The 57671-nt window shown below is 71.7% G+C and carries 47 protein-coding genes and 2 pseudogenes (1 of these 49 running past the window's edge); 21 read left to right on the plus strand and 28 right to left on the minus strand.

The annotated features are described in order from the left end of the window. From FREUN1FDRAFT_RS16565 to isoA, 6 genes are all read right to left on the minus strand, one after another. The coding region (locus FREUN1FDRAFT_RS16565; protein WP_006541263.1) for an IS4 family transposase at window positions 1–375 on the minus strand (375 nt) is incomplete at its 3' end. A 190-nt stretch (window positions 376–565) separates the two neighbouring features. After that, complete coding sequence (locus tag FREUN1FDRAFT_RS16570) at window positions 566–1477, minus strand: toluene hydroxylase (protein WP_304412149.1); 912 nt, start codon at window positions 1475–1477, stop codon at window positions 566–568. Between the two features lie 130 nt (window positions 1478–1607). Then, window positions 1608–1952: an MmoB/DmpM family protein gene (locus FREUN1FDRAFT_RS16575; RefSeq protein WP_006541265.1), complete on the minus strand. Its 345-nt coding sequence runs from the start codon at window positions 1950–1952 to the stop codon at window positions 1608–1610. A 90-nt stretch (window positions 1953–2042) separates the two neighbouring features. Beyond that, window positions 2043–2420 (minus strand): Rieske 2Fe-2S domain-containing protein, encoded by a 378-nt coding sequence (locus FREUN1FDRAFT_RS45170; protein ID WP_006541266.1) that lies wholly within the window; start codon window positions 2418–2420, stop codon window positions 2043–2045. Continuing rightward, window positions 2413–2718, minus strand: coding sequence for a toluene-4-monooxygenase system B family protein (locus tag FREUN1FDRAFT_RS45175; RefSeq protein ID WP_006541267.1), 306 nt, complete (start codon window positions 2716–2718; stop codon window positions 2413–2415). Before FREUN1FDRAFT_RS45175 ends, FREUN1FDRAFT_RS45170 begins: the two co-directional genes overlap by 8 nt. Window positions 2719–2832: 114 nt before the next feature. Beyond that, window positions 2833–4317 (minus strand): isoprene monooxygenase oxygenase subunit alpha, encoded by a 1485-nt coding sequence (gene isoA, locus FREUN1FDRAFT_RS16590; protein ID WP_006541268.1) that lies wholly within the window; start codon window positions 4315–4317, stop codon window positions 2833–2835. A gap of 405 nt (window positions 4318–4722) precedes the next feature. Here isoA and FREUN1FDRAFT_RS16595 point away from each other — a divergent pair, with 405 nt between their 5' ends. Then, window positions 4723–5157, plus strand: a complete 435-nt coding sequence (locus FREUN1FDRAFT_RS16595) for a nuclear transport factor 2 family protein (RefSeq protein WP_157474866.1) — start codon at window positions 4723–4725, stop codon at window positions 5155–5157. Next, a complete protein-coding gene (locus FREUN1FDRAFT_RS16600; protein WP_006541270.1) occupies window positions 5154–6068 on the plus strand; it encodes an LLM class F420-dependent oxidoreductase in 915 nt (304 codons plus the stop codon). The genes FREUN1FDRAFT_RS16595 and FREUN1FDRAFT_RS16600 overlap by 4 nt, the downstream gene beginning before the upstream one ends. Before the next feature lie 6 nt (window positions 6069–6074). Here FREUN1FDRAFT_RS16600 and FREUN1FDRAFT_RS16605 read toward each other — a convergent pair whose 3' ends face one another. The 3 genes from FREUN1FDRAFT_RS16605 to FREUN1FDRAFT_RS16615 all read right to left on the minus strand — a co-directional run bounded on the left by FREUN1FDRAFT_RS16605 (window position 6075) and on the right by FREUN1FDRAFT_RS16615 (window position 9188). Beyond that, window positions 6075–7394 (minus strand): cytochrome P450, encoded by a 1320-nt coding sequence (locus tag FREUN1FDRAFT_RS16605; protein WP_006541271.1) that lies wholly within the window; start codon window positions 7392–7394, stop codon window positions 6075–6077. Window positions 7395–7417: 23 nt separating this feature from the next. Beyond that, a complete protein-coding gene (locus FREUN1FDRAFT_RS16610; RefSeq protein WP_006541272.1) occupies window positions 7418–8020 on the minus strand; it encodes a TetR/AcrR family transcriptional regulator in 603 nt (200 codons plus the stop codon). 160 nt (window positions 8021–8180) lie between these two features. Then, window positions 8181–9188 (minus strand): effector-associated domain EAD1-containing protein, encoded by a 1008-nt coding sequence (locus tag FREUN1FDRAFT_RS16615; protein WP_006541273.1) that lies wholly within the window; start codon window positions 9186–9188, stop codon window positions 8181–8183. A gap of 130 nt (window positions 9189–9318) precedes the next feature. On the opposite strand from FREUN1FDRAFT_RS16615, the gene FREUN1FDRAFT_RS16620 reads away from it, so the two are divergent. Genes FREUN1FDRAFT_RS16620 through FREUN1FDRAFT_RS39880 form a run of 4 tightly spaced genes read left to right on the plus strand, consistent with a single transcriptional unit; the run spans window position 9319 to window position 14427 of the window. Continuing rightward, window positions 9319–10389, plus strand: coding sequence for an effector-associated domain EAD1-containing protein (locus tag FREUN1FDRAFT_RS16620; RefSeq protein WP_035951886.1), 1071 nt, complete (start codon window positions 9319–9321; stop codon window positions 10387–10389). After that, complete coding sequence (locus FREUN1FDRAFT_RS16625; protein ID WP_006541275.1) at window positions 10389–11417, plus strand: MoxR family ATPase; 1029 nt, start codon at window positions 10389–10391, stop codon at window positions 11415–11417. The genes FREUN1FDRAFT_RS16620 and FREUN1FDRAFT_RS16625 overlap by 1 nt, the downstream gene beginning before the upstream one ends. Continuing rightward, window positions 11414–12586: a VWA domain-containing protein gene (locus FREUN1FDRAFT_RS16630; RefSeq protein WP_006541276.1), complete on the plus strand. Its 1173-nt coding sequence runs from the start codon at window positions 11414–11416 to the stop codon at window positions 12584–12586. Before FREUN1FDRAFT_RS16625 ends, FREUN1FDRAFT_RS16630 begins: the two co-directional genes overlap by 4 nt. Further along, window positions 12583–14427, plus strand: coding sequence for an effector-associated domain EAD1-containing protein (locus FREUN1FDRAFT_RS39880; RefSeq protein WP_006541277.1), 1845 nt, complete (start codon window positions 12583–12585; stop codon window positions 14425–14427). Before FREUN1FDRAFT_RS16630 ends, FREUN1FDRAFT_RS39880 begins: the two co-directional genes overlap by 4 nt. 296 nt (window positions 14428–14723) lie before the next feature. On the opposite strand, the gene FREUN1FDRAFT_RS16640 is transcribed toward FREUN1FDRAFT_RS39880, so the two are convergent. From FREUN1FDRAFT_RS16640 to FREUN1FDRAFT_RS16660, 6 genes and pseudogenes are all read right to left on the minus strand, one after another. Further along, window positions 14724–16070 (minus strand): EAL domain-containing protein, encoded by a 1347-nt coding sequence (locus tag FREUN1FDRAFT_RS16640; protein ID WP_006541278.1) that lies wholly within the window; start codon window positions 16068–16070, stop codon window positions 14724–14726. A gap of 113 nt (window positions 16071–16183) precedes the next feature. Continuing rightward, complete coding sequence (locus FREUN1FDRAFT_RS16645; protein WP_035951888.1) at window positions 16184–16723, minus strand: hypothetical protein; 540 nt, start codon at window positions 16721–16723, stop codon at window positions 16184–16186. An 83-nt stretch (window positions 16724–16806) separates the two neighbouring features. Further along, complete coding sequence (locus FREUN1FDRAFT_RS16650; protein ID WP_006541280.1) at window positions 16807–18570, minus strand: extracellular solute-binding protein; 1764 nt, start codon at window positions 18568–18570, stop codon at window positions 16807–16809. Between the two features lie 16 nt (window positions 18571–18586). After that, window positions 18587–20425: a P-loop NTPase fold protein gene (locus FREUN1FDRAFT_RS41575; RefSeq protein WP_006541281.1), complete on the minus strand. Its 1839-nt coding sequence runs from the start codon at window positions 20423–20425 to the stop codon at window positions 18587–18589. A 743-nt stretch (window positions 20426–21168) separates the two neighbouring features. Continuing rightward, window positions 21169–21276, minus strand: a pseudogene (locus FREUN1FDRAFT_RS48065) (WD40 repeat domain-containing protein); the annotation flags it as partial. A gap of 190 nt (window positions 21277–21466) precedes the next feature. After that, window positions 21467–23053, minus strand: coding sequence for an MFS transporter (locus tag FREUN1FDRAFT_RS16660; RefSeq protein ID WP_006541282.1), 1587 nt, complete (start codon window positions 23051–23053; stop codon window positions 21467–21469). A gap of 128 nt (window positions 23054–23181) precedes the next feature. On the opposite strand from FREUN1FDRAFT_RS16660, the gene FREUN1FDRAFT_RS16665 reads away from it, so the two are divergent. The 6 genes from FREUN1FDRAFT_RS16665 to FREUN1FDRAFT_RS16690 all read left to right on the plus strand — a co-directional run bounded on the left by FREUN1FDRAFT_RS16665 (window position 23182) and on the right by FREUN1FDRAFT_RS16690 (window position 28830). Then, window positions 23182–24108, plus strand: coding sequence for a helix-turn-helix transcriptional regulator (locus FREUN1FDRAFT_RS16665; protein ID WP_006541283.1), 927 nt, complete (start codon window positions 23182–23184; stop codon window positions 24106–24108). Window positions 24109–24297: 189 nt separating this feature from the next. Further along, entirely contained in the window at window positions 24298–25422 is a 1125-nt protein-coding gene (locus tag FREUN1FDRAFT_RS16670; protein WP_006541284.1) for an LLM class flavin-dependent oxidoreductase, read from the plus strand. After that, a complete protein-coding gene (locus FREUN1FDRAFT_RS16675; RefSeq protein ID WP_006541285.1) occupies window positions 25422–25976 on the plus strand; it encodes a hypothetical protein in 555 nt (184 codons plus the stop codon). The genes FREUN1FDRAFT_RS16670 and FREUN1FDRAFT_RS16675 overlap by 1 nt, the downstream gene beginning before the upstream one ends. Further along, window positions 25973–26920, plus strand: coding sequence for a hypothetical protein (locus tag FREUN1FDRAFT_RS16680; RefSeq protein WP_006541286.1), 948 nt, complete (start codon window positions 25973–25975; stop codon window positions 26918–26920). Before FREUN1FDRAFT_RS16675 ends, FREUN1FDRAFT_RS16680 begins: the two co-directional genes overlap by 4 nt. Window positions 26921–26926: 6 nt before the next feature. After that, window positions 26927–28039 (plus strand): RimK family alpha-L-glutamate ligase, encoded by a 1113-nt coding sequence (locus tag FREUN1FDRAFT_RS16685; protein ID WP_006541287.1) that lies wholly within the window; start codon window positions 26927–26929, stop codon window positions 28037–28039. Continuing rightward, window positions 28036–28830: a hypothetical protein gene (locus tag FREUN1FDRAFT_RS16690; protein ID WP_006541288.1), complete on the plus strand. Its 795-nt coding sequence runs from the start codon at window positions 28036–28038 to the stop codon at window positions 28828–28830. Before FREUN1FDRAFT_RS16685 ends, FREUN1FDRAFT_RS16690 begins: the two co-directional genes overlap by 4 nt. A gap of 125 nt (window positions 28831–28955) precedes the next feature. Here the strand turns inward: FREUN1FDRAFT_RS16690 and FREUN1FDRAFT_RS16695 are convergent, their stop codons facing one another. The 4 genes and pseudogenes from FREUN1FDRAFT_RS16695 to FREUN1FDRAFT_RS48070 form a co-directional block, all read right to left on the minus strand. Next, complete coding sequence (locus FREUN1FDRAFT_RS16695) at window positions 28956–29606, minus strand: hypothetical protein (RefSeq protein ID WP_006541289.1); 651 nt, start codon at window positions 29604–29606, stop codon at window positions 28956–28958. A 137-nt stretch (window positions 29607–29743) separates the two neighbouring features. After that, window positions 29744–30808, minus strand: coding sequence for a winged helix DNA-binding domain-containing protein (locus tag FREUN1FDRAFT_RS16700; RefSeq protein ID WP_006541290.1), 1065 nt, complete (start codon window positions 30806–30808; stop codon window positions 29744–29746). Next, window positions 30808–31464: an aldo/keto reductase gene (locus FREUN1FDRAFT_RS46410; protein ID WP_255348214.1), complete on the minus strand. Its 657-nt coding sequence runs from the start codon at window positions 31462–31464 to the stop codon at window positions 30808–30810. Before FREUN1FDRAFT_RS46410 ends, FREUN1FDRAFT_RS16700 begins: the two co-directional genes overlap by 1 nt. Continuing rightward, a pseudogene (locus FREUN1FDRAFT_RS48070) lies at window positions 31407–31760 on the minus strand (aldo/keto reductase); the annotation flags it as partial. The gene FREUN1FDRAFT_RS46410 and the pseudogene FREUN1FDRAFT_RS48070, both read right to left, overlap by 58 nt. On the opposite strand from FREUN1FDRAFT_RS48070, the gene FREUN1FDRAFT_RS16715 reads away from it, so the two are divergent. Then, window positions 31741–32376, plus strand: coding sequence for a TetR/AcrR family transcriptional regulator (locus tag FREUN1FDRAFT_RS16715; RefSeq protein ID WP_006541292.1), 636 nt, complete (start codon window positions 31741–31743; stop codon window positions 32374–32376). The pseudogene FREUN1FDRAFT_RS48070 and the gene FREUN1FDRAFT_RS16715 sit on opposite strands and share 20 nt — an antisense overlap. A gap of 335 nt (window positions 32377–32711) precedes the next feature. Here the strand turns inward: FREUN1FDRAFT_RS16715 and FREUN1FDRAFT_RS16720 are convergent, their stop codons facing one another. From FREUN1FDRAFT_RS16720 to FREUN1FDRAFT_RS16740, 4 genes are all read right to left on the minus strand, one after another. Then, the gene (locus tag FREUN1FDRAFT_RS16720; RefSeq protein WP_006541293.1) at window positions 32712–33092 is read right to left on the minus strand and encodes a hypothetical protein; all 381 of its coding nucleotides are present in this window, start codon (window positions 33090–33092) and stop codon (window positions 32712–32714) included. Between the two features lie 187 nt (window positions 33093–33279). After that, window positions 33280–34803 (minus strand): toll/interleukin-1 receptor domain-containing protein, encoded by a 1524-nt coding sequence (locus FREUN1FDRAFT_RS39890; protein WP_006541294.1) that lies wholly within the window; start codon window positions 34801–34803, stop codon window positions 33280–33282. A gap of 203 nt (window positions 34804–35006) precedes the next feature. Next, window positions 35007–36176, minus strand: coding sequence for a thiolase family protein (locus FREUN1FDRAFT_RS16735; RefSeq protein WP_006541295.1), 1170 nt, complete (start codon window positions 36174–36176; stop codon window positions 35007–35009). A gap of 125 nt (window positions 36177–36301) precedes the next feature. Continuing rightward, window positions 36302–37069 (minus strand): SDR family NAD(P)-dependent oxidoreductase, encoded by a 768-nt coding sequence (locus tag FREUN1FDRAFT_RS16740; RefSeq protein ID WP_006541296.1) that lies wholly within the window; start codon window positions 37067–37069, stop codon window positions 36302–36304. Between the two features lie 134 nt (window positions 37070–37203). Between FREUN1FDRAFT_RS16740 and FREUN1FDRAFT_RS16745 the strand changes: the two genes are divergently transcribed. The 3 genes from FREUN1FDRAFT_RS16745 to FREUN1FDRAFT_RS16755 are packed head-to-tail and all read left to right on the plus strand — an operon-like array spanning window position 37204 to window position 40882. After that, window positions 37204–38214, plus strand: a complete 1011-nt coding sequence (locus FREUN1FDRAFT_RS16745; RefSeq protein ID WP_006541297.1) for an LLM class F420-dependent oxidoreductase — start codon at window positions 37204–37206, stop codon at window positions 38212–38214. 53 nt (window positions 38215–38267) lie between these two features. After that, window positions 38268–39980, plus strand: a complete 1713-nt coding sequence (locus FREUN1FDRAFT_RS16750; RefSeq protein WP_006541298.1) for an AMP-binding protein — start codon at window positions 38268–38270, stop codon at window positions 39978–39980. A 17-nt stretch (window positions 39981–39997) separates the two neighbouring features. Beyond that, window positions 39998–40882 carry an SMP-30/gluconolactonase/LRE family protein gene (locus FREUN1FDRAFT_RS16755; protein WP_006541299.1) on the plus strand — a complete coding sequence of 295 codons (885 nt, stop codon included), beginning with the start codon at window positions 39998–40000 and terminating at the stop codon, window positions 40880–40882. Between the two features lie 212 nt (window positions 40883–41094). Here the strand turns inward: FREUN1FDRAFT_RS16755 and FREUN1FDRAFT_RS39895 are convergent, their stop codons facing one another. The 5 genes from FREUN1FDRAFT_RS39895 to FREUN1FDRAFT_RS16780 form a co-directional block, all read right to left on the minus strand. Further along, window positions 41095–41484: a hypothetical protein gene (locus FREUN1FDRAFT_RS39895; RefSeq protein ID WP_198144358.1), complete on the minus strand. Its 390-nt coding sequence runs from the start codon at window positions 41482–41484 to the stop codon at window positions 41095–41097. Between the two features lie 273 nt (window positions 41485–41757). Further along, window positions 41758–41928: a CsbD family protein gene (locus FREUN1FDRAFT_RS16765; RefSeq protein WP_006541301.1), complete on the minus strand. Its 171-nt coding sequence runs from the start codon at window positions 41926–41928 to the stop codon at window positions 41758–41760. Between the two features lie 1034 nt (window positions 41929–42962). Beyond that, window positions 42963–43427 carry a limonene-1,2-epoxide hydrolase family protein gene (locus tag FREUN1FDRAFT_RS16770; protein ID WP_006541303.1) on the minus strand — a complete coding sequence of 155 codons (465 nt, stop codon included), beginning with the start codon at window positions 43425–43427 and terminating at the stop codon, window positions 42963–42965. Window positions 43428–43560: 133 nt separating this feature from the next. Then, entirely contained in the window at window positions 43561–44022 is a 462-nt protein-coding gene (locus FREUN1FDRAFT_RS16775; RefSeq protein WP_006541304.1) for a limonene-1,2-epoxide hydrolase family protein, read from the minus strand. A 31-nt stretch (window positions 44023–44053) separates the two neighbouring features. Beyond that, window positions 44054–46225 carry a molybdopterin-dependent oxidoreductase gene (locus tag FREUN1FDRAFT_RS16780; protein WP_006541305.1) on the minus strand — a complete coding sequence of 724 codons (2172 nt, stop codon included), beginning with the start codon at window positions 46223–46225 and terminating at the stop codon, window positions 44054–44056. Window positions 46226–46351: 126 nt separating this feature from the next. On the opposite strand from FREUN1FDRAFT_RS16780, the gene FREUN1FDRAFT_RS16785 reads away from it, so the two are divergent. The 5 genes from FREUN1FDRAFT_RS16785 to FREUN1FDRAFT_RS16805 form a co-directional block, all read left to right on the plus strand. After that, window positions 46352–47185, plus strand: coding sequence for an IclR family transcriptional regulator (locus FREUN1FDRAFT_RS16785; protein ID WP_050795894.1), 834 nt, complete (start codon window positions 46352–46354; stop codon window positions 47183–47185). A gap of 525 nt (window positions 47186–47710) precedes the next feature. Beyond that, window positions 47711–48889 carry a DegT/DnrJ/EryC1/StrS family aminotransferase gene (locus FREUN1FDRAFT_RS16790; RefSeq protein ID WP_006541307.1) on the plus strand — a complete coding sequence of 393 codons (1179 nt, stop codon included), beginning with the start codon at window positions 47711–47713 and terminating at the stop codon, window positions 48887–48889. Continuing rightward, window positions 48886–50190 carry a Gfo/Idh/MocA family protein gene (locus FREUN1FDRAFT_RS16795; protein WP_006541308.1) on the plus strand — a complete coding sequence of 435 codons (1305 nt, stop codon included), beginning with the start codon at window positions 48886–48888 and terminating at the stop codon, window positions 50188–50190. The genes FREUN1FDRAFT_RS16790 and FREUN1FDRAFT_RS16795 overlap by 4 nt, the downstream gene beginning before the upstream one ends. Window positions 50191–50210: 20 nt before the next feature. Then, window positions 50211–50930 carry an HAD-IA family hydrolase gene (locus tag FREUN1FDRAFT_RS16800; RefSeq protein ID WP_006541309.1) on the plus strand — a complete coding sequence of 240 codons (720 nt, stop codon included), beginning with the start codon at window positions 50211–50213 and terminating at the stop codon, window positions 50928–50930. A 147-nt stretch (window positions 50931–51077) separates the two neighbouring features. Beyond that, window positions 51078–57671 carry part of the coding region annotated (locus tag FREUN1FDRAFT_RS16805) for a type I polyketide synthase (RefSeq protein ID WP_006541310.1) on the plus strand (this coding region is incomplete at its 3' end). The annotated region continues 1825 nt past the right edge of the window, so 6594 of the 8419 annotated nt are shown.

The following is a 57671-nucleotide window of genomic DNA, read 5'->3' on the forward strand; positions in this document are numbered from 1 at the left end:
CAGCGGCCCTGCGACCACCTCGAACAGTGCCTTCACCGGGGCGGGCCCGATCCGGCGGCGCAGGTCCCGCAGCGCCTTCTCCGAAGGCGTGACCAGCACCAGGCCGGGCAGGTCCCGCAGCCCGGCCACGAGCTTGTCCCACACACGGGCGTACCCCAGATGCCCGTACAGGCCCAGCGCGAGAACGAAGTACATCCCGACCCGGCTGGGTAGATCACGCACCCGCTGCTGCACACGGCCGGTTTCCGTCAGCACGGCATCGACCAGCTCGAACGGCGCGTGCTGGGTCAGTTCACCCAGATGCCCGGGCGCGAACACCCCCTCGGCGACCGTGAGGGAACGCGTCAGACAGACCGTGGGACACTGAGCAGGCAACGGGACCTCTGGCAGCAGGCGGATCTTGGCGGATCTCCTACCTACCAGCGGTCCCGTTGCGCGTTCACCACCAGCACCACGACACGCCGACGTCCCTTGACAGCCACCAACCACGCCTAACTACGCGGCCTTGACTCTTGCTTGGTGGCAACCATCGGCAGTCTGAACGGTGCAGTCCGTGACGGCGTGGTCAGGGTGTGCCGGCAGCAGGACCGGCCGCGGCGGCCAGACCGGCCTCGGCCAGGAGGGCGCCCCACCGGGTGCGCACAGCCGCGGAGATCTCGGCGGCGTCACGTCCGCTGCCGGTGGCGAGCAGCCGGCCCCCGGAGTCGGCCATGGCGTCGCCCAGCGGGGCGAGCTCGTCGAGGTGGCCCTGCAGCACCTCCCGGTTGGCCTCGTCGGCGAGCAGGAACCTGGTCAGCGCGGCGGTCCACCGCCAGCCGCGCTGGGCGTCGATCCACAGGTTCTCCAGGATCAGCGCGTCCAGCCGGGCACCGGCCTCGGCGCACTGCCTGCCGAGCTCGCTCAGCGTCAGCAGGTCGGCGACCGGCTTCACGACGAGGTTGGTGACGACGAAGGCACGGTCCCAGTCGAACTCGACAAGCGCGAGCTCGACCGCACGGCGGATCGGCTGCCAGTCGTCGGCGCCCTCCCAGGCCTGGCGCTCCCCGGTGGCGAACCCGGCCCGCGGGTGGGCCGACCGCAGCTGGGTCGTGCGGCAGGCGGTGATCTGCACGCGGCGCAGCTGGTCCGCGGTCTGGAACGCGGCGCAGTTCGCGACATAGCTGCTGGACGCGAGCTGCTGCAGGTAGGCGGAGAGCATCTGCTGGCCGTGTGCCAGGTAGCGGCTCGGCGCCAGGGCCCGCCGCAGCAGGGCGACGGCCTCGGTGCCGAGCGCCGCGTCGTGGTCCTCCCGCTCGAACTGCTCCAGCAGGCCTTCGACGTAGGTCTCCTGATCGTCCTGCTGGGCGACGTACCTGCCGTACGTCACCGCGTCCGGGTCGCGGAAGGCGTCCCAGTCGGCGCAGCGTAGCCGGGTCGCATCCCGGTGCTCGCGCAGCCACACGTTGCCGTGGACGTCCGGGCCCATCTCCAGCGGCACGGGCCGGCCGGTGGTGTGGTTGAGGCCGTGGGTGACGATCTCGTACTCGGTCGGCCGCCGGCCGAGGTTTCCGAGCGCGCTCCAGGTCTTCAGTGCGCGCTGGCGTGAGCGGGGGTGGCCTGGGGATTCGTCATCGCTGATCTCCTGGGGTGCCGGCGCCGCGCTGGTTGTAGAACCACAGGTACTCGTCGTCGCGGGTCTTCAGCCTTCCCCGGAACGACGGCATGTCGATCTCGAGCTCGGCGAGCCGGCAGGGCTGGCCGAGGCATGCCTGCAGGCTCGCCTGGGTCAGCCGGCAGGTGCCGAGCGTGTGGACCCGCACGTAGTCGTCGCGGTCGAGGACGAGGACGTCCGAGCCGGGGTTGTCGAGGGCGACCGCCTCGATGACCGCCTCGGCGAGGTTGCCGGCCCGGATCACCGGGCCGACGAGGTCCGGCGAGGCTTCGGCGTCGGGCGTCATCTCGAGTATCGCCATCTACGCGCCAATCTTCTGGTCGGATGGGGAAAGCGTGGGCTGTGGGGGAGCGCGATCGGTGCGGTCGGCGGTCGGCGGTCGGCCGGTTGGCTAACCGGTCTGCACCGGTTCCGTTCGGGATGGCTGCGCCGCCGGGCGGGTGCGGGAGCAGAGCCGGACCTGGATCACACCTGACTCGTCCACCCGCACGTCATGTCGGGTCAGGCGGCTGCCCCTGGGGTTGATGCTCTCGCCGGTGCGCGCGTCGAACTGCCACTCGTGGGCGCTGCAGGTCAGCACGCCGCCGGCCAGCTCCCCTTCGACGAGGGAGATGCTCTGGTGCGGGCAGGCACCGTCGTAGGCGCGGATCTCCCCGTCGACCCTGATCAGGAGCACCTCGTCGGCGCCGACGTCGAACGCTTCCATCTCGCCATCCCAGAGGCTGCCGGCCTCGACCAGGTCGACGAAGCCGTCGCCGGGCTCAGACACGGACGGCGCCCGGCTCGGCGGCGGGGAGCTTCGGCTCCCGGATCCGGACGTCGAACCACTGCAGCGGCAGGATCTGGTGCTCGGCGATGACCTGGCCGAAGGTCGCGGTCGGGTCGAGGACCCGGCCGTCGAGCAGAACGTCGTACCCGGCCTCGTCGGCGGGCCGGGCGACGCGACGGCCGATGCTGTGGACCGCCACCTTCGCGGCCACCTCGTCCAGGGTGTCCTCGGAGTCGACGGCGACGAGATGCGGGACGAAGTCGCCGACGAACCGGCCGGTGATCGGAAACGCTGCCATACGGACATCCCTTCGGACTTCTGGCGTTCGGACTTCTGGCGTTCGGCCTGGCGTACGTCCCGGCGTTCGGCCTGGAGGTCGACCATCCTGGCCGGTTTTCCGGGGGGATCCCGGTCAGTCGGATTCGGTGCCGGCGTAGTCCTTCGCCCAGGCGTAGTCGTAGACGTCCTCGCCCATCACCTCGGGGGTGATGCCCATGTACGCCAGCCCGCCGGTGAGGTCGGGTGGCAGGATCTGGCCGTCGATGAACCGGTCGACGATGTTCTGATGGCCGGCGTAACGTTCCGGGTCCTGCTCGAAGCACCATTTCGAGACCGCGTGGTCGAAATGGTAAAGACGGCCCCGGTAGACAAGCTGGTGCGGGGCTAGGTCGTGCCGGGACGCGGCGGAGCCGAGCGGCAGCTGGGTCAGGTTGCACAGTGACGGCAGGGTCTCGGGCAGGGTCTGTTCCATGGAGCCGTCGTTGACATTCCTGATGATCTCGTCCCACAGGACGCCCCAGTTCTCCTCCCACGTGGGGTACTTCTCGTTCAGCCAGGCCCGTTCGTCCTTGGAGACCCCGGCATTGGGCCGCCAGAACAGCGTCGGGCGCCAGAACCAGGTCCCGATGTGCATGGCGTGGTGGCCGTTCTCCAGCGAGTGCAGGAAATCGTCCCAGTACCACGGTTTTTTGAGCCCGTAGTCCTCGAGAACCCGCTCATGGTGGTTCACGATCCATTCGAGCATGAACTCCTTGAACGACATCTTGCGCTGGTCAAGGGGCGTGTAGTAGTCCATCGCGGGACCGGTCAGGTTCTGGAACAGTCGGGTCGACCGCCAGAAGGCGACGTCGAGTGCCTTCTGGGCCCGCTCGGGGTCGTGCTCCATGAGCACGGCCAGCGTCGGGAAGCCCTGCTGTGCGTGCCGGGCCTCGTCGGTCTGGATCGAGAACAGCAGGTTCGACCAGTTGATGTCGCCGGCCGCCATCGCGTCGGCGGCCAGGGCGACGAACTGGATGTTGGTGAATCCGTGTTCGACGGTGAGGCTGGTCGCGAGCGCCGCCTCGACGCAGTCCGCGTTGAGCATCACGTCGTCGAAGAAGTTCTTCACGGCCAGCACGCCCCACTCGTTGGTGTGGAACGCCTTCTGGGTCCAGTCGAACCGCTGGTCGTGTCGGAGCAGGTTGTGCGCGAAGCGCATGTCCAGCTGGGTGTGTCGGGTTTCGTCGAGCATGCCGAAGACGCCGAGGTTGCGCCACCGGGGCGTGGGCGCGAACCGGCAGAACCGACTCTGCATGGTGACCGCCATGTGTTCCACCAGGCAGGTCGTGCCCATATGCAGCTGGGACGCGGCGACGTGGGCCGGGTCGAGTTTCTCGTAGGTGGCGGACCGCAGCAGCGCATTGCTGACCGCCTTGACACCGGCCTCCTTCTCGCGCTGGATCCGGACGTAGTCGCGGTAGGAGACCCGGAACGGCTCATCCCACGCCTGCCAGGCCTCGGCCGGAATGCCCTGGGCGCCCGACCACCGGGTCGGGAACGCCACCTCGGGGTCTACATAGGACAGGGTCCACTCCAGGTCGCGAGAGGTGTCGTACCAGTCGTCACGATTCAGCGGCATCGGCGCGATTCCTCCAGGTGGACGACATTCAGGCCGCCGGCGCGCGCGGCCTTCCCGGGCGCTTGGCTACCGCTTGCTCCACAGCACGAAGACGCCCGATTCAGCCGGGCGGGCCGTGCGGTGAAAGCGCCTGGACGAGCGGATCTCAGACGCGCCGTCCGGCCGCTGGTCGGCATTTGCCGAATCCGCCGGACGGATACTCGCTCAGTACATCTCGAACCGAGAACTCGGAGACCGTTTTGACCGTTTCAGGTTGTGGGTCCAGGTAATCCCCTCCCTGGTCGGAGGTGTCGGGGTAGCTGGTGACGGTCGGCGGCCGGTTCGACTGCGGATGTTGACGTCGATCTCGATATCGAGAACGATGTCGACCTGCGGTGCTGACAGGAGAGCCAGGTGGGAGGCAGCGTGACCGAAACCGACGACGCCGCTGCGATCATGGCGGTGCAGAACGCCTATGCGATCGCCATCGACCGCCGGGACTGGGCGGCGCTGCGTGCCTGCTTCGCGCCCGACGCCACGATCAGCTTCGGCATGCGGCTCCAGGTGGGAACCCTGGACGAGTTCATGGCCTGGGCCGCCGACTTCCACGACCCTCTCGGCCCGACACTGCATCAGATCTCCACGCACCATGTGGCGTTCCAGGCATCGGCCGCCGTCGCCGATGCGTCGTGCTACCTGCACGCGGTCCTGGTGGATGCGGCGCGCGGCACAGCCACCTCCGTCTTCGGCCGGTACGACGACGAGTTCGTCCGGAGGCGCGATCGCTGGGAGGTACGGCGGCGGCGCTTCCGCCCGACCTGGCTGTCGACATCCGTCGCGGCGGAAGGCCCGCGGGCATGACGCATGGGTCTGTTCGGCTGGGCGACGGGTCTGTTCGGCTGGGAGTGGTGCTCCCACAGGCGGAGATCCGTCCGAGCGACCCGCGTGCGGTACGGCGTTTCGCCGAGCACGTCGAGGAGCTCGGATTCGATCATCTGATCGCCTACGACCACGTGCTCGGCGCGGACTCGCAGAGCCGCCCGGGCTGGACCGGCCACTACGACCACCGGACGCCGTTCCTTGAGCCGCTGACCCTGTTCGCCTTTCTCGGCGCCACCAGCTCCCTCGAGCTCGTCACCGGGGTTCTCGTCCTGCCGCAGCGGCAGACGGCGCTCGTGGCCAAGCAGGCGGCGACCGTCGACCGGCTTCTCGACGGCCGGCTGCGTCTCGGTGTCGGCATCGGGTGGAACGAGGTGGAGTACGAAGGCCTCGGCGTGTCGTTCCGCTCGCGCGCCGCCCGTCTGGAGGAGCAGATCGGTCTGCTGCGCCAACTGTGGACACAGCCCGTGGTGGATCACCGGGGCCGGTCCGACGTCATCGACCGTGCCGGCATCGCGCCCCTGCCCGTCCAGCGACCGATTCCGATCTGGATCGGATGCGGTGACGTGCCCACCGCGCTTGAACGGGTGGGCCGGCTCGCCGACGGCTGGATACCCCATCCCGCGCTCGGCGGCGGCGGTCGGCTCGCCGCCGCGTGGACGGCCGTGCGCGCCGCGGCGGAACGGGCCGGCCGAGACCCGGCAACCCTCGGTCTGCAGGGGCAGGTACGGCTGACACCCGACAGCCTGAAAGACGTGGCGACCAGGATCGACCGCTGGATCGAGCTGGGCGCCACCCACGTGGCCCTCAACACCCTGGAGGCAGGGCTCACCTGGCCAGATGACCACCACGACCTTTACACGCGGATCGCACAGGCCTGGCAGGTCGAGTAGGACCCGTCACAGCTGTGAGCCGCCGGTGTGCCGGTCGCGCGCGGTGAACTCGACATGCAGAGCCTTCAGACCGCGGAAGAGGCTGGTCGGGTCGTAGTCGTACCGGCGGGCGCCGGCCGGTCCGTGCTCCGCGGTGGAGATCCTGATGTCGGCCATCCGGTCGAGGATGTGCTCCAGGCCGATGCGGGCCTCCGCGCGGGCGAGCGGCTGGCCGAGGCAGGTGTGGACGCCCCGTGCGAAGGTGACGTGCTCGTAGCTGTTGCGGCGGTCGAGGCTGAACTCGTCCGGTGCGTCGAAGCGACGCGGATCGCGGTTGACGGCGCCGATCATCACCATCACGGTGGTTCCGGCGGGTATCGGCACGCCGCCGAGCGTGGTGGCCTTCCGCGCCAGCCGGAAATGGTCCTGGACCGGGCTTTCCAGACGCAGGATCTCCTCGACGAAGCCTGGAATGCGGTCCCGGTGCTCGCGGAGGAACTCCTGCGTCCGGGGATGCTCGGCCAGGTACTGCACGGCGAAGGCCAGGGTGCGCGCGGTGGTCTCCTGCCCGGCGGCGAACAGGAAGGCGGCCTCGTTCGCCAGCACGGTGGTCGTCGGTGTCGAACCGTCGGGGAAGGTGACCTGCGCCAGATGGGTGAGAACATCCTCCCGCGGCCGGCGCCGACGGTCCTCCAGGTAGTTCGTGAAGGCGTCCTCGAAGGATGACAGGACGTTCAGGTCCTCGACCTGGACCTTTCCCTGACCGGCGGTGTTGCGGGCCTGCTGTGCGTCGAACCAGGCACGGAAACGCGGCAGGTCCTCCTGCGGTACGCCGAGGAGCGTGGCGATCACCAGCATGGTGTACGGCACCGCGAACTGGTAGATGAGCTCGCAGGCTCCGCGTTCGAGGAACTCGTCGATCTGGCGGTCGGCGAGCTGCCCCATGAAGGCCTCGGTCGCCGCGAGCCGCCGTGGTGTGAACAGCCCGGTGAGCAGGGAGCGGTAAGCGGTGTGCTCGGGCGGGTCCCAGGTGGCCATGTACCCGTGCAACGGCATGTCCGCGCGGTGTTGCTCGACCAGTGCGCTGACGTCGTCGACCTCGGTGCTGGCGGGGAATCCCGAGAACGGCCCGGAGGGCGCGTTGCACGACGAGAAGGTCTCGTGATCTCGGTAGACGGTGAGGGCCTCCTCATACCCGGTGACCATGGCCATGCCGTGGACGGGCTCGATCCAGACCGGGCCGCGCCGCTCGTGCAGGAACTGGTAGTACGGGTACGGATCCCGGATGATTGTTCCGTCGGTCAGGAAGTCGAGTGACTCGTATCTGTCTGTCGCTGCCTCGTGCACCGTCCACCTCCGCTGGCGGGGACCTACCGGGGTTCCAAGCCGCGCAGCACGGTGGTGGCGAACTGGTCGAGTGCGTCAGCCCGCGCCGCGTTGTTCTCCTGAGTGAGCAGCAGTGCGTAGAGCCCGAGAAGGAAAACCGTCGCGCTGTTCGAGGGGTCGGCCGCCGCATCGATCTCGCCGCGATCCCGAGCGGACCCGACCTCGCCGATGACGCGGGCGACGACCGGATGCTCAGGCCACACCCGAAGCTCGGGGCGCGACGGCGAGAAATAGAGCGTGAGCAGGTCTCTGAAAAGAAGCGTGCCGATGCGCTCCTCCAGCGACACCGCCATCCCGGCGACCACCGCGAACAGCTCCGTCAGGCCGCGTGGAGCCGCGAGGAAATCATCGAGCTCGGCGGCCATCCGAACCTCCTCGCGTTGGCCCAGCTCGGCGACGACGTGCTCCTTCGTCGGGAAATGGGAGAAGAACGTGCCATGGGCCACGCCGGCTGCCCGCACGATCGCGCCCACGTCGGCCGCCGCGGAGCCCGATCGCTCGAACTCCGCCACCGCGGCGGCGAAAAGCCGCTCGTGGGTCGCGCGTCGCTGTGCCTCCCGGCCTCCAGCCTTCGCGCCCGTCGCCACATCCGGAAAGCTAGCGAGATCGATGACTTAAGTCAATGACTTGAGTCATCGCTGTAGGTCGGAACCAGCTGCGGCACCGTTGCGTCGACGGGGTCTGTCGTCCCGCAGCCGCCGATCGGCCGTGATCGAGTGATGGGTCGACACTCGTGTAGGTCCGCGGTCAGGCGCCGCCGAAGGCCGGGGCGATCGCGTCGAAGGCGACAGCGAGGGGGCCCGGTGGCAGCGGCGGGCGGCGGGTGAGGTCCGCGACGAGGTCCGCGAGGTAGTCGCGGACGGTCCGGACTTCCGTTCCGAAGGTGTCCCGGCGGCTGTACAGGTGGCGCAGCCCCCGCTCCCGGTAGCGCCGGAACTCGGCGCCGTTCGGAGCGAACTGGACGGCGGGGAAGGGCGGCTTCGCGAGCCGGTCGGCGTAGTTCGCGGGGTTGTCCCAGAGCACCGGGAGAATCGAGTCCGCCGGCTTGCCGGTCGCCCGTTCGAACTCGTCCTGGCGTTGGGTGAAGTAGGCCCACTCACGGCCGCAGCCACGGCTGCCCATCAGGCTCACGCTGTAGAAGGGCATGAGGACGCGGCAGCCTGAGAGGGCCTCGACGAGCCCCGGGGACCATTCGATGCCCACGCTCAGGCTGGTGTCGACGTAGAGGGCCCGGGCCGGGCTTACACCGGTGACGCGAACAACCGCGGCCCGCAGGTCGTCGACGAACAACCCGAACTGATCGTCGTCGTCCGCCGCGTGGCCGTAGCTGACGAACACGACCGGCGGGTCATCGCCCGAGGCCGACGGTGCCGCGGTGGCCGCTCCGCTCCCGGTCGTCGTGGCGGCGGCAAGCGTGGCCTCGGGTCGGTCCGCCGGTCCACTGGCCGGCTTCGGACCGGCCGCCAGGTAGGGCTGCGCCCACTCCCGCAGCTTTCGGTTCCCACTGACGGCGAGGGCGGCCTTCACGAGGTCGACCAGCCAGTCGTCAACGGCCGCCGATTCAACCACCCGGAGCGTGATATCCCGCAGGTCGGAGGCCTCGGGCGCGTAGTCGGCCAGGTGTCGATCAAGCTGGAACAGCAACAGCCGCTCCCAGTCGGCACGGGCCGGAAACGCCCTCCGCAGGACCTCGCCGAGTGCGCCCCGCTCCGGACCGGACAGAGCTCGGATCCGATCATCATCGAACAAACTCATCTGTTCCTGTCCCCTACGTGGAGCCGGAGGATGCCGTGCCGCTACCGTTATATCCGGACGGAAACGAGCACCGTTGAGGGCGGCGGTGAGCGGGCGGGGGGACATCGGCGTTGGCCGGGGTGCGTTCTTGATGGACCTTGACGTTGACCGGCTTGAGGGGCTGACGGGCCCCCAGCTCCGGTCCTTCTTCAATGCGTTGAAGGAAGCGTTTCCCGAGCGCGCGGCCTTGGATCAGTTCCTCCTCTTCAACCTGGACAAGCGAGTCGGCGACTACGCGGGTGACGGCAAGGGCATCTCGGAGATCCTGATGGCGGTGTTGACGGCGGCCAAGGCGGAGGGCTGGTTGCCGCAGCTCGTGGCGGCAGCGAGCGAGGAGGCACCGTACGACAGGCATCCGTTACGGATCTTCGCGCTGAAATTCAAGCGCGAAGGGCAGGCACCAAACCCTCCACGTATGGGGGGTGGCGCCGACTCCGGCGGGCGGGCCTTCGTCCCGGCCATCGATCGTTACTTCAACAGCACCTTCTTCGACCTCGCCTCGGTGGACGACATCGTGCTGACCGCTGCGGGTACCGGGGCACCGGTTCTCGCTTTCGCCAGCACATACGCCGAGGACATGTACCTGGACAAGCTCCAGGTCCGGATCGAGGGCCTGGTCAGCGACGACGTCGCCCGGAAGACTCCGATCAACCTGCGTGAGGACATCCGGCCGCCCGAACTGTGGGCGGACGAGCTGTGCGGGCATCGCGACGAGCTGGCCTGGCGAGATCTGTCGTTCCGGGTCCACGTCGACGGGGTCGAGCGGGGGAGCGGCGACCGGATCCCGGCGGCGGTCGAGGTGTTCTGGGACCGCGTACGAAGCGATTTCATCGCCGGGCCCAGGCAACTGGTGCTGCTGTTCGTCAGTCGGGTCGGTATGGCTCTGCCGGACGACATCATCGTTCTCGACCCACCCCGCTTCACCCCGTTGGACGTCAGGAAATGGGCGCACGGCGCGGTGTCGCGTCTGGCGGAGACCCACGGCTGGCCGCTGGCACTGCGCTGGGCCTGGCAGGAGCAGCTCTGCCGGCGTGCCGCGCTCGGTCTCCCGGGCAGCGACGTTCTCGACGTCCGGGCTCTGTACTCGGCGATCGACGAAAGCGTCGATGAGCTGCATCGGGATCAGGCCGCCTTCCGCGGTCGACTGGAAGGAACCGGCTGATGCGTACCCGCCATCGGGTCGACACGTCCACGCAGTTCGACCCGGCCGCCGCCCTCCCGGAACACCGGCGCATCGAGCGGGCTGACCTGGAGCCGGTGCCGGCCACCGTCACCGACACGGTGGAGGTCGGCCGCGAGCCCTACATCGCCGGCCCCCGGCTGGCCGAGGCGGTCAACGTCGCTGTCGCGTTGGGCCGGCCGCTGCTGCTTCAGGGGGACCCGGGCGCGGGCAAGACGCGGCTGGCCCATGCAGTGGCCTACGCGCTGGGCCTGCCGCTGGAGGAGATGTACGTCAAGTCGACGACCCGGGCCCAGGACCTGCTCTACACCTATGACGCCGTCCGCCGGCTGTACGACGCCCAGCTCCCGGCGGGAACAGCCGGAGACCCGGGGAACGTCGGCGACTACGTCCGGCTGGGGCCGCTGGGGCGGGCCATCGCCCGGGCCGAACAGGGGCGGCGCTCCGTCCTCCTGATCGACGAGATCGACAAGGCCGACATCGACTTCCCGAACGACCTGCTGCGCGAGCTGGACCAGCTCGCCTTCGACGTCGCCGAGCAGCCCGGCCGCCGTCATGCCGTCCCGGAGGACCGCCCGGACCTGCGGCCGATCATCTTCGTGACGAACAACGAGGAGAAGGTGCTGCCGAGCGCGTTCCTGCGACGGTGCGTCTTCCATTTCGTGGAGTTCCCGCGCGACGTCGGGCTGCTGGACGAGATCCTGGCCGCGCATGACGTGCCCGAGGCGGCGCTGCGCGAGGGCGCGATCGACGTCCTGGTCCGGCTGCGATCGCTGAACCTGACCAAGCGGCCCGGCCTTTCCGAGCTGCTGGACTGGGTCGGCTACCTGCGGGCCGTCCAGACGCCGGTCGTCGAACTGGACCTCCTGCCCTACATCGGCGCGCTGCTGAAGGTGCGCTCCGACGTGGCGCTGGCTGAGGCCATGCCCGCACCTGGCACCGCCCCTCCATCCGGCCGCGCCGCGGCGGAGCGCCCGCCGCGCGGGCTGCCGCCGGGGGACGACGGATGAGCCCCGGCCCGCCGCGGTTCGTCACCGACCTGATCGACCAGCTGCGGCGGCGAGCGTTCATGCTCGGCCCCGAGGACGTGGCCGCGCTGCGCCAGGCTCTCGCCGCCGGCTTCGGCTGGTCCTCCCGCGCGGCGCTGGAGGACCTGTGCGTCACGCTGTGGGCCAAGTCGGACCGCGAGGCCGACGTCGTGCGGGCCGCTTTCCTGCGGGTGGACGTGCCGGACCTCGACCCGCCGGCACCGGCCGAGGACGACCTCGCCGGAGACCTGGACGCCAGCAAGCCCGACGCTGAGCCGCATGCCGTCGCATCACCTGGGGCTGAAGCGGTACGTGCGGACCCGATGGGTGGCCTGCCGGCGCTCCCGGCCCCATCCTTCGCCGGGGTCGACCGCCGACTGGTGCTGGTTCCGCGCTACCCGGTGAGCGAGCGGGAGATCGCGCAGGCCTGGCGGCGGGTCCGCCGCCCGGTGCGGGTCGGCCCGGCTGTCGAGGTCGACGTGGAGGCATCCCTGCGCCGGCGCTGCGACAGCGGTGTGGCGACGGCGCCGGTCCTCGTCGCCCGGCGGCGCAACGCCGTCCGCATGCTGGTCCTCATCGACGCGGGCGGGTCGATGACACCGTATGCCGACTATGTCCAACACGTCCGGGTCGCGCTGACGGAGACCGCCCGCTCCGAGACGACAATTGTTCGGTATTTCCACAACGTGCCGGCCCCGAGCCCCGACCGACGGCTGCTGGACACGTTGTCCGACCCGTTCGCCGGCCACCTCGACGAGATCCTGCGCCGGATCTCGCCGCTGCCGAACGGCGCCGTCTACGCCGACCCGGCGCTGACCCGGGCGGAGCGGCTGGCCGACCTGCTCGACCTCGACGACGCGGCGGCGACCGGCGGCCCGACGGGAGCGGTGGTGATCGGGGACGCGGGTGCCGCCCGCGGCCGCTACGACCCGGTGCGGCTCCTCGACACGATCGCCCTTCTGAAAGCGCTACGGGAACGGTGCGGTCGCCTGGTCTGGCTGAACCCGGCGCCGGTCGGCCGCTGGGCCGGCTCGACCGCCGGGCGGGTCAGCCGGCATGTGCCGATGTTCCCGCTGGCCACCAAGGCCGGCCTCGACGCGGCGGTGGAGGCCCTGCGCGGCCGGTCGGTCCTTGTGGACGCGCCGCTGTGAACGCCGCCGCTGACACCGACACCGGCGACGCCGCGCGTCGCCGCTCGGACGTCCTGGCCGAGCTGCCTGATGGGCCACTGGCGCTGGCCGGCCACGCCGCCGTGCCGGTGGTCGTCGACGCCCGCCTGTTGCACCTGCTGCGGGTGAACTTCTTCCTCGATGACGAGCCGCTGGACTACGCCGTCGAGGCCGAACTGCTGCTCTCGCCGGTGTTCCGTGACATCGGCGACGGCCTGTTCGAGATCGAGCCGGAGCTTCGCCGGTTCCTGCTCACCTCGCTGCGCGCGCGGTACGGGATGGACCGGGTGCTCGCCGTCGCCAACCTGCTCTGGCAGTACGCCGAGCAGACCGGCACCTGGCGACATCGCCCCGAACTGGAAAAGGCCCAACAGCTCACCGCGCTGCACCTGCTCGACCCGGAGGCGGCCGAACGCTGGCTGGCGGAGTCGGAGTCGACCGCGGGCACCGAGCACTCGCTGGCTCCCGGCTGGTTCGCGGCGATGCGCTACCAGTTCGCCCACCAGCCCGACCTCAGCCGCATCCCCGACGTGGAGGCGGCTGTGCCCAGGGTCGACGAATCGAAGATCGCGGCGATGGACGGCGCGCTGCGCCGAAGGGTACGGGACGCCCTCCTCGCCGTCTATCCGAACCCGGGAACGTTCGCGGAGCTGCTCTACGCGCTCGACAGGCCTTTGGCCTTCGGGCTGGAGAACGGCTCCATGACGGAAGTCGTGTTCAGGGTCGTCAGGCAGGCGCAAGCCGAGGGCTGGCTGGCGCGGCTGATCACCGAAGCCGCCAGGATGTACCCCGCCAACCGCCAGCTCGCCGACGTGGTCCGCCTGTTCGAAAGCTCCGGTCGCGGCGTCGACGACGAGACTCCTGTCGACTCGTTGACCAGGTTTGAGGTGCAGGCCCTCGCGGCCGTCTATTCCGAGCGGACCGCTGCTGGTCAGCTGATTTCCCGGGCCGGTCTGAAACCCGAACAGCAGCCGCCGACGACATCAACCGCGATCGAGTACTGGCACGAGGTCAACGCCAGGCTCGTCCAGGGCATGCTCCCGGGTGCCCGCCGCCGGATTCTCACCCTCGCGGCTCACGACTTCCCCACCAACAAGGCGTTCCAGACGGGGCTGGCCGCCGCGCGACACGCCGAATCCGTGGCCAGCCCGCCTCGCGACGCCGGTGCGGAGCCGCGAACGGATGGCGGGCTGCCCATGTACGGCACCGTCGTCGCCTTCGAAACCGTCAGCTACAGCGATCTCACCGCACTGGGGCAGAAGCAGCTGCGCGACGGGGTGCGGCGGATCATCGAGGACTCCCTCGCCGAGGCCGGAATCCCCCGAGCGCTCCAGCAGCAGGACCGGGGCGACGGGTATCTCATGGTGTTCTCGGCCATCGTCCCGAAAGCACGGATCGTCGCCGACTTCGTCCGCGAGCTTGGCATCGCACTGAACCTGTACAACGCGACCCGTAACACGCGCGGCCGGATCCGGCTGCGGGTCGCGATGCACGAAGGTGACATCCTGACCGACGGGACCGGTTGGGTCGGTGACGCCGTGGTGACCTGCGCGAGGCTGGTCGACTCGGCGCCCATCCGGGAAGTGCTCGCGGACGACCAGGATGCGGACTCGGCCCTGATCCTTTCGTCCGAAATCTTCGATTCCGTGGTCCGCCCGCGGCTGCGCGGGCTCTCCCCGGGCGACTTCCGCGAGGTCGAGGTCACGGTGACGGCGAAGAGGTTCTCCGCCACTGCCTGGCTGGCGCTTCCCGGCCGCGGGGCGCCGCCCGGTCCGGAGAGCCGGGAACACACGGGCGATCTGGATGCCCCGTTCCCGGGCTGACCACTCGTCTGCGTGATCCGTTGCCTCGGTCAGAGCGGGATCTTCGTGCTGGTAGACGAGCGTGATCGGTGTATCCGAACGGGCGAAGGGCTGACCGCCGCGCAGCGCCAGCAATTAGCCCCAAGGGGGATAAAAAGGACGCGCGGCCACTTGGTAACCCGCAAGAAGTGAGGATTTTGGTTGCCGCAGCAGCCATAACCGTCACTTCTTGCTCGGAAGCCGCGACGGCAATGGCAGCCCGGGACTCGGGATTCTGCGACATGCTCTCCGCCGACCACGGTCTTCAGCTGTTGCCCTCAGCTGTGCTCCGAGGTCGGCTCCGGCGGCGAGGTGTCGGGCTGCGGGTGGGCCTGGTCGGCGTTCGGGGGCAGCGGGAGCGGTCCGGGTCGTGCGAGGAGGTGACCTTGTGCCTGGTGAACACCGGCGCCGATCAGGACGTCGAGCTCCGCGGCGGTCTCGACGCCTTCGGCGAGCACCAGCCCGTCGGTCTCCCGCGCGAAGCTCACGAGCGCGGTCGCGAGTGCGCGCCGGGCCGGATCGACGTCGATGTGCTGGGTGAGGCAGCGGTCCATCTTGATGAAGTCCGGCCGCAGCTGCACAAGGTGACGCAGGCCCGCGGAGCCGCGGCCGACGTCGTCCACGGCGACCCGGACGCCCGCCCGGCGCAGGACGTCCAGCGCGCGGTCTATCGCGGGGTAGTCCTCGATGTGGTCGTGCTCGGTGATCTCGAGGACGAGGCGGTCAGCGGGGAGGCCGACGATGATCTTGGCGATGGCCCCGGAGACGATCGTCGTCGGAGACGCGTTGAAGCCGAGCCCGAACTCGGGTGGAAGCTGCGGCAGGGCGCGCAGCGCCACCCTGATCGCGGACACCTCGAGAGCGATGTCCAGACCCAGCTCGGCGGCCTCCGCGAAGCAACGCTCAGGGCCACCGAAACCTGGGGGGAACCGCGCCAGCGCCTCCGCTCCCATGCAGTCCATCGACGGAAGCTCGAAGACCGGCTGGAACGTCATCCGGGGACCGCCGTTGTCGATCAGCTGCCGGAACCGCCCGCGCCGTGCCTCCAGGTCCGGCGGCTGGCAGGAGAGTGACTCGGCGAGCACGCCGGCGAGCAGGATCAGGGACCGTGCCTGGCGACCACGTGCGGTGAGGACGCGGTCGTGGCTCAGGCAGCACAGCATCCCGTACAGCCGCCCGTCTGCCAGCACCACGGGAACCCCGAGGTAAGAACCCGCTCCGAGCCGCCCGGAGACCTGACCCTCGGCAGCCGACGTGCCTGTGCCTGTGCCCGGGCTCGCCTGACCGGCCGGTGCGGGTGGGTGGCCGGTGTGCCCGTGCGAGTGCCGTCGGTCGCCGTAGCGGACGGTCGAGCCGGGACGAACGCCGAACGAAGCCGCATCCCCACTGCAGGCCTCGATCACCTGGGTCCCGCCGATCAGCCGGGACAGCCAGCAGACATCCACTTCGAGGCAGCCGCGGGCGGTCGCCAGTAACCCGGCCACCGCCGCCGGCACCGGTTCCGGCCCAGCCACAGGCTCCAGCCCAGCCGGGCGCTCCGGGTCCGGCTCCCGCTTCGAGTCCGACTCGGGACGAACCGGGCACGGCGGTGCCATCGTGTCACCGCGATGCCCGCTCTCCGCCACGGCCCTCTCCTCCGCGCAGCTCCTCCCTCGGATGCTTCCCGGATACCCGGCAGGCACACAGCCGGGCGTGCGGGCACGGCCACGTGGCACGTGCCGGGGCTGGGACGTGCAGGTCAGAGATCGGGATCGTTGTGGAGCATGCCGTGCACCCGGTTGAAGCGCTCCCGCAGCTCGTCCCAGTGGACCGTTCTCGTCGGAGCGATCCCTCTGGAGACATAGAAGCTGTCCAGAAAGCGCGTGAGGTAAGCGACGTCCAGGCTCAGGTCGCGGGCCATCGCCTCCCGCGCCGCGGCCTCCTCGATACCGGCGATCACGTGTTCCCGCCGAAGGATCAGCAGCTCGACCGTGTCGGCCAGCTCGCACACCTCGTCGGCGCGGGAGTGGGCGGGATGGTCCGCTCCGAGGTCCTCCCTCCACGCCCGCACCAGCCGGACGGCGTCCGCCGCTCCCAGCGGGTGCGGCTGCGGAGGCGGGGGCGGCGGTTGCGGGCCGCGTCGGGTGGCCGTGATCAGGACGAGGCCCGCCGTCACCGGCCCGGCCACACCGGCCAGCCACGGCCACGGCCCGACCAGCCCGGCCACGAACGCGCCGAGTCCGAGCACGACGGCCTCGCCGACCCCGACCGGATCCTGGAACCGCTGTGGAAGCGCCACCGTTCAGCCGAAGTTCCGGAAGACCCGGACGAATGCCGCGTCGATGTCCAGCGGGTTGCGGGCGTCGTACTGGGCCGCCCGGGTCAGGCGCGCGATCTCCGCGAGCGTGCCGACGTCGGCGTTGTCGGCCCGGCCGTAGGGGACCGTGAAGATCCGGACGGGTGTGTCCGAGGTGCCCGGGTCCAGCGCGGCCAGCAGCGCCTTCGCGCCACCGGGGTACGGCTCGGTGTTCTGCCCGTCGCTGAGCAGCACGATGGCGTTGATGCGTTCCGGGTCATCTTCTCGCTGGCCCGCCGGGTGGCCTCGAACAGGGCGGTGTCCCCGCGCGCCTGCAGTCCCCGCAGCCGCTCCTGCAGTGCGGCGCGGACCTCACCGACGGGTGACACCGGCACGACCTCGGTGTAGGCCGGGTCGGACGAGAACGTCCACAGGCCCACCTCGTCGTCATCGTCGAGCAGCGTGAGCGCACGTTCGGCGGCCGGGATCATCAGCTGCAGCTTCGTCGCGTCGACGGCCTTGTCCGGGTCGTCGACAGGTTCGTTCATCGAACCCGACACGTCGAGCAGCAGCAGCACGCGGGCCTTGCGCCGTACCCGGTCCCAGTTCTCCAGCATCGCCGCGAGCAGTGTGCCGTCGGGGGTCGGCACGAGCGCCGGCGTCTGGTCCGCCGGTATGCCGAGCGTTCGCACGAGCTGCTCGGTCGGCCGGGTGGCCGTGGCCTGCCCGTCGGGCTCGTCGTTCTCGTCGTTCTCGGTGGAGCTGGCGGGGAGTGGGCGGAAACCGACGTCGGCGAACAGCCGCTGCTGCTCGTCCTCGACCAGGAAACGGTAGAAGTCCTCCGCGACGCTGCGCTGCGGCGGCGTCGCCGAGGCCAGCACGACGAACGGGTGATCGAGCTCGAGCGTGCCGTCCTGCGGATACACCACCCGCAGCGGACGGCGTGGCTGGCGCTCGTCGCTCATCTGGGCCGGATCGCCGCCGGGAGCGCCACGGTTGTACAGGTAGACCATCTGCTCCTGGATGACTATCGCGTCGACATACGGCCGGTAGGCGGCCTCGTCCTGCTTTTGTTCGGCGTCGTAGATCTGCTGCATGAACAGCACCGCCTCGTCGCCGTAACGCGAAACCGACGACTCGATTCCGTGCACGAAGGCCACGACGTCCGGATCATTGAGCCAGTCGGAGGTGGGTGTGGTCGCGGTACCGGTGGCGTGGGCTGCGGCGAGATAGGTGGCGACCGTGGCGGCCAGTCCGGAGGTCGACGTCTCCGCGTTGTCCCGGCCGAGCACGAACTTCCCCCATTCCGGTCGGCCGTAGGCGGACCAGCCTTTCTGCGCCAGATCGAGCACGTCCTTCCAGGTGGCGAGCTGGGCGCCGTGCTGCGCCAGCGTCTCGGCCACCGGCTGCGGCATCGCGATGACGAGCGCGCTCCTGGTCACCGACCGGTGTGCGGGCTCGGGTGCCAGCAGGTCGCCGTGCCCCTCCTGCGCGAGCAGGCTCGTCCACATCGACGACGTCGGAAGCCACACCTGCGGTGGGTCCTTCATGCCCGCGGCGAGGTCGTTCTTCGTCGCCCCGGACGTGCGGGCGTTGAGCTGGACGTGCCCGCAGAGGCCGGCCACGGCGCGCCCCGCGTCGTTGTACCGGTCGACGAGGTCGGCCATGACGCCGGCCTTCTCCGTGGACGAGGTGACCCGGATCGTCTCGGTGAGGTCGCAGTCGGCCGGGCCGTGGCCGCCGACCGCGACGCGCGGCGCCACGGCGGTGACCGCGACGAGGACGACGCCGACCAGAGCGCCGACGGCGTGGCGGCGGCGGAGGAAACGGTGTGCCCGTCCGCCGAACACGGTCGCCTCCTGATGGTCAGCGGGGCTCGGTCAGATCCCAGGTCTCGAAACTGAACCGCGCCGTCGTTCCCGCCCAGCGTCGGTAGGTCGGAAGACTACTGTGTACGGAATTCCCGTCTCCCAGCAGAGCCAGCAGACGCGCCCAGATGTCGTGCACCCGCCAGGGCTGTTCGCGGCGGGACAGCTCCTCGATCAGCTCGTGGATACCGGCCCCGTCGACTTGTCCGTGCAGCGCCTTTATCAGGGTCCGGCCGCCTTCCGGATCGGCCACGAGTACCGCGAGCAGTACGAGTACCGCCTGGTAGGGGCCGTTTTCGTCGGTGCCTATGAAGTCGTCGAGCTCGTTGTCGGGAATTCCCGCGCGCACCAGGCGGTACAGGTTGACGAACCGTTTCAGTGCGCGCGGTGTCTCCAGCATCGGGCGCAGCCGCTGGACGAACCGCAGCTCCTGGGGGCGCAGCCGCAGCTGGTCCGGCTGGGGCGGTACCCCGCCGGGCGTGGCCGCCTGCCCGGTACGTCCCGGCCCGGACCGGTCGGGCTCCCCGGAACCCGGGCGCGGCCCGGGCCCGGGCGATTCGGCTGCCCGGCGCCGGGGGCGTACGTCCTCGGTGGCCGTCGGCACGAGCCACTCGACGTAGCGGTCGGCCTCGGCCCCCATCGGCCGCAGCGCGAAGACCACCTGGAAGATCTTGTCCAGGTAGTCGAACGGTGTCGCGCCGCCGGCGGCGTCCGCGTTCCCGGCGAAGATCTCGGCGTAGTACTGCTCGAGGCAGCGCCGAAGCCACCGGGGATCCACGGCGACCACCACGACGAACAGCGGCAGCGCCAGCAGCATGTGCACCGCGGCGAGAACATCGACCACCCTGCGCGGCGAGCAGCGGTCGAGGTCGTCGATGTAGAGGATGACCCGCTCCAGCGGAGGCCTGCCCCGGGAGCCGGCCCTCGTCCACTCGGCGAAGGCCCGCCGCGCGCTGTCGCTGAGCTGGCGCAGGTCAGCGTGGACCTGGCCGAGCAGCCCGCGATACTGGTCGTAGGCGCCCGACCGGGCCTGCTCGATCACGACCGCCAGCCGCTGCGCGGCATCGAGCGTGGCCAGCTGCATCCGGGTGTCCCGCGCCTGCTGGTCCAGTTCGTCGACACGCCGCTGGTCGAGCCCGCTGACCGCCTGCCAGGCCGCCGCGAGCCAGCCGACGATGGGAAACCCGGCCAGCACGGCGACGACGCCACCGACCGCCACCACCGGGGCCGGGCCCCACATCAGGCCGACCAGACCGGTGCCCATTCCCAGCACCAGAACCACCCCGGCCAGGACGAGCCGGCCACGCCACCGCGCGAGGTCGACCCGCCACAGCCGGGCCCGGGCCCGCAGCCGCTGCGCCCAGCCGGTGTCCTCGGCTGCCAGATCCTCGAAGGCGCGCAGCCTGTCGCGCAGGACCTCCCGCCTCGCGCGGATCTGCTCGGTGTCCGATGGCTCCGGCTCGACGAGTCCGGCGAAGAGGTGCTCGGCCATGCCCACCCAGAGGTGGTCGTCGTTGTAGTGCCAGGCGTCGAAGCGCACCTGGCGGATGTTGGTCGCGAAGATGCTGCGCGCCGCACTGCGGCTGGACTGCTCGGCCAGCGCGGCCACCCGGTCATGGAGCTGGCGGGCGAAGCTCGACTTGCCGGAGCCCCACCGGCCGAGCAGCGCGATCGCCAGCGGCGGCTCGGTCGCGCGGTCCGCGAGGAGCGCGGCCATGGCCTCGACGTCCGTGGCGAACCCGAGCAGGTCGAGCGCGCTTTCCTGATCGCTGACGTGGCCGGGCAGCGGGCCGGGGCGGCGCCCGGCGTGATCCGCGCACCCGTCGCCAGGTCCCACAGCCGGATCGTGCCGTCATCGGCGCCACTGACCAGGCGCTTGTTGTCCGGCGTGACGGCGAAGGCCCGCACCGCGCTGTCGTGGCCGCGCAGCCTCACCGGTGCCTGGCCGGGCTGCTCCGCACTCCACACCCAGATCCCGCCACCGAGGCCACCCGCGACGACCTGCCTGCCGTCCGGGGTCACCGCCAGGGTGACCGCGTCCTCGCAGCCGGCCAGGTCGACCGCGGTACGGGAGCCGGCCGTGTCCCAGTACCGCACAGCCCCCAGGATCGCGACGGCGATGTGGCTGCCGTCGTGGGAGGCCGCCACGGCGACACTGCCGTGCGCGGCACCGTCCAGCCGGCGCAGCTCGGCCCCGTGCCGATCCGTCACGCGGACGATCGGCTCCGATCCGCCGGTGACGACCTGCCCTCCGTCGCTCACCGTGATGCTGTCGACGCGCCGGTGGCCGCTTGGCCAGCTGCCGGTCCCGGGTGGCTGGATGACGACATCCTGGCCGGTGTCGATGCTGACCACGGTGTCCCCGCGTGGCGAGACGGCAGTCTCGGCGACGCGCCTCGGATACGGCACCGAGGATGGCGCCGCGGACGAGGCCGCGGCCGGCTCGCTCTCCCAGACGACCGTCTTGCGCTGGTCGCTGGAGACCACCTGACACTGCTCGTCCACCGCCACCGCGAGGACGGGGCCGGTGTGCGCGGTGTGTTCGGTGAGCAGCCGACCCGACGGCAGGTCCCAGACCCGGATTCTGGTGTCGTCCCCGCCGGTGACGATCCGGCGGCCGTCCGGGAAGACCGCGATCGCGCGCACGGCGCCCTCATGTCCGGCAAAGAAATCCGCGGGTGTGGTCATGGTGGTCGCCGAGAATAGCCGGCACTCGCCCACCGGCCCACCGGGCCCGGGCGGTCGGCCTATCCGATGGCTGACATCGCGCCGGGTGGGGCCGGAAAAGGCTCCCACCCAGCCGGCGCGGCCGTCGGCGGATCTCGGTGTCGCTTCGCTGTGAACAGGATGGAGAAACCCACTGGAAAACGCACCCGCCTCACCCGGTCGCGCGCCCGGCGGCGGCGTCGGTCGCTGTGCGCGCTGTTCGTGTCCGCAGGCGGGGGAGGAAGGCGGCGACGGCGAGCCCGGCCGCGATCGTGACGGCGCCGTCGATGGACAGGGCCATCCTGATGCCGTCCAGGGTCGCCTCGTCGGCGGCGAGGGTGCCGGGGGCTCCGGCGGCGTTCGCGGCGACGACCGCGCTCAGGATCGGGATCCCGACGGTGAGCCCGATCTGCTGGGTCATGGTCGCGAGCCCGGTGGCCAGGCCCTGCTCGTCGTCGGGCAGGTCCGCGGTCGCCGTCACCAGGAACCCGACGATGCCGAGGGCATGCCCGAAGAACCCGAGCACCGACGCGACCATCACCAGGGTGAGCGAGGTGCGGTCGAGGTCGACGAACGCCAGCGCCACGGCGGACGTCCCCTGGACGAACAGCGCCGTGACGAGGGTCGTCCGCGGGCTGATCCGGCGCAGGACCCGCGGCGCGACGAGGCCGGCGGTGAAGGCCGCCGCGCCCGGGACACCGAAGATCAGCCCGGTGACCATCGCCGAGTAGCCGAGCAGCTCCTGCAGGTAGACGGTGAGCAGGAAGACGATCGCGCTGCCCATCGCGAAGATCACCAATCCGCCGGCGTTGCCGCCGCCGACCGCGCGCCGGCGCAGTACGGCCAGTGACGCGAGTGGATGCGAGCTGGTCGACTCGATGCGCCAGAAGGCGACCAGCAACGCCAGGCCCACCCCGGCCGTGATCCACACGACGGGCCGGCCCCAGCCGTCCTCGCCACCGGTGGAGATCCCGTAGATCAGCGCCACCAGCCCGCCGGTGACGGTCAGCGCACCCGGGACGTCCAGTCGCCCACCCGTCTCACCGCGCCCGTCCGTGACCACCCGCGGCGCGGCGACCAGGATGGCGAGCGCGATCGGCACGTTCAACAGGAAGGCCCAGCGCCAGCTCAGGTACTGCGTGAGCAGGCCGCCGATGAGGGCGCCGACGGTGAACCCGGCCGGCAGGAGCGCACCGTTGAGCCCGAGCGCCCGCTGGCGGGCCGGCCCCTCCGGGAACGTGGTCACCAGCAGCGAGAGCGCGGCCGGCGTGGCGATGGCCGCGGCCATCCCCTGGCCCACGCGGGCGGCGAGGAGCACCGCCGGCGTGCTCGCCACCCCGCCGACCAGCGAGGCGACGACGAGCAGCCCCAGCCCGACCATGAACAGCCGGAGCCGCCCGGTGAGATCGGCGACCCGCGCGAACAGCAGCGTGAAGCCGGCGGACGGGAGCGCGAAGGCCGTCGCGATCCACTGCAGGTGGCCCTCGGAGATCCCCACGCCAGCGCCGATGGAGGGCAGGGCGACGTTCAGGATGGAGAAGTCGACCGCGAGCATGAACTGCGTTCCGAGTAGCAGCAGGAGCGCGACGCGCTGTCGGGCGGTGAGGCGCTCGGAGCGCTCGGAGGGCTCGGAGGGCTCCGAGCGCAGCTCCGCCGGTGCCGGCGGGCCGGGTTCCGCGGAGCCGCGTCGGGCCTGCGGCTGCGGCTGCGCCTGCGCCGGCACGGCGACGGGCGTCGGTGTGGCGGTCGTGTCGGTCATGGGCCTGACGATCCAGGCGCGAGCGCAGGGTAGCCATCGCCTCACGCGGGCTATCCACCCGGTGGGTAGCACTGCCAGGGTCACCTTCCAGGCACGGAAATGCCTGCCGGCGGAGTGACAATGCGAGGATGACGGAGCTTGGCGAATTCCTTCGTTCGCGTCGCAACCGGCTCGCGCCCGCGGAGGCCGGCATCGCCCGCCCGGGTGATCGGCGCCGGGTGCCCGGCCTGCGCCGCGAGGAGCTCGCCCAGCTCGCCGGGGTGAGCGTCACCTACTACACGCGGCTGGAGCAGGGGCAGAGCCGCAACGCCTCCGACGCCGTGCTCGGCTCACTCGCCCGGGTGCTCAGGCTCACCGACGACGAGCACGCCCACCTGCTCAGCCTCGCCCGCCCGGAGCGGTCGGCGCGGCGCAACCGCCGGCCGGAGCGGGTACGTCCCGGGGTCCGGATCCTGCTCGAGTCGGTCCGTGACAGCCCGGCCCTCGTGATCGGCCGCCGCACCGACGTGCTCGCCTGGAACCGGCTCGGCCACGCGCTGATCGCCCCGCACCTGGACTTCGACGCCCCGGACCGCTGCGCCTCGCGTCCCAACATGGCCCGGCTGATCATGCTGGATGCTCATGTCCGTGACCTCTACGTCAACTGGCGGCGCAAGGTCGAGGACCTCGTCGGCTATCTCCGCCTGGCCTCGGGCCAGTATCCCGACGACGAGCAGCTCACCACGCTGATCGGCGAGCTGTGCGTGAAGAGCGAGGAGTTCGCGTCGGGGTGGGCGCGCCATCCGGTCAAGGACTGCGCCAGCCACGTGCGGGCGTACCGCCACCCGCTGGTCGGTGAGCTGACCCTGCACGAGGAGACGCTGCGCCTGCCGGAGGACCCCGGCCAGCGCATCGCCATCCTGTCGGCCGAGCCGCACTCGCCGACCGCCGAGCGGCTCGCGCTGCTCGCCTGCCTGGGCGCGCCGCCGGTCAGGGAGTCGCCGCCATTCGGTGCCGGCCGCACCCCGTGCTCAAATGGTGCAAAAGTAAAGGCTGAGCCCCGGCCTGGTATGTGACGAAAGCCCATCCGGGGCCTCGAAATTTTCAGGTCGAAAGTCCGTGGTCGAGATCGGTCCATGATCTCGACAGAAGTCCGGTTTCTGGTGAATGGCAGGGGCCGGCTCCATGAATACCGCGAATATGCCCCACTGCCCAAGGTGTCGGCGTACGCTTGATCTCGGCCGTTTTCCGGGGGGAGGGCGTGCGTGCGTACGGGCGCGATGCGGGTCGGCGTCGTACTACCGATCGTCGAGTATCCCTGGAAGCAACCGTCCTATCTCGAAATACGCGACCTGGCGTCCCAGGCGGAGGCGGCCGGTTTCGACTCCGTCTGGGTTTTCGACCATCTGTTGTTCCGCGCGCCGGGGGAGCGGGCCGAGGGCGGTTGGGAGTCGTGGACGACGCTGTCGGCTCTCGCCGAGGCGACGTCCCGGGTGACGCTCGGCACGTTCGTCCTGTGCGCGGCGTTCCGTCATCCCGCCGTCCTGGCGAAGATGGCGGCGACACTCGACGAGATCTCCCGCGGGCGGCTGGTGCTGGGCCTCGGCGCCGGCTGGCACCGACCCGAGTTCGAGGCCTTCGGGCTGCCGTTCGACCACCGCGTGGAACGGCTCGACGAACAGCTGGAGATCATCACCACGCTGCTGCGCACCGGCCGCGCCGACCACCACGGCTCCTTCCACCGGCTGCGTGACGCAGAGCTGCGACCCGCGCCGCGCCGGCGGATCCCGGTGCTTGTCGGCGGTGGCGGCCCTCGGCTCATGCGCCTGGCCGCCCGGTATGCCGACCTGTGGAACACCTGCTGGTACGGCGCACCCCAACCGGGCGACCCGGCGGACGAGACGACGGATGGCTCCGAGGCGGTCCGCGCCGCCACCGGCCCGGCGGCGGGCGACCTGACCCGCACTCTCGCCGCCGCGCGCGTCGCCTGCGCCGACGAGGGGCGCGACCCGGCGACGCTGGGTGTCACCGTCGGCGTCAACGTCGCGCCCCTGACCCCTGGACGTCCGTCGCCGTACCCATGGCCGGCCTACCCGGTGCTCGCCGGAGCGCCGGAGGAGATCGCCGCCGGCCTCCACCGCTACGAGGCGCTCGGCGTCGACCACCTGATCTGCAACCTCAACCCCCACTATCCACAGGTGCAGAGCCAGCTCGCCCACGCGCTGTCCCTGTACCGCGCCGAGTCCCCGTACCGCGCCGACTCCGCGCGTGAGCCAGCTTCGGTACCGCCCCCGGCCGCCACCGGCGACGACGCCGGCCGCGGCGGCTCAGCCACCGCCGACGCCCTGGATGTCGCGGGCACCGGCGGGCGCAGGAAGGAGAGCTGCTGATGCCCTGGACGATCGACGAGACCCGAGTCCGGCCGTTCATGTCCGCCGCTGACCGCCGAGACCTGCTCACCATGCTGCGCCGCCCGGGCGACGCCGGCCACGAGCAGGACGGCGATGCCCTCGGCGCTGCCGTACCCGGCCGCGCCGGCCTGGGGGCAGCCGGCCACGCGCCCGGCCGGCCGGTGCCGGCCGACCCGGTCGGGCAGGCGCCCAAGTTCAAGGACTTCAAGGACGGCAAAGACTTCAAGGACTGGAAGGACTCCAAAGACACGAAGGACACCAAAGATCACAAGGACTTCAAGGATTTTAAGGACTTCAAGGACGGCACCGACGGCGCGCATCCCGGCGCCGCGGCCGGCCGGATAGCTGTCGACCGGTCCACGGGGCTCGGTCCGGTGGGTAGCGGCGACGCGGCGTCCGCCCGGACGGTTCCCGGCCGAGCCACCGACGGCGTGCCGGCGACGTCCGCTGTGATCGACGAGGACGACATCGGTGCCGTTCTGCGGGCGTCCCGCGTCAACCAGTACCTACGCGCCGCCGGAGTCGTCATTTGACCACCGCCGCTGCTGCCGCTGCCGCGAAGCGGGACGGGACCGCCATGCGCACCGAGCCAGCCATGCCCCCGGTAGCCCACAACCTCACCGCCGACGATCTGCTGATCGTTGCCGACCCCGAGGACCCGGTCGCGGCCGAGCTCACCGCCTACCTCGCCGAGCACGGCCGACGGGCCGTCACCCTCGACCCGTTCGACGCGGCCCAGCTGTTCACCGTCGAGGTCCGAGGCCGGGCGTCCGGTGACGGCGACCGGGGCGGCGAGGCGGGGGACGGCGTCGGCGGGCAGGCCGTGGTGAGCGTCGTCCCGGAGGTGCCGATCTTCCTGCGGGTGCCGGAGCTCGCGAACGCGGCGGGGAGTTTTGACGCGCGCTTCCAGTACCAGGAATGCGTCGCGCAGTTATGGGCCGCCGCAACACTGACGAACGCACCGGTCGTCAACCGGCCGACGTCCCGTGCGTTCGGTGGGGCACTGTCCTACTCGGCCGCGCTCACCGAGCGGCGTGCCGGTGAGCCGGCCGGCTCCGTGGAGGTGTTCACGGCGAGGTTCCCCGACCCGGCCGTGCAGGTCGACGAGTGTTGGTGGGTGCGCGACACGATCACCGGCCACAGTGCGGTGTGGCCGGGCCGCCCGTCGGGCGACGGCCCCTACCGCGCCCGGTGGTCGGTCTCCGACCCGGCGTTCGAGGTCGTCATCGTCCTCGGTGCCGACGCCTGGCGGTGCACCACCGCCGAGATCGACCATCTGGAGCTGACCGCGCGCAGCGTCACGCTCGCCGGCCGGCTCGAGCTCACGCTCGCGGCAGTGGTCTGGCGGGTCGACGCCGACGGCGAGCGGGCCCGGCTCGTCGAGGTCGACCCGTTCCCGGGCGTGGAGCTGCTGCGGATGGCCTGGCTGGGCCTTGGCCCGCGGCTGCTGGCCATGTTTTTCGGCGAAGGGATGTGACCCGGCATGGACCTTGGCGCGCACATCCCAGGCCTTGACGGCCAGAACCTGGCCGGCGGGCCCGTGATCGCCCTCGGCGTGGGCACGGATGGGACGTACCGGCATTTCGTCACGGCCGCGTCCGGGCTGGGTATGGACGTCGTCGCGGTCGACCTGGCTGAGGTCGTCGGTGAAGGCGACTGGCGGCTGGCGATCCCCGACGACGGGGCGAGCCGCCTGGTGACCGCCCTGGGCGCGGTGGACCTCGACCCGGCGGCCGCCTACTTCGCGCGGCTCGTCGACCTGTCCGCGGTCGAGCCGGACGCGCGCCGTGCCGCCCGCTGGCGTGCGCTCACGAGCGCGCTCGCCGCCTGGCTGGACCACATCCCCGGCCCGGTCGCGAACCGCCCCGGGGCCTGGGCCGACAACGGCGCCAAGCCGCTGCACGAGGCGCGTCTGGCGCGCGCCGGCTTCGCCGTTCCGGCGAGCCTGACCAGCTCGGACCCCGAAGCGCTGCACGCGTTCGCCGCCGCCGGTCCCACCGTCGTCAAGGCCCTGTCCGGGGTGCGGGCCACCGCGCGCGCCGTGCGCGCCGAGGAGTTCACCGCGGCGGGCGGCTTCACCCGGGAGCGCGGGCCGGTGCACCTGCAGCGGTGGGTCGGCGGAACCGACATCCGGGCGCACGTCTGCGGCCGCACGGTGCACGCGCAGCGGATCACCGCGCGTTCGGAGGCGTTGGCCACGCGTGCCGCAGCCGCAGCCGCAGCCGCAGCCGCAGCCGCAGCCGCGTCCGCGGGCACGGACGCGGACGCGCGGCCGATGGTCGACTACCGCGAGCTCGACGGCGCCGGCCTCGACTTCGCCACCGTCGACCTGCCAGCCGACCTGAGCAGCCGCCTGGTCGCCGCGACGGCCGAATCCGGCCTGCTGTTCGCCGGCTGGGACCTCATGGCCGCCGACGAAGCCGGCGGGACCTACTGGGTGCTGGAGGCGAACCCCACCCCGGGCTACGACTGGTACGACCGCCGGGCCGGCGGCGCGATCACCGCCGCCCTCCTCGACGCACTCGTGCCGGGCGACGCGGGTGAGGTGGCCGATGCCGGTGAGGTGGCGGACGCGGGCAAGGTGGTGCGCGCGTGACGGCCGGCAGGCTCCTGCCGCCGTCGGACGTGGCCAGGGCCGCCGCGGAGTCGGGCACGGCGGTGGGCGGTGCCGGCGTGGGGGAGACGTCGCTGGCGACCGTTCGTCTGCTGTCCGCGGCGGAGGCGGACGGGATCCGCGCGGACGTGTACCGGGAGCGTCGGGCCTGGCTGGACCGCGGCTACGCCTTCCACACTCTGGGCACGCCCAGCTACCTCGACCTCGCGCCGGATGCCCCGCCCGGCGAGTACGACCGGCTCGCCGCGCTGCATCGCCCGCTGCTGTGGGACCGGTTCGGCTGGCTCTACGACCGGCTCGGCGCAGCGCTCACCGAGCGGCTCGCGGCCCCGGTCCGTTACACCGACAGGTACGCCCTGCCGGGCTTCCACCTCTGGCGCACCGACGCGATCTTCCTGCGCCCTCGCGCACCGGTGCATTTCGACCTGCAGTACCAGTTCTTCGACTGGCCGGCGGCCGTAGACCTGTCCAGGGTGTTGTCCTTCACTCTGGCACTGCGGATGCCCGTCGCGGGCGGTGGGCTGAACACCTGGGAGGTCGGCTACGAGGCGTACCTCGACGCCCAGCGACGCGGCTGGATCGACAGCGCCGGCGACTTGCGGCGCTTCCATCCCTTGCGGTACGTCCCCTATACCGCCGGCGAGCTGGTGATCCACTCCGGCCACCTGCTGCATCAGGTCGCGCCCAGCACGTCGGTGAGCGACGGCGACGAGCGGCTCACCCTGCAGGGCCACGGCATCTGGCACTTCGACCACTGGCTGCTCTACTGGTGACAGCGACGCCGTCGCCGGGCCCGTCCGGCAGACCCCGGGATCGGGCACCTGAGGTCCGCAGGTTCCTCGCCACGGACGTCAGGCGTGGCCCGTGGCGAGGATCCCGGTGCCTCCGGCGTCGCGGGTCAGGGTGCGGGGTAGGCGGTGGTCACGGTGCCGGCCTCCCCCTGGAAGGTGAACGTGACGCCGAGCGGCACGCTGACCACCTCAGGACGGGAGAACCCGAGCGGGTAGGCGCCGTTCGCGTCGGGCAGCCCGACGGAGAACAGGATCTGCTCGGCGAGCGGAACGTCCGCGTTGATGAAGATGTAGTTCCCGACGGCCGTGTGGCTGAAGGTGCGCAGGCTCAGCGACACGGCCGTGCCGGTGAGGACCTTGCGGAAGACGAGCTGGCCGTCGATCTGCGCGGTTGTCGACCCGGCACCGCGCTGCGGGGGCTCGAGCGGGAAGGTGAGCCGTTCCGAGAGCGGGTTCAGGCACACACTGGTCTGGCCGGGCGCGGTGGCGTAGGCGATCACACCCGCCCTGGCGAGCGCCAGCAGGAACTCGCGGTTGAAGGTGAACTGCGCGGTCCCGACCCCTGGCGCCGGTGTCGCCGGCGGGATCGGGGAGCACAACGGCCCGGATGAGGCGGCGGCCTGAGCCGCCAGCGTCGCGGCGAGGCCAGGGGTGGCGGCCGTGCTGGCCGCGTTCGCGGTTCCCGCCGTCGCGGTGAGTGCGGCCAGCACTGATAACAGGCCCGCGACAAGGATTGTCGTCTTGTTCCGGATGGTCATGGGCGTCCCCCTCGACAGCACACGCACACCTTTGGGCGATCAAGCTAACCGTCACCGCCCGTTCGCGCTACGAATGCGGTCGAGTACCTGTCGTAAGGTGCCATTGAGGGTTCTGGTTCGGCGCCGGCCGCGGCCGGTCAGGGCAGGAGCGTGGCGGCCCGGTCGATCTCCGCGCGCACGGACGCGCTCAGGCTCGTGAACGGCGACGTCTCGATCGTGTCACCGCGGCCGCGTAGCCGGCGCCGTTGCCAGGTGGCGACGATGCGGCCGTCGTGGACGACGGTCGGTCGGAACACGCCGTTGCCGCCCGGGACGACCCGCTGGAAGTCCTCGCGGCTGAGCATCGCGGACCGGTCGGTGTAGCCGAGAACCAGCTCGTCGAACGCGGGCAGCAGGTGGACGGCGCGGGCCTCGTCCCGGCAGGCCGCCAGGCGTTCCGGGGTGAGCGGGTCCATCAGGTGCTCGACGCCGTCCACGTCCATGCCGGTGAGGCTTGGCCGGGCCACCGCGACGGCGGCGCGGACGTCCGCCGCCAGCAACTTTGTCCACTTCGCGAAGTCGTCCCGGCTGGCCGGCCCGTGCCCGCGGAAGTAGGCGAGCGCCAGCGCGCCGAGAGCCTCGTCCCGGTCGAGCCACCGGGGCCGGCGCACCCACTCGCTGACCAGGACGAACGCCTGCTGCCCGTCCCGGGCCGGGCCGAGGCAGAGTGTTCCGGTCACGGTCAGGTGGACGATCAGGTGGTAGCCGCGCTGGCCTCCGGTGGCGATGCCTGCGGCCTCCCAGGCCGCGTAAAGCTCGTCCCGGAGCAGGCGGCGGCCTCCGGACAGCGCCTCGATGGCCCGTGTGCGGGCCTGTTCGAAGACGGCGGCACCCAGTCCGAGACCGGCTCGGTGCCGGGCGGCGACGGCGGCCAGCCGGGGAGCGGTGAGCGCGGTGAGCCAGCCGAGGTCCTCCGCGGGGACGGTGTGCAGGGTGCCCCTGATCGGCCAGCTCGTGACCAGCTCGCCGGCGTCGAAGGCGGCTGCGACCTCAGCCTGACTGCGGGCGGCCGTGCGCAGCGCGACCGACATCAGCAGGCTTCCCCGATCCTGCGCCTGCAGGCCGCCGAGCGTGCGCACCGCCTCGGCCGGCGTCGCCGCGGGTTCCCCGGCGAGCCGCTGTGCCACCAGCCTGAGCAGGCCGATCTCGGATGTACCGGGCATTACCGCTCCTCCTGGAGGGTGACGGGCAGACCGGTGACCGGTCTGTTGGGCGGCGCCGAGAGATCGTGGAGCCGTACGGCGAGATCGGTCGGCAGGTCGAGGTCGAGGCCGGCGAGGTTATCGGTGAGCTGGTTGATGGTGCGTGGGCCGAGGATCACCGAGGTGATGCCGGGACGGCGCAGAGCCCACGCTATGGCGACGGCTGACGGGGTGGTGGCGAGATGGTCGGCGACCTTCGTGACGCCGTCTGCGACGTCGAAGCTCCGGTCGCGCAGGAGTGTGGTCGCCCAGCGGGCGGCGGTGGGGTTGAAGGCGAGCCACTGGTGCAGGTGGCTGCCCGGTGCGGGCTGGGTGCCGCGTCGGTACCGGCCGGCGAGCACGCCACCGGCGAGTGGTCCGTAGGTGATGGCGCCCAGGCCGTGGCGCGCGCAGGCCGGCAGGATCTCGGCTTCGATCTCGCGGGCGAGGAGCGAGTAGTGGGGCTGGAGGCTGATGAAGGGCGTCGTTCCCAGCCGCTGACTCGTCCACTGGACTCGATGATCTGGCTGGCGGTGTAGTTGGAGCAGCCTATGTAGCGGACCTTGCCCTGGCGGACGAACCCGTCCAGGGTCGTCATCGTCTCCTCGACGGGCACGTCCGGGTCCCAGTTGTGGCACTGGTAGAGATCGACGTGATCGGTGCCCAGGCGGCGGAGGCTGGCGTCCAGCGCGCGGCTGAGATGGCGTCGGGACAGGCCGCGGTCGTTCGGGCCCGGGCCCAGCGGGCCGGCGCCCTTGGTGGCCAGTACGACCGAGTCCCGGCGAGCGGCGATGGCGCGTCCGACGACCTCTTCCGAACCGCCCCCGGTGTAGATGTCGGCTGTGTCGATGATGTTGCCGCCCAGGTCGAGGAAGGCGTCGATGATTCGGCGCCGTGAAAGGGAGAGTGGCTCCATGGCAGACCGGACGGGCATCGCAGGCACGCCGGAGGCAGGAACAGCCCCGGAAACGTCGGTCTCCGGGCGTCCGCTGCGGGCCGACGCGCGGCGGAACCGGGCGCGAGTGCTCCGCGCCGCCCGTGACCTGTTCGCCGCCGACGGCCTGTCCGTTCCGCTGGACGAGATCGCCCGACGTGCAGGCGTCGGCGCGGGCACGGTGCACCGCCATTTCCCGACCAAGGAGGCGCTGTTCACGGCGGTCGTCGTCGACCAGGTGGAGCAGCTCGTGGCGGATGCCGCCGCCGCATACGCCACGAATACCGATTCCAGTGAGGCCCTGCTTGCCATGCTGGCCCGGATGCTGGCGGAGGGCATCGAGAGCAGTCCGCTCAAGGCCGCGCTCGCCGGAACGGACTTCGACATACGAACCGCCGCGCCCGACGTCGCGGCTCGTCTGCGCGAGACTCTGCACGCCCTTCTCCAGCGCGCGCAGCGGGACCGCGCAGTCCGCGGCGACATCGACGTCGACGATCTGTTCGCCCTGGTGGCGGGCGCCTTCGCCACTCTTCGCCACGCAGACGCAGAGGGGGCCCCCGACCGGTTCGCACGTCTCAACGCCGTTCTCTTCGACGGTCTGCGCGCATCGAGGTAGGCAGGCGGTCAGCGCGACATCTCCGTTCCTTTTCAGGCACCGGGGCGCCTGAAAAGGAACGGAGGAAGCGTGGCCGCGGTCGGGGCTCGTCTGTTCAGAGGGTCAGGAACCAGCGGACGATCGCGGCTGTGCCGAGCAGCTCGGATCCCTCGTGCACGAATCCGCTGTAGTCACGGTTGACCCCCAGGTCGACAAGCCGAACCCGCCTGCCGCCGGTCGCGAACCGCTCCTGGCAGTGGACGGAGTTGAGGTTCGCCGCGCCTGGTGTTTTCCTGGTGGGGTTTCCCCACCTTTCTTCGGGGCGGGTGGCCGGCGGCCACGGGAATGCTGGGGTGCTACTGCTTGTTCAGCTTCGAGACCATCTGGGCGGTGACGGCGGTGACGAGGTCGTCGGGCGGGTTCACTGCACTGGTCACGGTGGCCAGGCTCTCCACCTGGCCCTTCCCGAAGAGCAGAATATCCATGCAGAGGGGGACGGTCACGCCGTCGGTCGTCATGTTCACCGTGAAGGCGAAGCGGGCCGCCGCGCCGTCGGGGAGCGGGACGTCCCGCTCCCCGAACTCACCCATCATTTCTATGCTCTGGGTGGGATCATCCGTGCCAGCGGGGGACTCACCGATCGCCTCGACGGCGCAGTCGCGGAACTTCTGGGTGCGCACCACCGCGACGTCGTCCGCAACCTTCTTCGCGGGCTGGATGTAAGCCGTGGAGTTCACGACGACGCGCCCGCCGCCACCGGTCAGCGTCGGCCCGTCCGCCCAGCCGGCCGAGTCCGGAGAGGAATCGAAGACGCCTTCGCACCTCCGAGATTTTGCTCGGCGCACATTACCAGGTGATCTACTGGCTGTTCGAACCCTGATCGGCGGATCCCCCGACCCGATGTCCGTGGTATTCCTGCGCCGGTCAGCGTGGGAACGGCGGTGGCTCGACGGGGCGGTAACCACCTTTGACCGACCGGCGGATCTGTTCGATCAGATGCTCCTGCGCGCCAGTGGGGTCCTCCTTGAAGGGAACCAGGTCGATGTACCGGATGCCGCCCAGCAGTGCTTTGGGCTCGCAATCCTCGATCCTGACGGGGATCAGCCCGCGGTGCCGTCCGCCCGGGTCGCGACCGAACGCGGTTCCCCAGGCGGCTCCGACCGCATCCGAGGCGAGATAGGCTCGTGAAAGCACGACGATCGTGCGTTCCGAGTATTCCAGGCCTTCCTGGAGTGCCAGGTAGTAGTTGGTGCCCGCAGGATCCCAGGCGTCGTGGCGGACGCGGTATCCCTGCGCCTGCAGGTACCACGTGATCCAGTCTCCCCACGCCTTGTCGGTACTGAGCGCGGAGACGAAGAAATCCCACTTGGTGCCGTCCGTCCGAACCGGAACATCCAGACCGCCCTGGTCGTCCGGGCTGCTCGGGTTGGTCAGGCTGGCGGGGCGGGCCGTTGTGCCTGCGGGAGCGGCCCGGGTTTCCGCACCCGCCGGGCTGCTGGTGGGGCTTGCCGGCAGGCGGGCTGGCGCGCTGGGCAGTGGGCGGCCGGGAAGGGTCAGCCAGGCGGTGGCGGAGAACGTCTTCACCGTCACGTCGACCTCGCGGAAGTTGCTCGGGAGGAGCCCGCGCAGCCGCGGGCGGACGACGGAATCGAAGACCTCGGCCGAGAGGATCAGCGCCAGGTCCGCGTCCTGGTCGTGCGCCAGCGCATCCCGAATGGGCGCCGAGTCGACCAGCCGCGCGCAGGTCACCACAGTTTCGCCGGCCCAGCCGGTGCCGTGCGGGAGGATGTCGCCGTCGTGGATCGAAACCCGCAGCCGGATCCGGCCGGTCTTGTTACGGGTCGCGTTGTACTCGTTCAGCGAGATACCGAGCTCGCGGACGAAGTCAGCGACGATCCGTGCCTTCGGCGTGGCAGCAGAGAACACCATGAGGTAGCCGTCGCCCCGGTCCTGCTGCAGAAGGGCGGGGGGTATTCGCGCCTCGGCCAGGGCGCCCTCGATGATTCCCCGCAGCCCGTCGCGCAGCTGCCTCTGCTCCAGCATTTCGAGACCGCTGTAGCCGACGGCGTCGAAGGCGATGACGGTGCCGTTCGTGGGCAGCTCACCATCCGCGCGAGGCGCGCGGCCGGTGACCCGGGGCTGGCTGCCCACGGGTTCGGCGTCCTGCGCGGAGGCCAGCCCCGTCTGGAACGCCTGGTTGGCGGGGAAGTCGCGAGCAGCGATGGCGAGAATCCTGCGGCGGGCATCGGGAAGCACGCCCTGGACGAGCGTGGCGTTGACCGCATGCCAGTACTCGATCGCGGTCGACGTCCCCTGCGGCTGCCGTGCGGACTCCAGGCCGGCCAGCCTGAGTAGCTGACCAGCGGAAATCCGCTCGGAGTAGACGGCCGCGAGGGCCAGCACCTCCGCCTCGGCCAACGAATGGACCGGCGGCTCGTCGCCGCTCATCACCGCGACCTCGACTCATCGACCTCGGACACAGACCGCCTCCCCGTACATGCCGGCGCCGTCAGCTGCATTTCCTTTCGGAATGCTGGCAGACTATCCGGCGCCGGCGGAATCATTGCCGTCGGTGGCCGGTTTCTGACCAGGCGCGGCGGCGATCCGAGGAGGATGCCGGCAGGAGATGCCGGCGGGCGCGGGACGGCGAGTCAGACGATCTCGATGATCATGGCGGCGCCCATGCCGCCGCCGGCACACATCGAGACGCAGCCGAGGGAGGCGCCGCGGCGGCGAAGCTCGCCGACCATGGTGACGACCATCCGGGCGCCGGTGGCGGCGATGGGGTGACCGAGGCTCGCCCCGCTGCCGTTCACGTTGACGATCTCCGGGCGGATGCCGAGCTTGCGCACGGCCGCCACCGGCACCGAGCAGAACGCCTCGTTGATCTCGAACAGGTCGATGTCGGCGAGGGCGAGCCCGGCGCGGTCAAGCGCGCGGGGGATCGCGAGGGTGGGCGCGAGGCCGGTCAGTGCGGGCTCGATCCCGGCGGTGGCCCAGGAGCGGATCCGTGCCAGCGGGGTGAGGCCGTGGGTGGCCGCGTAGTCGTCGCTGGTCAGGGTCACGGCGGCCGCGGCGTCGTTGAGGCCGGCGGCGTTCGCGGCGGTGACGGTCGCGTTGGGCAGTTCGGGGTGCAGCAGGGGCAGCGTGGCGAGGCGTTCCAGGGTGGTGCCGCGGCGGGGGTGTTCGTCGGTGTCGAACCGCTTGGTCGTGCCGTCGGGCAGGGTGACGTCCAGCGGGATGATCTCGTCGACGAAGGCGCCGGAGTCGATGGACGCCAGCGCGCGCTCGTGGGTGTAGACGGTCCACTCGTCGACGTCGCGGCGGGTCAGGCCCATCTCCCGGGCGGTGTTCTCCCCGACGGTGATGGACATGTCGAACGCGGGGGCCTCCGGCGTCTCCGGGTGCGACGGGGCCATCCAGGGCTGGTACTCGCCGGTGGCGTCCCGCTTCGAGCTGCGGGCCGCGTTGGTGAGGCTTTCGGTGCCGCCGGCGATGACGACGCGGTCCATGCCGGCGCGGATGCTGCCGGCGGCGATCGAGACGGCGGTCAGGCCGCCGGCGCAGTGCCGGTTCGTCGCGGCGCCGGAGGCGTTGAACAGGCCGAGCCGGACGGCGATGTTGCGGGCGATCACCCCGCCGCCCTGGTACGACTCGGCGAGGACGACGTCGTCGACGTCCGCCGCGGGCACGCCGCCGCGCTCCAGGGCGGCCGGGACGACGGCCTCGGCCAGCTCGAACGCGTCGAGGCCGACGAGGCTGCCCTTGCGGGTCCGGCCGATCGCGGTGCGGGCGGTGGAGACGATGACTGCTTCGGCCATGAGGATCTCCTCGATGTGGTCCGGACGGCGCTGCGATGTGGTCCGGACGGCGCTCGACAGGCTGGTGCTCGGCTCGGGGACGGGCTGCACCGGTCCCGGGACCGGGACCGGGCTGGTTGCCTGGGTTATTTGGGCGGGAAGCGCAGGGCGCCGTCGAGGCGGATGTTCTCGCCGTTGAGGTAGGGGTTGCGCACGATCGACTCCACCAGCAGGGCGAACTCCTCGGGCTTGCCCATCCGCTTGGGGAACTGGATGGTCTCCACCAGGCGTGCCTTCAGTGCGTCCGGTGCGCCGAGCATGATCGGCGTGCCCATCGTGCCGGGCGCGATCGCGCAGACCCGGATGCCGGCCGGGGCGAGGTCGCGGGCCATCGGCAGCGTCATCCCGAGGATGGCCGCCTTGGCCGCGCCGTAGGCGAGCTGGCCGGCCTGCCCTTCGAGGCCCGCGATGGAGGCGGTGTTGACCACCACGCCGCGCTCCCCGTCCTCGGTGGGCTCGTTGCGGCTCATCGCCGACGCCGCGAGCCGGGTCACGTTGAACGTGCCGATCGCGTTCATGTTCATGACCTTCACGAACGCGTCCTTGTCGTGCGGGGTCCCGTCGCGGGCGACGGTGCGCCCGGCGATGCCGCCGCCGGCGACGTTCACGACGACCGACAGGACGCCGAGCTCCCGCGCGGCGGCGACGGCCGCCAGGACCGCGTCGTCGTCGTTGACGTCACCGCTCACCGCGGTGGCGGCCGGGCCGATGCTGTCGGCAAGCTCCTTGGTGCGGTCCTCGTGCAGGTCGAAGACCACGGTCTTCAGGCCGAGGCCGGTGAGGTGGCGGACGCAGGTGGCGCCCAGCCCGCCCGCTCCGCCGGTGACGATGGCCGAACGCCCTGCCAGATCCACTGGTTCCTCCCGCGACGAGCAACATCAAGATGGGACAATATTGACATCAAGATCGAAAATCTGTTCAAGATCGAAAAGTGCGAACCTCGAAATTGACATCGAAGTTGCAAAAAAGTTATGGTGCGCGAGTGTCGGTGTCAAAGGTTGCGCTAGGGCTCAGTCTCGCCGGGATCCGCGGGGACGCGGCCACCCTCGCCGCGGTCGCGCGGCGGGCGGAGGAGTCGGGGTACGACTCGGTCTGGACCAACGAGGCGTGGGGTAACGACGCGTTCACGCCGCTGGGCGCCATCGCGGCTGTCACCTCCCGGCTCGGGCTCGGCACCGCCATCGCCCAGATCCCGGCCAGGACGCCGGCGACCACGGCGATGACCGTCCTGACTCTGCAGCAGCTGTCCGGCGGCCGCCTCACCCTCGGGCTCGGTGCCTCCGGGCCACAGGTCGTCGAGGGCTGGCACGGTGTCCCGTTCCGCCAGCCGGTGCGGATGACCAGCGAGTACCTGGCCGTGCTGCGCAAGGCGCTCGCGGCGAAGGAGCGGCTGGAGTTCGCCGGCTCGATCTATACGATTCCCTACGCCGGGGCGGATGCCACCGGCCAGGGCCGGCCGCTGCGTTCCACGATGCCGCCCGCCCCGGGCACGCCGATCCTCGTCGCCGCGATGGGCCCGAAGAACGTGGCGATGGCTGTCGCCGAGGCCGACGGCCTGCTGCCATACCTGTGGAGCCCGACCCGCTGGAGCGCGGCCTGGGGCGAGACGCTTGCCAAGGCGCCGGCCGGGTTCCAGGTGGCCCCGACAGTCCTGGCCTGCGTCGGTGACGACCTCGACAAGTGCCGTGACCAGGTCCGTCCGCGCATCGCGCTGCACATCGGCGGGATGGGTTCGAAGAAGACGAACTTCTACGCGGCGCTGGTCTCCCGCTACGGGTACGAGGCCGAGGCCAGCCACATCCAGGACCTCTTCCTCGGCGGCGACCGCGCCGGCGCCTGTGCGGCCGTCCCCGACGAGCTCGTCGACGACCTGGCGCTGGTCGGGCCGCTCGAGCGGATCGCCGACCAGCTCGCCGCCTGGCGCGACGGCCCGGTCACCACCATGATCATTGAGCCGTCCGACCTGAGCATGCTGGAGCCCATCGCCACCCTCTGGTGACGCAACCAGGCCCGGGCCACGTGCCAGGGAGCCAGACATCTAAGGAGACAGCCATGCCAGCAGCGGCGACCGGGGGCGCGGAGGGCGTGGGGGGCGCGGACGCGGCGACCACGGCTGGGGCTGCGGCCACGGCCACGGCTGCGGTTGGGGCTGCGGCCACGGTTGCGGACGTCCTGCTCGCGCGGGCCGAGCAGGACGAGCCCGCGTTACTGGTCGCCGACCGGAAGTGGAGCTACCGCGAGCTGATCGAGGAGGCGTCGCGCCGGGCGGCGCTGTTCGAGCAGCTGCGTGACGCCGACCGCCCCCCGCACATCGGCGTCCTGCTGGAGAACGAGCCCGACTACCTGTTCTGGCTGGCCGCGGCGGCGCTGTCCGGGGCGGTCGTCGTCGGCATCAACTCGACCTACCGCGGCGACGCGCTGGGCCAGCTGATCCGGCACAGCGACTGCCAGCTGCTGGTCACCTCGACCGGGCAGCAGCCGCTGCTGGCCGGAGTGGACACCGGCGTCGCCGCTGACCGGGTGCTGCTGGTCGACGACCCCGACCACATCGCGCTGGTCGCCCGCCAGCCGGCGGAGCCGCCGTGGCGGCAGGCGGCGCCCGAGGACCTGCTCCTGCTGATCTTCACCTCGGGTTCGACGGGCCTGCCGAAGGCGGTGCGCTGCACCCAGGGCCGGTATGCCCGCACCGGCGCGCACGTCGCGAAGATCGCGCAGCTCGGCGCGGGTGACGTCGTCTACTCCCCGCTGCCGTTCTTCCACTCGAGCTCGTTGTTCACCGGCTGGTCGTCCGCGCTGAACGCCGGCATCCCGATCGCGACCCGGTCGAAGTTCTCCGCCTCCAACACGCTGCCGGACGTCCGCCGCTTCGGCGCAACCATGATCACCTACACCGGCAAGGTTCTCAACTACATCCTCGCCACCCCCGAACGGCCCGACGACGCCGACAACCCGCTGCGGCTCGCGGTCGGCAACGAGGCGTCCGCGCGCGACATCCGCGACTTCGCCCGCCGCTTCGGCTGCACCGTCCGGGACAGCTACGGCTCGACCGAGGGCATCATCATCATCCGCCGCGACCCGGCGATGCCCGAGGGCGCGCTGGGCGTCGCCGACCCGACGGTGAAGGTGCTCGACCCCGACACCGGGCTCGAATGCCCGCCGGTCACGTTCGGAGCGGACGGACGTCCCACCAACCTGGACGTCGCCGTCGGCGAGATCGTGGAGACCGCCCCGACCGGTGGGTTCGAGGGCTACTACCGCAACGAGGCGGCCACCCAGGCCCGCTTCCGCGACGGCTGGTACTGGTCCGGGGACCTCGCCTACCGCGACGCCGACGGCTGGCTGTACTTCGCCGGCCGCTCCAACGAATGGCTGCGCGTCGACGGCGAGAACTTCGCCGCCGCCCCCGTCGAAGCCATCGTGGGCCGCTACCCGGACGCGCGCTCGGTCGCCGTCTACGCCGTCCCCGACGACCCGGTGGGCGACCGGGTCATGGTCGCCCTCGAGCTGCGCGGCGGCGCCGAGTTCGACCCGGCGGCCTTCGACGCCTTCCTCGCCGACCAGCCCGACCTCGGACCCAAGTGGGTCCCGGCGTTCGTCCGCGTGACGCAGGAGCTGCCGAAGCTCGCCAGCATGAAGATCGACAAGATGCGGCTGCGGCGCGAGGCCTGGCGGGCCGACCAGGTGGTCTGGCGCCCGGGCAAGGGCGAGCCACTGCGCCGGCTCGACGAGGCCGACCGCTCCCGGCTCGCCACCCTTCTCGGCTGAGCGGGGGAGCGGCACCCATGATGACGCCCGAGTCGGCCGGAACCCGCCCGTCGCCGCTCACCGACGGCCTCGTCTTCGCGGAGGGCCCCCGCTGGCGCGCCGGCAGGCTCTGGTTCTCCGACATGCACGGCGAGGCCGTCCACACCACGACCCTGGACGGAAAGACCACCCGGGTTCTCGCCCTCCCCGGGGAGAAACCGTCGGGCCTCGGGTTCCTGCCGGACGGGTCCGCGCTGGTCGTCGCCATGAAGCGCCGGGCACTGCTGCGCTTCGCCCCCGACGGCTCGAGTTCGGGCGGCTCCGGCACGGACGGCTCGTTCACGGTGCACGCCGACCTCGCCGACCTGGTGTCGGACGAACTGAACGACATGGTGGTCGACGCGACCGGCGTCGCCTACGTCGGCAGCTACAACACCGAGCCGGGAACCGGCGTGATCGTGCGGGTCACCCCCGACGGCTCGGCCGCGATCGCCGCCACCGGCCTGGAGTTCCCCAACGGCTCGGTCATCACCCCCGACGGCCGGACGCTGATCGTCGCCGAGTCCAAAGGCCGCCGCCTCACCGCGTTCGACCTCGACGACCAGGGCAACCTCGCGCAACCCAGGACGGTCGCGACCACCCCGGACGCCGCCCCGGACGGCATCGCGCTCGACGCGGCCGGCGCGATCTGGGCCGCGTTCCCCCTCGCCCAGGAGTTCCGCCGCATCCTGCCCGGCGGCGAGGTCACCGACCGGATCAGCACCGGCGAACGCATGGCCATCGCCTGCACCCTGGGCGGCGACGACCGCCGGACCCTGTTCCTGCTCAGCGCGAAGAACTGGAGCGCCGACGCCTTGGCGGGCGCCAGAACCTCCGTGGTGGAAACCCTCCACGTCCCGATACCCGGCGCCGGCCTGCCCTGACCATGTGGGTGCCGGAAACTGGGTTCAGGTCATGCAGCCTGCTGGTATTCGTGGATGAGCCCGCTGAGCCGATCATGTCGGATGATCGAGGTGCCGGGTTCGGGTGGCGGGTCGGTGCTGGTGCTGAGTGGTGCCTGTTGCTGGAGTGATCGGTGGGGCCGGTGGTGGTTGTAGTGATCGACGTTCTATGAAGAACAGGACGTACAACTTGCTCAGCAGGACGGTGTCGACGGTGACGAAGTCACAGGCCAGGATGGCGTGGGCTTGGGCATGCAGGAACTGCCGCCAGGTGGGGCCGGAGCGTCGGGGTGCGGGATCGACCCGGGCGGAGCGCAGGATCGTTCAACGGTACTGGCCGGCAGAATCGTCTCCGGGCGGACCAGCAGGATCGGCCATGAGGTGCGCGGGAGGAGTCGTGTCAGTCCGGTGAGGATCGCGCGGTCGGCCCAGCAGAACCGGGGCCGGGGCACCTGGAGGCGCGGCACGGCGAGTTCGTGGCGGAGCACGAGGATCTCGGCGTCTTTCGCCGCCGAGCTGCGGGCCACCAGCCCCAGCCAGCCGACCAGTCGGCAGAAGACGAGGTAGATCAGCCGAACCGCCATGGCCACGATCATCTACGCGGTGGTGTCCCGGTCAAGAGCACGGGTACCCGGTTGGGGTACAGGTGTCCGATCCCCTCCCGGGGGGCATTCCGCAGCTGTCCCGCTGCTGTCCTGAGCTACGCCGAGCGCTGATAAGCGGCCCGGGGACCCGGGAACCCACCGTGCCATCCTGCGGCCCTGACTGCGGGCGTGATCGACGCAGCCAGAGGCCCGGGGCACAGAATAGCCGGGTTCTATGATCGGTTCGATGACCGGCGGATGTGGTTGTCTCGGTCAGCGCGTGGTGTCCTTGACGTTCTCGCCGACCTGCCTGATGTCTCCGCCGATCTTCTCGGCGGCGCCTCGGGCTTCCAGCTTTCGGTCCCTGCTGACCCGGCCTGCGCTCCGCTTGGTCCGCCCTGTGAAGCTCTGCAGGGCGTTCCTCGCCTTGTCCACCATGCTCATCGAAGACTCCTCCGTCGTGTGACCGTTCGCGCATGATTGCCGTGCCGGCTATACCCGGCCCGGGGGCGGCGACGCATGAGGCCCGACACCAGACGGAGGCCACGGGTGACGATCCGGGCACGCCCGGCGACTTGGACACCTTCACAGAAGGCGCCGACGACGAGTTCGACCAATAACCGCCTGGCCCTCACCCGTTCGCCAAGTTGTCCAGTACCCATCCCCGGGCAGACTAGGCCCACTCCTCCCAGGCCCACTCTTCCCAGTTCGATCGACTACATATTGTAAGCGGCACACTTGCCCTGCCCAGTGCGGGAAGATATGACTGTTATGTCGAGGAGTCGCCGGCCGCGTGTGTGCGCATTGTGTGCGCGGATGTCCCGGCACGACGCGGCATGCGCCGGCACGTTCCGGCACGGAAATCGCCCTGACCTCGGATTTTGCGGCATGGGGCGGCACGTTCCGGTATGCTCGGATACGCGGTGACCGTTCTGTAATCGAGTGGCTAACCTCGATCTTTCGCCTGCCGGGTGCGTGCTGCCGTCGGCCGACCCGGTAGTGGTGAGGCTCCTGGAGACTGCCGGCGCGACAGCCTTTCTTGCGTACTACGCGAACACATACGGACCCCTGGCGACCGAGAGCGGCGCGCCGAGCCGCAACCCCGAGAAGCCCGTGCTCACGGTGTAGCCACAGGGTGCGGGGCCGGCTTTGGCCTGTACAGCTGGCCGCGATCCTCCTCACTCGTATTTGGATCAAGCGATGAATGACGGATCGAACCTGGTCGCGTTCGGGCGCTTCGACGGTCGAGGCGCCTTGGCTTGCTTGGGCCCAGAGTTGCGCGTCGGCGGCGGGTACTAAGCCTTACTGGCGGTTTGGCTTCACCGCGATGATCTCCCCAACCGGCGCGAGCTCGACGAGGCCGTCGATCGACAGACCGTGGCGCGTACGTTAGACGCCGCCGGTTCTGGTGTCCAGCACGTACTCTGGCTATCCGGGCGGGTCCGGATCTCGCTGAGGAACCGGACGGGACGGACGTGCTAGCGGTTGCCGGTGGCATCGACGATCCAGGAGAAGTCCCCGTTGGCGAGACTCTCGCGCCATTCCGCGGGTGCGGGGCCCATCAGGGTCTGCATGTCCCAGTAATCCTTCCAGAGGGCGATCACGCCGTCCTGAACGACCTGTACCGACAAGCAGGGCAGCACGATCTCCTCGCCCGAGGAGAAGCGCCAGATCTCGTGATGCTCCGTCATCACCGTGTCGCCTTCGCTGACCGTCCTGATCTGATCGTTCTCAAAGGTGGCGAGGCTGTCCAGTACGGACTTCGCGCGAGCGACGATGCCTTTCGGCCCTTTGGCCGCGAGGGTGGGCCCTGCGGGCACGTCCCAGTACACCGAGTCGTCGCCGAAGAAGACGTGCAGGTGCTCCCAGTCGCGGGCGAAAAGTGTCTTCCAGAACTCCGCTACAAGCGTCTCGGTGCTCGTCGTGGACGGGGCGTCGGACATGGTCGGCTCCTTGCGCGGTACGCGGTGCGGAAGGGGGTTGCGGACGTCGCCGTGGGCGGGCGCCGCCCTCAAAGCGTGACGACGGTGCGGCCCTTGGTTCGACCGTCCTCCATGGCGCCGAGGTCCCGCGCCGTCACCGGACCCCGGTGGCGTCATAAAGCCAGGACCGGTCACGTCCGAGGCTCGCGACCCAGGACGGCGGCGCCTTCGTGATGAGGGCCTGGAGGTCCCAGTAGTCCTTCCAGATGGCGATCACACCGTCGCGTACGACCTGTACCGAGACGCAGGGAAGCACGATCTCCTCCCCGCCGGCGAACCGCCAGATCTCCGCGTGCTCGGTCATGACCGTGTCGCCGGCGGCGACCGTCCGAAGGTGGTCGTTGCCGTAGAAGACGAGGGCGTCGAGGACCGACGTGGCCCGGGCGATGATGTCCTCAGGGCCCCTGGCGGCCACGGTCGGGCCGGTGGGCACGTCCCAGTAGACGGAATCCGGGCCGAAGAACGTGCGCGCGCGGTCCCAGTCGCGGGTGTACATCGCTTCCGTGAACGCGGCGACGATCTCCCTGGGGGTTGCGCGCGCCGGGGTGTCGGACATGGTCAGCTCCTTGGTGCCGGCCGGCGGAGGGCTAGTGGACGGGGGATGGGGCGACGTCCGGCGCGGCGCACACGTCGACGGGAATCGCGGTGATGTGGGACATGCAGCTCACGGGATCGAAGGCCCCTGGTCCACGCGGTGTCAGGACGTTCACGTTCGCACCGCCACGCCGCTGCGCCACCGGCATACCGGTCGTCCCCGCATTGCCGAAACCGTGGGTCATCGCCACCACGCCGGGGCGCAGCCGCGGGTCGAACTGCACCTCGGCGGCGAGCGCACCCCACTCGTTGCTGACCGAGACCCGCGACCCGGCGGTGAGACCGAGGTCGGCGGCATCGTGCGGGTTCATCCAGAGCGGGTTCGGCCAGTCGCCGGGGCGTTTCGTCGGCAGGTTTCCCATGGCCGAGTTCAGCGCGTCCCGGGTTCGTCTCGTGACCAGTTTGAAGCGCCCCGGATCCTCGGCCCGGAGCTCCTCGAACAGGGCGTGCCCCCGGGCGAGCGTCGAACCGAGCGCCTCGGGCACGCAGTCGAGCGGGCCGTCGACCCCCAGCCGTTCCCGGGAGCGTTCGGCGCCGTCCTCATGCAACGGCACGACGCCGCCCGCGGCGCGCAGCGCGGGCACGTCGAGGCCCTTCGGGGCGAGCGCCCGGTCGAACAGCAGCGGCAGGGCATCGGTCGCGGCCGGGTCGAGCAGGGGGGTGCGGCCCATCGCCTGCAGCAACTGGCCGAGGATGCGCCATTCCTCGCGCTGCTGCGCGTCCGCCTCGACCACGGCCGGTGTCCACTGCAGGTAGGGCTCCACCTGAATGCCCTGGACGAAGGTGTTGAGATCCGGCCGCTCGAACTGGTCGGTGGCCGGGAGCACGAAATCGGCGAGCTCACCGGTGGCGTTGCGGTAAAGGTCGATCGTGACGAGCAGGTCGAGCGAGCGCAGTGACTGTGTGAGCTCGGGGCCGCCGCCGACGCTGAGCGCCGGGTTTCCCGCCACGACGACCAGCGCCCGCAACGGCTCGTCGGCCGCGCCGATGAACTCGGGGAGCAGGGCGGCGGGGAGCAGACCCATCGCGCGCCGGAAGTCACCCCATCGAGTCGTGTGGAACGAGGCCGCGGTCCGGTCGACGGGCCCGAAGCGTGCCCCGATCCCGCGGGCGGGGAAATAGTTCCCGCCGGGCCGGTCGAGGTTTCCCGTCAGCAGGAGCAGCATCTGGACGAGCCAGTAGGCGAGAGCACCCTGCCGGCCCATGTTCAGGCCGGTGGACACATGGATCGCCGCGGACCCGGCGGTAGCGAAGTCCCGGGCGAGCTGTGCGATGACCTCGGCGGGAAGGCCCACGACGTCGGCCACCGCGTCGGGTGAGTACGGGGCGACGAACGCGGCGACCTGCTCGGCACCGGTGACCGCCCCCTGCGCGGCACCCGTCCGGAAGCCCACCGTGCGGTGAATCTCGTGCAGGATCGCGGCCAGCAGGTACGGGTCGCTGTCCGGCCGGATCTGCAACGTCGTGCCGATGTCCGGTTCGACGTCGACGGGGTTCACGAAGACGACCCGGCCGCCGCGGTCGCGGATTCGCCTCAGCTCCACGACCGGGTTGGCGACACTGATGAACGACGACTTGCTGACCCGCGGGTTGGAACCGATCACGAGAAGCAGCTCGGTGCGCCTGAGATCGGGGATCGGGTTCGCACTCGGCGAGCCGTAGAGCAGCTCGGCGACCGCGTACTTGTTGGAACAGTCCTGCGTGGCGGCGGAGAACACCCGGTCCGTCCCCAGCGCGCCCGCGAAGTGGCCCGAGGCCGCGCTGCCCAGGGCGTTGAACGCGACCGGGTTTCCGATGTAGATGCCCGCCGCCCTCGGGCCGTGCTCGGACATGGCGTCCCGCATCCGCGAGGCGATCTCCTCCATTGCTTCGTCCCACGAGACGGGGACGAAGCGGTCGCCTTCCCTGCGCAGCGGTACCCGCAGCCGGTCCGGATCGCGGTGCAGGTCGATGGCGCGAAGTCCCTTGTTGCACGCGAAGCCGCGGGTGACAGCGTGATCGTGGTCCGGCCGGAGGCGGACGAGGTGGCCGCGCTCGACCGTGGCGACCGTTCCGCAGCCGGCCTCGCAGAGCCGGCAGTAGGTGCGGACGGTGCCAGCCTGCCCGTCGAGCAGCCCGGCCGCGGTGCCTGTGCGCCCATGGAGGTGAGAGGACTCAGGATTCATGGATCACCAGATCGTGCATGGCGGCAGACTCGCATGGTTGAGACATGCACCACAAGGGTTGCACTATGCAACCAGTGTCGCGAAAGTACCGCCATGGCCCGTCCCTCGCCGCAGACAGACCGAGTCGTGGCGCTCATCGAGATGATCGCGCTGCGTCCGACAGAGGGCGTGACCCTGGCGGACGTCACCCGCGGCCTGGGCGTGAACAAGTCCACCTGCCACTCGATGCTCAGTGCCCTCACCTCGGCGGGCTGGTTGCTGCGTGACCCGGTCCGCAAGCGCTACTGCCTCGGCCCGGGTCTGGTCGCGGTCGGTCGGGCGGCCGACGACGGGTTTCCCGCGCTTGCCTTCGCCCGGCCGGCCATGGCAGAGCTCAGCGCCGCCGCCGGTGCGAACTGCCTGGTGCTGACCATCGGCCGAGATCAGATGACCGTCGTCGACGAGGTTCGCCATCCACGGGCCGCGGTGGGCGGCCTGCGGGTCGGCTCCACCGTCCCGCTCCGTCCACCGTTCGGGACCGCCGTCCTCGCCGGCGACGACACCGACCGCTGGCTGGCGCAGGCGCCGGCCGCGCACCGCGAGCGCTACGCCGCGGCGTTGGCCTCGGTCCGGGCGCGGGGCTACGCCGTCGAGCTGGCGCCCGCGCCCACCGAACAGCTGCGTCGCCTCGCCGGCCGCCTCGGCCTGCCCGGGCTGATGGAGCGGCTCACGGAGGAACTGACGGGTGATGACTACCACCTGGTCCAGGACCTCGAGCCCGACCGCGAGTACGACACGACCTCGATCAACATCGCGGTACCCGGCCCGGGGGCCCAACCTGTCCTGCTGCTCGGCCTGACCTGCCTGCCCGCGCCACTGTCGGGCGCCCGCATCGCCGAGCTCGGCAGCCGGCTCATCGAGGTGGCCGGCCGGCTGGGCTCCGCCCTGGCGGGGACACCCCGAGCCGCGCGAGCCTCGTAGCGCAGTCGCCGGCGTGCGCGGTCGCCGGCTGTGCGGTCGCCGGCGTGCGCAGGCAGCTGCCCCGTCGGCGGTTCTGCGAGGATCGGCGCCGCCGCCGACGAGTTCACGGAGTTCGTGTCGGCCACGACGTCCGGTGTGGTCGTTCTTCGACTCCGGAAAGGGGTTCGCCCGGCCGGCGAAATGATTTTTGCGCCGGCGGGAAGATCTCTCGGCAGGTCGGAGAAATGCTGACCAGTAATCTCCTCAGTGAGGGTATCTGACCCGGTCGGCCACGTTTACGGAACGCATTGTGGCCGTCGTCGCAAGGGGGTTATTAGGGGTCCCCTGTGGGGCTGACACCTTTTCTTCTCCCGGCTAGCCTTGCGGTGACCAGTTCTTTTCGCGGCCGTGTGCGCGCCGCTCACATCGCGGGGTATGGCACCCGGCTGCAGGCAGCCGCCGCCGTCAGCATCACGGCGAGGGCTACGGTCGTTTTCCCGGTTCTTTCTTCTGCCGGTGTGTTTCCAAGAATGGGAGCGTGGGATCGTGAGTGCTGCGCCGAAGGCTGCGCCGGATCTTCCGGCCTGGCCGCGGTTCGACGACGACGAACGTGCCGGCCTGATCCGCGCCCTGGAGCAGGGGCAGTGGTGGCGGATGGGCGGTGGCGAGGTGGACGCCTTCGAGGCGGAGTTCGCCCGCCATCACGGGTCGGAGCACGGGCTGGCCGTCACCAACGGCACCCACGCCCTGGAGCTGGCGCTCCAGGTGCTCGGCGTCGGCCCGGGCAGCGAGGTGATCGTCCCGGCCTTCACCTTCATCTCGTCGTCGCAGGCGGCCCAGCGGCTGGGGGCTGTCGCCGTCCCGGTGGACGTCTACCCCGACACCTACAACATCGACGTCGCCGCCGCCGCGGCCGCGATCAGCCCGCGCACCAGTGCGATCATGCCCGTGCACATGGCCGGTGAGGTCGCCGACATGGACGCGCTCGCGAAGCTGTCCGCCGACTCGGGCGTTGCGCTGGTCCAGGATGCGGCGCACGCGCACGGCGCGCGCTGGCAGGGCCGCCGCATCGGCGAGCTCGGCTCGGTCGCCGCGTTCAGCTTCCAGAACGGCAAGCTGATGACCGCCGGCGAGGGAGGTTTCGTCGTGTTCCCGGACGCCGAGCTGCGCGAGATCGGCTTCCTGCGGCACAGCTGCGGCCGACCGCGCACCGACCGGCTCTACTTCCACCAGACCTCGGGTTCCAACTTCCGGATGAACGAGTTCTCGGCCGCGGTGCTGCGCGCCCAGCTGCGCCGGCTCGACGGGCAGATCGACACCCGGGAACAGCGCTGGCCCGTCCTGTCCGGCCTGCTCGCCGAGATCCCCGGCGTCGTCCCGCAGGGACGCGACCCACGCTGCGACCGCCGGTCGCACTACATGGCGATGTTCCGGATTCCGGGAATCGCCGAGGAGGAGCGCAACCGGCTCGTCGACACCCTCCAGGCCCGCGGCCTGCCGGCGTTCGCCGCGTTCAGGGCCATCTACCGCTCCGACGGCTTCTGGGAGACCGGCGCGCCGGACCTGACCGTCGAAGAGCTGGCCCGCCGCTGCCCCCACGCCGACGCGATCAGTGCCGACGGCATCTGGCTGCACCACCGCACCCTGCTCGCGACCGAGGCACAGATCCACGATGTCGCCGAGATCGTGGCCGACGTCGTCACCGGCTCCCCGGCCCGCCGGTGAGCATCGGGACCCGCGACCGGTCCCCGGGGCCCGTCGGCGCCGACGGGCCGCTCACCGGCGGGCCGCCTCGACCGGTCGCGGCGGTCGAGGCGACGACGGACCAGAACCCGGCGGACGGCGGCGGCACCGTGCCCCCGCCGCTGCGGGTGGCCGTCGTCGGGCTCGGCTGGGCGGGACGGTCGATCTGGCTGCCGCGGCTGCGGGCGAGCCCGTGGTTCACCGTCACCGCCGCGGTCGACCGGGACGAGGGCGCGCGGGCCGGCCTCGCCGCGGCCGACCCGGACGTCCGGCTGCTCGCCTCGCCGGCCGACCTGCCCCCCGGCAAGGTCGACCTGGCCGTCGTCGCGGTGCCGAACCACCTGCACGCCCCGGTCGCCGCCGACCTGCTCACCGCGGGTATCCCGGTGTTCCTGGAGAAGCCGGTGTGCCTGAGCGTGGCCGAGGCCGACCGGCTGGCATCGGCCGAACGGGCCGGCGGCGCGGTGCTGCTGGCCGGCAGCGCGGCCCGGCACCGGGCCGACGTGCGTCGCCTGTACGACGTCGTCGGCTCCTGCGGCACGGTCCGGCACATCGACGTCTCCTGGGTGCGGGCGCGCGGCGTCCCGGACGCGGGCGGCTGGTTCACCAGCCGTCAGCTGGCCGGGGGCGGCGCGCTCGTCGACCTCGGGTGGCACCTGCTGGACACGGTCACGCCGCTGCTCGGCACGGATCGGTTCGCGCGGGTGCTGGGTGCCACCTCGGCCGACTTCGTCCGCGAACGCTCGCGCGGCGCGGCCTGGCGGCACGCCGCCGCCGGCGCGTCCCCTGCCGCCCCGGTGACCACCGCCGGGGCCGGGGACGTCGAGGACACCGCCCGCGGCCTGCTCGTCACCGACCGGGGTGTCTCGGTCTGGCTGCGCGCGAGCTGGGCCTCCCACCAGAGCCGCGACGTCACGCTGATCCGGGTCGAGGGCAGCGCCGCGACCGTCGAGCTGCGCTGCACCTTCGGCTTCAGCCCGAACCGGCTCGGCGGATCCACCCTCACGTACACCCGCCAGGGCGACACAGTGCGCCTCCACGTTCCGGACGAGCCGGTCGGCGCCGAGTACGCACGTCAGCTCGACGCCCTGCCCGGCCTGCTGGCCGACCCGGCGTCGCGCGGCCGGGCCGTCGAGGACGCCCGCCAGGCCGCCTACGCCGTCGAACGCCTCTACCGCTCAACCGACCATCGCCCCCCGACCGACCGCCAGCACCCGACCGACCGCCAGCACCCGCCCGCCCGCCCGGCCCGTCCCGGTGCCGTGGCGACATCCGATGCATGAGCTAGAACTCGGAGAGACCGATGGCAGTCGATCTACCGGTCCAGCCCTTCGTTCCCGCCCCCACCCGCGCCCCCGACCATGGGGGCGGCCGGCACGAACGCGCCGTGGTGTTCGACCTCGACGGGGTCGTCGTGGACAGCTTCGCGGTGATGCGCGAGGCGTTCCGCCGCGCGTACGCGCAGGTGGTCGGCCCCGGCGAGGCGCCGTTCGCCGAATACCACCGCCACCAGGGACGGTACTTCCCGGACATCATGCGGCTCATGGGCCTGCCGCTGGCGATGGAGGAGCCGTTCACCCGGGAGAGCCATCGCCTGCGCGACGGGGTGACGGTCTTCCCGGGCGTCACCGAGCTGCTGCGCACGCTGCGAGCCGCCGGGTTCGGCCTCGCGGTGGCCACCGGGAAGAGCGGGCCCCGGGCCCGGGCCCTGCTCGACCACCTCGGTCTGCTGGCGAGCTTCCACCACGTGGTGGGCTCGGACGAGGTGCGCCGGCCGAAGCCGGCCCCGGACATCGTGCGCCGCGCGCTGGACCTGCTCGGGACGGAGCCGGAGAACGCCATCATGATCGGCGACGCGGTGACCGACCTGGCCAGTGCGCGCGGAGCGGGTGTGCGGGCGGCCGCGGCGCTGTGGGGCGCGGCGGATGCCGCCGAGCTGCTCGCGGCCGGTCCGGATGTCGTGCTTCGCCGGCCGGCCGACCTGCTGGCCGTGGTGGAGAAAACAACCACCCGGATTTCGTGAAACACCGCGGAAGCAGAAGAAGGTCGGGAGCCCGCATGTCAGGGACTTCTTAGGGGGCGGGCAGGGGAACCCGAAGAAGCTTTCCCGGGTGAGACTGGAGAAAGCTTTTCTCGGTTTCGCCTGCTCGTTCGACGGAGGACCTGCGGAATGCTGCGTACCGATCTCATTCGGCCGTTGCCGGAACTGCTTCGGCGGAATGCCGAACGTCTCGGCGAGAAGACCGCGTTCCAGGACGCCCGTCGGGCCGTCGGCTACGCGGAGCTGGAACGGCGCACCCGGCGGCTGGCCGGCCACCTCGCCGGGCTGCGGCTGCGGCCCGGCGAGCGGGTGGCGTTCGTGCTCGCGAACAGCGTCGAGAGCGTGGAGAGCTACCTCGCCGCCACCCGGGCCGCGGTCATCGGTGTGCCCATCAACCCGCGGGTCACCGAGGCGGAGCTCGGCTACCTGCTGGATGACAGCGGGGCCCGGCTGGTGATCACGGATCCGGCGCGCCTGGACCTGGTGGCCAGGGTGCTGCGGGAGCGCCCCGGCGTGCGCGTGCTCGTGACCGGGGCGCCGCGGCTGCCGGCCGGCGCACCGGCGGGAGTACTGGCGTTCGAGGCCCTCGCCGGCAGCGAGCCGGCCACACCGGCCCGCGATGACCTCGGCCTCGACGACATCGCCTGGATGCTCTACACCTCGGGGACGACCGGGCGACCGAAGGGCGTGCTGTCCACCCAGCGCAACGGACTGTGGTCGGTCGCCGCCTGCTACGCGCCTGTTCCCGGCCTGTCCGAGCAGGACCGGGTGCTCTGGCCGCTGCCACTGTTCCACAGCCTGTCGCACATCGCCTGCGTGCTGACGGTCACCGCGGTCGGCGCCTCCGCGCGCATCCTGGACGGGTTCGCCGCCGACGACGTGCTCACCGCGCTGCGTGCGGACTCCTCGACGTTCCTGGCCGGTGTGCCGACCATGTACCACTATCTGGTCCGGGCGGCGCGGGAGAGCGGCTTCGTCGCGCCGGATCTGCGGATGTGCCTGGTCGGTGGTGCGATCACCACGGCGGCGCTGCGGCGGGACTTCGAGGCCGCGTTCGGGGCGCCGCTGCTCGACGCGTACGGCAGTACCGAGACGTCCGGCTCGATCACGATCAACTGGCCGACCGGTGCCCGGGTCGAGGGCTCCTGCGGGCTGCCCGTGCCCGGTCTGGGTGTGCGTCTCGTCGACCCGCACAGCGGGCTCGACGTGGCCGCGGGGGAGGAGGGCGAGGTCTGGGTCCGCGGGCCGAGCGTGATGGTCGGCTACCACGGCCAGCCGGAGGCGACCGCCGCGGCGCTGCGGGACGGCTGGTACCACACCGGCGATCTCGCCCGCCGCGACGACGCCGGCTACCTCACGATCACCGGCCGGATCAAGGAGTTGATCATCCGCGGTGGGGAGAACATCCACCCCGGCGAGATCGAGGAGGTGCTGCGCGGGGTGCCCGGCGTCGCCGACGTCGCGGTCGTTGGTCGCCCGCACGAGCTGCTCGGCGAGGTTCCGGTGGCCTTCCTGGTGCCCGGCCCGGAGGGACTCGACCCCGATCGGCTCTACGCCGCCTGCCGGGAGCGGCTGACTTACTACAAGGTGCCCGAGGAGCTCTACGAGGTCGACCGGATCCCGCGGACCGGCTCGGGGAAGATCACCCGGCACGTGCTGCTCGACCAGCCGGCCCGCCTGCGTGCCGCCAGCAGCGGCTACCACGAGTCGATGTTCCGGCTGGACTGGGTTCCGCTGGTCTCGGCCGCCACCGGGCCGGCCTCGGCCCCGGATCCCGCCCCGGAACCGCCCGCGGAACCCGCCGCGGTGTCCTCCCCGGCGGGCGGCCCGCCTGGTAAGGCCCCCCGTCGCTGGGCGGTCATCGGCCCCGACGTGTTCGGTACCGGCGGGGCGCTGACCGGCCGGGGCGCCACCGTCGTGGGTTACCCGGACCTGGCCGCCCTGCGCGCCGCTGTCGCCGCCGGCGAGGCGGCCCCGGAGGCGACCGTGCTGGCCTGCGGGGCCGCGCTCGGCGCGGCCGGCCCGCTCGCCGGCGCGCTCGCCGACCGCGCCGGGTGGCTCGCCGACGTCATCACCGACTGGCTCGCGGACCCGGGCCTGCGGTCCGGCCGACTGGTCATCGTCACCCGGGGTGCCGTGGCGGTCGGACCGGACGACGACGTCGAGGACCTGATCCACGCTCCGCTGTGGGGGCTGGTGCGCACGGCGCAGGTCACCCACCCGGACCGGTTCGTGCTCGTCGACATCGGCGGGGACGACGCGGCCGCGGCGGCGCTCCTGCCCGCCGTCGTGGCCTCCGGCGAGCCGCAGGTCGCGGTGCGCGACGGGGTGCTCCTGCGTCCCAGGCTCGCGCGGGCCTCGGCGATGGTGGACGGCGACGACAGCCCGCGCTTCGACCGGCACGGCACCGTCGTCGTCACCGGGGCCGACGGGCCGGTCGGCGCGGCCCTCGCCCGGCACCTGGTCACCGGCTACGGTGCGCGGCGGCTTCTGCTGCTGGTCGACACGCCCGGCGACGACACCGAGGCGAGGGTCGGGGAGCGAGTCGGGGAACTGCGCGAGGAGCTCGCCGCGGCGGGTGCCACCGTCGGCGTGACCGGCTGCGTCCTGGCTGACCACGCCGGGCTGTCCGCCGCGCTGGCGCGCGCGTCGCGTCCGATCACGGCGGTGTTCCACGCCCACGGACTGGCCGGCCCCGAGCCTGTCGGGGAGCGGCTCGCCGCCGCCTGCGCCGCCGCCCTGAACCTGCACGACCTGACCCGCCGGCTCGACCTGCGGGCGTTCGTGCTGGTCTCGTCGGCCGCCGGGCTGCTGGGAACCCCCGGACAGGGCGGGCGGGCGGTGCTCGACGTCCTGCTCGCCGCCCTCACCCAGCACCGGGCGGCCCGCGGGCTGCCGGCGACCTGCCTGGCCGTCGGGCCGTGGGAGGGCACCGGGCTGGTGGCGGCCCCCGGGGTGCGTGCGCTGTCACGCCAGGAGGGCCTCGCGATGGTCGACGCGGCACTCGACGCCCAGGCGAGCACGCTGGCCCTGCTGCGGCCGGACGCGACCGCCCTCGGCGACGCGGCCGCGGTGCCCGTGCCGCTGCGGGACCTGATCGACGTCCCGCCCGCCCCGAGCGCCCCCGACGACGGCCGCGCCGCCGCGCTGCGCCGCGACATCGCGGACCTGGCCGAGGCCGACGCGATCCGGGTGCTCGCCGACCTGGTGCGCGCGGAGGTCGCCGAGATCGGCGGCCTGCCCGGGCCGGACTCCGTCCCGGCCCAGCGCGCGCTGCGGGAACTGGGTTTCACCTCGCTGAGCACCGTGGAGCTGCGCAACCGGCTGAGCGCGCGGACCGGGGTACGGCTCGCGATCACCGTCGCGTTCGATCATCCGACCCCGGCCGCCCTCGCCCGCCACCTCCGGGAGGTACTGCTGGGCGAGCCGGTCGGCGCGGGACTGGCGGGCCCGGCGGGGGCGTCGCCGCGGGCCGCGTCGGACGAACCGGTCGCCGTGGTCGGGATGGCCTGCCGGCTGCCCGGCGGCGTGGCCTCGCCCGACGGGCTCTGGGACTTGGTGCTCGCGGGCGGGGACGGCATCGGCGGTTTCCCGACGGACCGCGGCTGGGACCTGACCGGCCTGTTCGCCGACGGTGAGCCCGGGCGGCCCGGGTCGTCGGCGGCGCAGGAGGGCGGGTTCCTGGCCGACGCCGCCGGCTTCGACGCGGGGCTGTTCGGAGTGTCGCCGCGGGAGGCCCTGGCGATGGACCCGCAGCAGCGGCTGCTGCTGGAGGTCTCCTGGGAGGCCTTCGAGCACGCCGGCATCAGCCCGCGGGACCTGCGCGGCACACCCGTCGGCGTGTTCACCGGGCTGATGCACCACGACTACGCCCGCGGGCACGGCGCCGGAGCCGGCAGCGGCAGCGGCAGCGGCGAGCTGGAGGGCTACCTGAGCACCGGCACCGCCGGCAGCGTCGCCTCGGGCCGGGTGTCGTACGTGTTCGGCCTGGAGGGGCCGGCGCTGACGGTGGACACGGCGTGCTCGTCGTCGCTGGTGGCGCTGCACCTGGGCGTGCGGTCGCTGCACGCCGGCGAGTCGACGCTGGCGCTGGTCGGCGGGGCCGCGGTGATGGCGACGCCGGAGGTGTTCGTCGACTTCTCCCGCCAGGGCGCGCTCGCGTCGGACGGCAGATGCAAGGCGTTCGCCGACACCGCCGACGGAACCGGCTGGTCCGAGGGCGCGGCGGTGCTGGTGCTGGAGCGGCTGTCGGACGCGCGGCGCAACGGCCGGCGGATCCTCGCGGTGGTCCGCGGCTCCGCGGTCAACCAGGACGGCGCGTCCAACGGGCTGACCGCGCCGAGCGGCCCCGCGCAGGAGCGGGTGATCCGCTCCGCGCTGGCCGACGCGGGCCTGTCGAGCACCGACGTCGACGTCCTGGAGGCACACGGGACCGGGACCAGGCTCGGCGACCCGATCGAGGCCCACGCGCTGCTGGCGACCTACGGGCAGGGCCGGCCGGCGGAGCACCCGGCCCTGCTGGGCTCGCTCAAGTCGAACATCGGCCACACCCAGGCGGCGGCCGGCGTCGCCGGGGTGATCAAGATGGTGCAGGCGCTGCGGCACGGGGTGGCCCCGAAAACGCTGCACGTCGAGCGGCCCTCGACCCGGGTGGACTGGGAGAGCGGGGCGGTGGCGCTGCTGACCGAGACGCGGGCCTGGCCGGAGCACGGCCGGCCACGCCGGGCAGCCGTGTCCTCGTTCGGGGTGAGCGGCACCAACGCGCACGTCATCCTGGAACAGGCCCCGCCGGACGAGCGGGTGACGCCGGACGAGCCGGTGACGCCGGACGAGCGGGTGACGCCGGACGAGCGGGTGACGCCGGACGAGCCAGGTTCGCGGAACGAGCCGGTGGTGCCGTGGCTGGTGTCGGCGGCGTCCGAGGCGGCGCTTCGCGCCCAGGCCGCCCGGCTGGCCGATCACGTCGAAGAACAGGCCGAGGAGCAGCTCGACGAACCGGTCGAGGAGCACGTCGACGGGCGGGACCGGCTGACGCCGGTGGAGGTCGGCCGGTCGCTCGCGACGACCCGGGCGCAGCTGCCGCGGCGGGCCGTCGTGCTCGGCGACCGGCGCGACGGACTGCTCGCCGGCCTGCGGGCGCTAGCGGCCGGCGAGCCGTCCGGGCAGGTGACGACCGGTACCGCCGACGTCGACGGCCGGCTCGCCTTCGTCTACCCCGGGCAGGGCTCCCAGTGGGTGGGGATGGGCGCCGGCCTGCTCGCGGCGTCCTCGGTCTTCGCCGAGGTCGTCGAGGAGATCGCCGAGACGCTCGACGGGCTGGTGGACTGGTCGCTGCCGGACGTCCTGCGCGGCGCCGGCGGGGCCGAGGTGCTGAGCCGGGTCGACGTGGTGCAGCCGGCGTCGTTCGCGGTGGCGGCGGGGCTCAGCGCGGTCTGGGGCTCGCTGGGCGTGCGGCCCGACGCGGTGGTGGGGCACTCCCAGGGCGAGATCGCCGCGGCGCACGTCGCGGGCGCGCTGACGCTGCGCGACGCCGCCCGGGTGGTCGCGCTGCGCAGCCGGCTGATCGGCGCGCGGCTCGCGGGCCACGGCGGGATGGCCTCGGTGCCGCTGCCGGCCGATCAGGTGCGGCCACGGCTCCCCGCCGGCGTCGAGATCGCGGCGGTCAACGGGCCCGGCGTGACGGTGGTGGCCGGCGCCCCGGCCGGGCTCGACGAGCTGCTGGCCGGCTACGAGGCCCAGGGCGTGCGGGCCAGGCGGATCCCGGTGGACTACGCGTCGCACACGGCCCAGGTCGAGCGGATCGAGGCGGAGCTGACCGAGCTGCTGGCCGGCATCAGCCCGGCGGCGCCGCGGCTGCCGTTCTACTCGACGGTGGACGGGGGCTGGGTCGACGCGGGAACCACCCCGCTGGACGCCGGCTACTGGTACCGCAACCTGCGCCGGACGGTCCGGTTCGGCCCGGCGATCGGGGCGCTGGCCGACGCGGGATTCCGTGCCTTCGTCGAAGTCAGCCCGCATCCGGTCCTCACCGTGGGGATCAGCGAGGTGCTGGAGGAGCGCTCGGCGCTGACGACGGTCGTGACCGGCACCCTGCGCCGCGACGAGGGCGGCCCGGACCGGCTGCTGCGCTCCACCGCGGAGCTCCACGTCCGCGGTGTCCCGGTCGACTGGCCGGTCGTCCTCGGGCCTGCCGGGGGGCAGCCGGTCGCGCTGCCGACGTACGCCTTCCAGCATGAGCGGTACTGGCTCGACGCGGCCGCGGCGGCGGGGCCCGCGGACGTCACCGCCGCCGGGCTCGCCCCCGTCGACCACCCGCTGCTCGGCGCCGCCCTCGACGTCGCCGGGACCACCCGGGCCAGCGGTGTCCCCGAGCTGGCCGGCGAGGAAACGGCGGCCGACGGGGCAGCCGGCGGCGCCGTGCTGCTCACCGGGCGGCTCTCGACCCGCAGGCACCCATGGCTGCTCGACCACCGCGTCGGCGACGCCGTGGTGCTGCCGGGGACGGCGCTGCTCGACATCGTGGCCCACGTCGGCGAGCGGGTCGGCACGGCCCAGATCGCCGAGCTGACCATCGTCGCGCCGGTCGTGGTCGCGGACGGCGGCCTCGACCTGCAGGTGACGGCCGAGCCGGCGGACGGCGACGGGCACCGCGGCGTGCGCGTCCACACCCGCCCGAACGCCGGCGATCCCTGGACCGAGAACGCCGCCGCCGTGCTCGGCGCG

Source organism: Parafrankia sp. EUN1f (assembly GCF_000177675.1).
Lineage (GTDB): Bacteria > Actinomycetota > Actinomycetes > Frankiales > Frankiaceae > Parafrankia.

Excerpts from the sequence above, each read along its gene's own strand:
- FREUN1FDRAFT_RS16620 (WP_035951886.1), top strand. The coding sequence starts at position 9,319 with ATGGACCTTGACGTTGACCGGCTTGAGGGGCTGACGGGCCCCCAGCTC.
- FREUN1FDRAFT_RS16715 (WP_006541292.1), top strand. The coding sequence starts at position 31,741 with ATGGCAGACCGGACGGGCATCGCAGGCACGCCGGAGGCAGGAACAGCC.
- FREUN1FDRAFT_RS45175 (WP_006541267.1), bottom strand. The coding sequence starts at position 2,718 with ATGGCAGCGTTTCCGATCACCGGCCGGTTCGTCGGCGACTTCGTCCCG.
- FREUN1FDRAFT_RS16765 (WP_006541301.1), bottom strand. The coding sequence starts at position 41,928 with ATGAGCATGGTGGACAAGGCGAGGAACGCCCTGCAGAGCTTCACAGGG.
- FREUN1FDRAFT_RS16660 (WP_006541282.1), bottom strand. The coding sequence starts at position 23,053 with ATGACCGACACGACCGCCACACCGACGCCCGTCGCCGTGCCGGCGCAG.
- FREUN1FDRAFT_RS16675 (WP_006541285.1), top strand. The coding sequence starts at position 25,422 with ATGCCCTGGACGATCGACGAGACCCGAGTCCGGCCGTTCATGTCCGCC.
- FREUN1FDRAFT_RS16575 (WP_006541265.1), bottom strand. The coding sequence starts at position 1,952 with ATGGCGATACTCGAGATGACGCCCGACGCCGAAGCCTCGCCGGACCTC.
- FREUN1FDRAFT_RS16755 (WP_006541299.1), top strand. The coding sequence starts at position 39,998 with ATGATGACGCCCGAGTCGGCCGGAACCCGCCCGTCGCCGCTCACCGAC.
- FREUN1FDRAFT_RS16630 (WP_006541276.1), top strand. The coding sequence starts at position 11,414 with ATGAGCCCCGGCCCGCCGCGGTTCGTCACCGACCTGATCGACCAGCTG.
- FREUN1FDRAFT_RS16665 (WP_006541283.1), top strand. The coding sequence starts at position 23,182 with ATGACGGAGCTTGGCGAATTCCTTCGTTCGCGTCGCAACCGGCTCGCG.
- FREUN1FDRAFT_RS16600 (WP_006541270.1), top strand. The coding sequence starts at position 5,154 with ATGACGCATGGGTCTGTTCGGCTGGGCGACGGGTCTGTTCGGCTGGGA.
- FREUN1FDRAFT_RS16780 (WP_006541305.1), bottom strand. The coding sequence starts at position 46,225 with ATGAATCCTGAGTCCTCTCACCTCCATGGGCGCACAGGCACCGCGGCC.
- FREUN1FDRAFT_RS16770 (WP_006541303.1), bottom strand. The coding sequence starts at position 43,427 with ATGTCCGACGCCCCGTCCACGACGAGCACCGAGACGCTTGTAGCGGAG.
- isoA (WP_006541268.1), bottom strand. The coding sequence starts at position 4,317 with ATGCCGCTGAATCGTGACGACTGGTACGACACCTCTCGCGACCTGGAG.
- FREUN1FDRAFT_RS16735 (WP_006541295.1), bottom strand. The coding sequence starts at position 36,176 with ATGGCCGAAGCAGTCATCGTCTCCACCGCCCGCACCGCGATCGGCCGG.
- FREUN1FDRAFT_RS16800 (WP_006541309.1), top strand. The coding sequence starts at position 50,211 with ATGGCAGTCGATCTACCGGTCCAGCCCTTCGTTCCCGCCCCCACCCGC.
- FREUN1FDRAFT_RS16615 (WP_006541273.1), bottom strand. The coding sequence starts at position 9,188 with ATGAGTTTGTTCGATGATGATCGGATCCGAGCTCTGTCCGGTCCGGAG.
- FREUN1FDRAFT_RS16695 (WP_006541289.1), bottom strand. The coding sequence starts at position 29,606 with ATGACCATCCGGAACAAGACGACAATCCTTGTCGCGGGCCTGTTATCA.
- FREUN1FDRAFT_RS16775 (WP_006541304.1), bottom strand. The coding sequence starts at position 44,022 with ATGTCCGACACCCCGGCGCGCGCAACCCCCAGGGAGATCGTCGCCGCG.
- FREUN1FDRAFT_RS39890 (WP_006541294.1), bottom strand. The coding sequence starts at position 34,803 with ATGAGCGGCGACGAGCCGCCGGTCCATTCGTTGGCCGAGGCGGAGGTG.
- FREUN1FDRAFT_RS16700 (WP_006541290.1), bottom strand. The coding sequence starts at position 30,808 with ATGCCCGGTACATCCGAGATCGGCCTGCTCAGGCTGGTGGCACAGCGG.
- FREUN1FDRAFT_RS16750 (WP_006541298.1), top strand. The coding sequence starts at position 38,268 with ATGCCAGCAGCGGCGACCGGGGGCGCGGAGGGCGTGGGGGGCGCGGAC.
- FREUN1FDRAFT_RS39895 (WP_198144358.1), bottom strand. The coding sequence starts at position 41,484 with ATGGCGGTTCGGCTGATCTACCTCGTCTTCTGCCGACTGGTCGGCTGG.
- FREUN1FDRAFT_RS16685 (WP_006541287.1), top strand. The coding sequence starts at position 26,927 with ATGGACCTTGGCGCGCACATCCCAGGCCTTGACGGCCAGAACCTGGCC.
- FREUN1FDRAFT_RS16625 (WP_006541275.1), top strand. The coding sequence starts at position 10,389 with ATGCGTACCCGCCATCGGGTCGACACGTCCACGCAGTTCGACCCGGCC.